Source organism: Hymenobacter rigui (assembly GCF_003944715.1).
GTDB classification, from domain to species: Bacteria; Bacteroidota; Bacteroidia; order Cytophagales; family Hymenobacteraceae; genus Hymenobacter; species Hymenobacter rigui.
This window is the reverse complement of record NZ_RWIT01000013.1, coordinates 56,458-111,973: the sequence shown is the minus strand read 5'-3', so window position 1 is coordinate 111,973 and position 55,516 is coordinate 56,458. Positions and strand designations below refer to the sequence as shown.

At 60.3% G+C, this 55,516-nt stretch carries 55 protein-coding genes (1 of these 55 cut by a window edge); 19 read left to right on the top strand and 36 right to left on the bottom strand.

All coding sequences use genetic code 11. The annotated features are described in order from the left end of the window. Together EI291_RS18240 and EI291_RS18235 are read right to left on the bottom strand one after the other, a co-directional pair. Positions 1-1,596, bottom strand: partial view of a DEAD/DEAH box helicase gene (locus EI291_RS18240; RefSeq protein ID WP_125423396.1) — the 5' portion only. Its footprint begins 1,068 nt before the window's first position; the window shows 1,596 of its 2,664 coding nt (coding positions 1-1,596); it begins with the start codon at positions 1,594-1,596; its stop codon lies beyond the left edge, outside the window. Positions 1,597-1,606: 10 nt separating this feature from the next. After that, positions 1,607-3,193 carry a site-specific DNA-methyltransferase gene (locus tag EI291_RS18235; protein WP_125423393.1) on the bottom strand — a complete coding sequence of 529 codons (1,587 nt, stop codon included), beginning with the start codon at positions 3,191-3,193 and terminating at the stop codon, positions 1,607-1,609. Positions 3,194-3,409: 216 nt separating this feature from the next. Between EI291_RS18235 and EI291_RS18230 the strand changes: the two genes are divergently transcribed. Both EI291_RS18230 and EI291_RS18225 read left to right on the top strand, forming a co-directional pair. After that, entirely contained in the window at positions 3,410-4,810 is a 1,401-nt protein-coding gene (locus EI291_RS18230; RefSeq protein WP_125423390.1) for a DUF4365 domain-containing protein, read from the top strand. Then, positions 4,807-6,387 carry an argonaute/piwi family protein gene (locus tag EI291_RS18225; RefSeq protein ID WP_125423387.1) on the top strand — a complete coding sequence of 527 codons (1,581 nt, stop codon included), beginning with the start codon at positions 4,807-4,809 and terminating at the stop codon, positions 6,385-6,387. Before EI291_RS18230 ends, EI291_RS18225 begins: the two co-directional genes overlap by 4 nt. 26 nt (positions 6,388-6,413) lie before the next feature. On the opposite strand, the gene EI291_RS18220 is transcribed toward EI291_RS18225, so the two are convergent. The 5 genes from EI291_RS18220 to EI291_RS18200 all read right to left on the bottom strand — a co-directional run bounded on the left by EI291_RS18220 (position 6,414) and on the right by EI291_RS18200 (position 9,643). Next, entirely contained in the window at positions 6,414-6,797 is a 384-nt protein-coding gene (locus EI291_RS18220; RefSeq protein ID WP_125423384.1) for a hypothetical protein, read from the bottom strand. A 2-nt stretch (positions 6,798-6,799) separates the two neighbouring features. Then, a complete protein-coding gene (locus tag EI291_RS18215; protein ID WP_125423382.1) occupies positions 6,800-7,174 on the bottom strand; it encodes a hypothetical protein in 375 nt (124 codons plus the stop codon). A gap of 2 nt (positions 7,175-7,176) precedes the next feature. Next, positions 7,177-7,623, bottom strand: coding sequence for a hypothetical protein (locus EI291_RS18210; RefSeq protein WP_148103428.1), 447 nt, complete (start codon positions 7,621-7,623; stop codon positions 7,177-7,179). A 70-nt stretch (positions 7,624-7,693) separates the two neighbouring features. After that, positions 7,694-8,668: a hypothetical protein gene (locus EI291_RS18205; protein WP_125423376.1), complete on the bottom strand. Its 975-nt coding sequence runs from the start codon at positions 8,666-8,668 to the stop codon at positions 7,694-7,696. A gap of 15 nt (positions 8,669-8,683) precedes the next feature. Further along, positions 8,684-9,643: a tyrosine-type recombinase/integrase gene (locus tag EI291_RS18200; RefSeq protein WP_125423373.1), complete on the bottom strand. Its 960-nt coding sequence runs from the start codon at positions 9,641-9,643 to the stop codon at positions 8,684-8,686. 269 nt (positions 9,644-9,912) lie between these two features. On the opposite strand from EI291_RS18200, the gene EI291_RS18195 reads away from it, so the two are divergent. The 7 genes from EI291_RS18195 (at position 9,913) to EI291_RS18165 (ending at position 16,384) form a co-directional block, all read left to right on the top strand. Next, positions 9,913-10,164 (top strand): hypothetical protein, encoded by a 252-nt coding sequence (locus EI291_RS18195; RefSeq protein ID WP_125423370.1) that lies wholly within the window; start codon positions 9,913-9,915, stop codon positions 10,162-10,164. 134 nt (positions 10,165-10,298) lie between these two features. Next, positions 10,299-10,850 (top strand): DUF4158 domain-containing protein, encoded by a 552-nt coding sequence (locus EI291_RS18190; RefSeq protein ID WP_044518448.1) that lies wholly within the window; start codon positions 10,299-10,301, stop codon positions 10,848-10,850. Positions 10,851-10,855: 5 nt separating this feature from the next. Beyond that, complete coding sequence (locus tag EI291_RS18185) at positions 10,856-11,968, top strand: sensor histidine kinase (RefSeq protein WP_082017271.1); 1,113 nt, start codon at positions 10,856-10,858, stop codon at positions 11,966-11,968. Further along, on the top strand, positions 11,965-12,744 hold the full coding sequence (locus EI291_RS18180; RefSeq protein WP_044518450.1) for a LytR/AlgR family response regulator transcription factor: 780 nt from the start codon (positions 11,965-11,967) through the stop codon (positions 12,742-12,744). Before EI291_RS18185 ends, EI291_RS18180 begins: the two co-directional genes overlap by 4 nt. Before the next feature lie 129 nt (positions 12,745-12,873). Then, positions 12,874-13,329 carry a DUF305 domain-containing protein gene (locus EI291_RS18175; protein ID WP_065814192.1) on the top strand — a complete coding sequence of 152 codons (456 nt, stop codon included), beginning with the start codon at positions 12,874-12,876 and terminating at the stop codon, positions 13,327-13,329. Between the two features lie 133 nt (positions 13,330-13,462). Next, on the top strand, positions 13,463-14,869 hold the full coding sequence (locus EI291_RS18170; RefSeq protein WP_044518525.1) for a YncE family protein: 1,407 nt from the start codon (positions 13,463-13,465) through the stop codon (positions 14,867-14,869). A 42-nt stretch (positions 14,870-14,911) separates the two neighbouring features. Continuing rightward, positions 14,912-16,384 (top strand): YVTN family beta-propeller repeat protein, encoded by a 1,473-nt coding sequence (locus tag EI291_RS18165; protein ID WP_084549015.1) that lies wholly within the window; start codon positions 14,912-14,914, stop codon positions 16,382-16,384. A 101-nt stretch (positions 16,385-16,485) separates the two neighbouring features. Here EI291_RS18165 and EI291_RS18160 read toward each other — a convergent pair whose 3' ends face one another. The 5 genes from EI291_RS18160 to EI291_RS18140 form a co-directional block, all read right to left on the bottom strand. Beyond that, positions 16,486-16,770, bottom strand: a complete 285-nt coding sequence (locus tag EI291_RS18160; RefSeq protein ID WP_073285404.1) for a DUF202 domain-containing protein — start codon at positions 16,768-16,770, stop codon at positions 16,486-16,488. 11 nt (positions 16,771-16,781) lie between these two features. Then, positions 16,782-17,444 (bottom strand): MBL fold metallo-hydrolase, encoded by a 663-nt coding sequence (locus EI291_RS18155; RefSeq protein ID WP_073285406.1) that lies wholly within the window; start codon positions 17,442-17,444, stop codon positions 16,782-16,784. A 62-nt stretch (positions 17,445-17,506) separates the two neighbouring features. Continuing rightward, complete coding sequence (locus EI291_RS18150; RefSeq protein WP_230687945.1) at positions 17,507-18,577, bottom strand: YeiH family protein; 1,071 nt, start codon at positions 18,575-18,577, stop codon at positions 17,507-17,509. A 283-nt stretch (positions 18,578-18,860) separates the two neighbouring features. Continuing rightward, positions 18,861-19,772, bottom strand: coding sequence for a LysR substrate-binding domain-containing protein (locus EI291_RS18145; RefSeq protein ID WP_125423367.1), 912 nt, complete (start codon positions 19,770-19,772; stop codon positions 18,861-18,863). An 88-nt stretch (positions 19,773-19,860) separates the two neighbouring features. Next, positions 19,861-20,001, bottom strand: a complete 141-nt coding sequence (locus EI291_RS18140) for a hypothetical protein (protein WP_179225616.1) — start codon at positions 19,999-20,001, stop codon at positions 19,861-19,863. Positions 20,002-20,553: 552 nt separating this feature from the next. On the opposite strand from EI291_RS18140, the gene EI291_RS18135 reads away from it, so the two are divergent. Continuing rightward, a complete protein-coding gene (locus EI291_RS18135; RefSeq protein ID WP_148103427.1) occupies positions 20,554-21,168 on the top strand; it encodes a hypothetical protein in 615 nt (204 codons plus the stop codon). Between the two features lie 2 nt (positions 21,169-21,170). On the opposite strand, the gene EI291_RS18130 is transcribed toward EI291_RS18135, so the two are convergent. From EI291_RS18130 to EI291_RS18055, 17 genes are all read right to left on the bottom strand, one after another. Next, positions 21,171-21,554: a DUF6122 family protein gene (locus EI291_RS18130; RefSeq protein ID WP_262697286.1), complete on the bottom strand. Its 384-nt coding sequence runs from the start codon at positions 21,552-21,554 to the stop codon at positions 21,171-21,173. Positions 21,555-21,971: 417 nt separating this feature from the next. Further along, positions 21,972-22,427 (bottom strand): DUF305 domain-containing protein, encoded by a 456-nt coding sequence (locus EI291_RS18125; RefSeq protein WP_125423361.1) that lies wholly within the window; start codon positions 22,425-22,427, stop codon positions 21,972-21,974. Between the two features lie 25 nt (positions 22,428-22,452). Continuing rightward, positions 22,453-24,891 carry a multicopper oxidase domain-containing protein gene (locus EI291_RS18120; RefSeq protein ID WP_170172714.1) on the bottom strand — a complete coding sequence of 813 codons (2,439 nt, stop codon included), beginning with the start codon at positions 24,889-24,891 and terminating at the stop codon, positions 22,453-22,455. An 18-nt stretch (positions 24,892-24,909) separates the two neighbouring features. Next, positions 24,910-26,007, bottom strand: coding sequence for a DUF2231 domain-containing protein (locus tag EI291_RS18115; protein ID WP_317127672.1), 1,098 nt, complete (start codon positions 26,005-26,007; stop codon positions 24,910-24,912). Positions 26,008-26,131: 124 nt separating this feature from the next. After that, positions 26,132-26,341, bottom strand: a complete 210-nt coding sequence (locus EI291_RS18110; protein WP_125423352.1) for a heavy-metal-associated domain-containing protein — start codon at positions 26,339-26,341, stop codon at positions 26,132-26,134. A gap of 142 nt (positions 26,342-26,483) precedes the next feature. Then, positions 26,484-26,816, bottom strand: coding sequence for a four-helix bundle copper-binding protein (locus tag EI291_RS18105; RefSeq protein ID WP_125423349.1), 333 nt, complete (start codon positions 26,814-26,816; stop codon positions 26,484-26,486). 61 nt (positions 26,817-26,877) lie between these two features. Then, positions 26,878-27,942, bottom strand: a complete 1,065-nt coding sequence (locus EI291_RS18100) for an HNH endonuclease (RefSeq protein WP_125423346.1) — start codon at positions 27,940-27,942, stop codon at positions 26,878-26,880. Between the two features lie 65 nt (positions 27,943-28,007). Beyond that, entirely contained in the window at positions 28,008-28,628 is a 621-nt protein-coding gene (locus EI291_RS18095; RefSeq protein ID WP_125423343.1) for a helix-turn-helix transcriptional regulator, read from the bottom strand. A gap of 7 nt (positions 28,629-28,635) precedes the next feature. Continuing rightward, positions 28,636-31,857: an efflux RND transporter permease subunit gene (locus EI291_RS18090; RefSeq protein WP_125423340.1), complete on the bottom strand. Its 3,222-nt coding sequence runs from the start codon at positions 31,855-31,857 to the stop codon at positions 28,636-28,638. A 3-nt stretch (positions 31,858-31,860) separates the two neighbouring features. After that, positions 31,861-33,009 (bottom strand): efflux RND transporter periplasmic adaptor subunit, encoded by a 1,149-nt coding sequence (locus EI291_RS18085; RefSeq protein WP_125423337.1) that lies wholly within the window; start codon positions 33,007-33,009, stop codon positions 31,861-31,863. Next, complete coding sequence (locus tag EI291_RS18080; protein ID WP_125423334.1) at positions 32,993-33,601, bottom strand: hypothetical protein; 609 nt, start codon at positions 33,599-33,601, stop codon at positions 32,993-32,995. The genes EI291_RS18085 and EI291_RS18080 overlap by 17 nt, the downstream gene beginning before the upstream one ends. Further along, positions 33,601-34,845 (bottom strand): TolC family protein, encoded by a 1,245-nt coding sequence (locus EI291_RS18075; RefSeq protein WP_125423331.1) that lies wholly within the window; start codon positions 34,843-34,845, stop codon positions 33,601-33,603. The genes EI291_RS18080 and EI291_RS18075 overlap by 1 nt, the downstream gene beginning before the upstream one ends. 96 nt (positions 34,846-34,941) lie before the next feature. Then, on the bottom strand, positions 34,942-35,475 hold the full coding sequence (locus tag EI291_RS18070; RefSeq protein WP_125423328.1) for a heavy metal-binding domain-containing protein: 534 nt from the start codon (positions 35,473-35,475) through the stop codon (positions 34,942-34,944). Positions 35,476-35,515: 40 nt separating this feature from the next. Continuing rightward, complete coding sequence (locus EI291_RS18065; protein WP_125423325.1) at positions 35,516-36,349, bottom strand: DUF305 domain-containing protein; 834 nt, start codon at positions 36,347-36,349, stop codon at positions 35,516-35,518. Between the two features lie 47 nt (positions 36,350-36,396). Then, a complete protein-coding gene (locus tag EI291_RS18060; RefSeq protein ID WP_125423322.1) occupies positions 36,397-37,338 on the bottom strand; it encodes a heavy metal-binding domain-containing protein in 942 nt (313 codons plus the stop codon). Positions 37,339-37,383: 45 nt separating this feature from the next. Then, positions 37,384-37,515 carry a hypothetical protein gene (locus EI291_RS23375; protein ID WP_262697285.1) on the bottom strand — a complete coding sequence of 44 codons (132 nt, stop codon included), beginning with the start codon at positions 37,513-37,515 and terminating at the stop codon, positions 37,384-37,386. 127 nt (positions 37,516-37,642) lie between these two features. Next, a complete protein-coding gene (locus tag EI291_RS18055) occupies positions 37,643-38,110 on the bottom strand; it encodes a hypothetical protein (RefSeq protein ID WP_125423319.1) in 468 nt (155 codons plus the stop codon). 390 nt (positions 38,111-38,500) lie between these two features. Here EI291_RS18055 and EI291_RS18050 point away from each other — a divergent pair, with 390 nt between their 5' ends. Beyond that, positions 38,501-39,340 (top strand): trypsin-like peptidase domain-containing protein, encoded by an 840-nt coding sequence (locus EI291_RS18050; protein ID WP_125423316.1) that lies wholly within the window; start codon positions 38,501-38,503, stop codon positions 39,338-39,340. A 91-nt stretch (positions 39,341-39,431) separates the two neighbouring features. On the opposite strand, the gene EI291_RS18045 is transcribed toward EI291_RS18050, so the two are convergent. Then, positions 39,432-41,144: a DUF262 domain-containing protein gene (locus EI291_RS18045; RefSeq protein WP_125423313.1), complete on the bottom strand. Its 1,713-nt coding sequence runs from the start codon at positions 41,142-41,144 to the stop codon at positions 39,432-39,434. Between the two features lie 116 nt (positions 41,145-41,260). On the opposite strand from EI291_RS18045, the gene EI291_RS18040 reads away from it, so the two are divergent. The 4 genes from EI291_RS18040 to EI291_RS18025 all read left to right on the top strand — a co-directional run bounded on the left by EI291_RS18040 (position 41,261) and on the right by EI291_RS18025 (position 46,145). After that, positions 41,261-42,694, top strand: coding sequence for a hypothetical protein (locus tag EI291_RS18040; protein ID WP_125423310.1), 1,434 nt, complete (start codon positions 41,261-41,263; stop codon positions 42,692-42,694). A gap of 162 nt (positions 42,695-42,856) precedes the next feature. Further along, positions 42,857-45,121, top strand: a complete 2,265-nt coding sequence (locus EI291_RS18035) for a heavy metal translocating P-type ATPase (protein ID WP_125423307.1) — start codon at positions 42,857-42,859, stop codon at positions 45,119-45,121. A gap of 11 nt (positions 45,122-45,132) precedes the next feature. Continuing rightward, a complete protein-coding gene (locus tag EI291_RS18030; RefSeq protein ID WP_125423304.1) occupies positions 45,133-45,510 on the top strand; it encodes a cupredoxin domain-containing protein in 378 nt (125 codons plus the stop codon). Continuing rightward, a complete protein-coding gene (locus EI291_RS18025; protein ID WP_240635590.1) occupies positions 45,507-46,145 on the top strand; it encodes a helix-turn-helix domain-containing protein in 639 nt (212 codons plus the stop codon). The genes EI291_RS18030 and EI291_RS18025 overlap by 4 nt, the downstream gene beginning before the upstream one ends. On the opposite strand, the gene EI291_RS18020 is transcribed toward EI291_RS18025, so the two are convergent. After that, the gene (locus EI291_RS18020; protein ID WP_125423301.1) at positions 46,142-47,467 is read right to left on the bottom strand and encodes an FRG domain-containing protein; all 1,326 of its coding nucleotides are present in this window, start codon (positions 47,465-47,467) and stop codon (positions 46,142-46,144) included. The two genes, EI291_RS18025 and EI291_RS18020, sit on opposite strands and share 4 nt — an antisense overlap. A gap of 187 nt (positions 47,468-47,654) precedes the next feature. Between EI291_RS18020 and EI291_RS18015 the strand changes: the two genes are divergently transcribed. The 4 genes from EI291_RS18015 (at position 47,655) to EI291_RS18000 (ending at position 51,551) form a co-directional block, all read left to right on the top strand. Beyond that, entirely contained in the window at positions 47,655-48,284 is a 630-nt protein-coding gene (locus EI291_RS18015; RefSeq protein WP_125423300.1) for a DUF305 domain-containing protein, read from the top strand. Between the two features lie 100 nt (positions 48,285-48,384). Next, positions 48,385-49,353 carry a DUF4396 domain-containing protein gene (locus tag EI291_RS18010; RefSeq protein ID WP_205701628.1) on the top strand — a complete coding sequence of 323 codons (969 nt, stop codon included), beginning with the start codon at positions 48,385-48,387 and terminating at the stop codon, positions 49,351-49,353. 98 nt (positions 49,354-49,451) lie between these two features. Next, positions 49,452-50,702, top strand: a complete 1,251-nt coding sequence (locus tag EI291_RS18005; RefSeq protein ID WP_125423295.1) for a hypothetical protein — start codon at positions 49,452-49,454, stop codon at positions 50,700-50,702. A 153-nt stretch (positions 50,703-50,855) separates the two neighbouring features. Beyond that, positions 50,856-51,551, top strand: coding sequence for a hypothetical protein (locus EI291_RS18000; RefSeq protein ID WP_125423292.1), 696 nt, complete (start codon positions 50,856-50,858; stop codon positions 51,549-51,551). Positions 51,552-52,092: 541 nt separating this feature from the next. On the opposite strand, the gene EI291_RS17995 is transcribed toward EI291_RS18000, so the two are convergent. The 5 genes from EI291_RS17995 to EI291_RS17975 all read right to left on the bottom strand — a co-directional run bounded on the left by EI291_RS17995 (position 52,093) and on the right by EI291_RS17975 (position 55,486). After that, a complete protein-coding gene (locus EI291_RS17995; RefSeq protein ID WP_125423289.1) occupies positions 52,093-52,524 on the bottom strand; it encodes an arsenate reductase ArsC in 432 nt (143 codons plus the stop codon). A gap of 31 nt (positions 52,525-52,555) precedes the next feature. Then, positions 52,556-53,662: an ACR3 family arsenite efflux transporter gene (gene arsB, locus EI291_RS17990; protein WP_125423287.1), complete on the bottom strand. Its 1,107-nt coding sequence runs from the start codon at positions 53,660-53,662 to the stop codon at positions 52,556-52,558. A gap of 13 nt (positions 53,663-53,675) precedes the next feature. After that, positions 53,676-54,170: a GNAT family N-acetyltransferase gene (locus tag EI291_RS17985; RefSeq protein ID WP_125423283.1), complete on the bottom strand. Its 495-nt coding sequence runs from the start codon at positions 54,168-54,170 to the stop codon at positions 53,676-53,678. A gap of 12 nt (positions 54,171-54,182) precedes the next feature. Beyond that, a complete protein-coding gene (locus EI291_RS17980) occupies positions 54,183-54,956 on the bottom strand; it encodes a metallophosphoesterase family protein (protein ID WP_125423280.1) in 774 nt (257 codons plus the stop codon). Between the two features lie 71 nt (positions 54,957-55,027). Continuing rightward, positions 55,028-55,486, bottom strand: coding sequence for a DUF6428 family protein (locus EI291_RS17975; protein WP_125423277.1), 459 nt, complete (start codon positions 55,484-55,486; stop codon positions 55,028-55,030). Between the last annotated feature and the right edge of the window lie 30 nt (positions 55,487-55,516).

The window sequence follows — 55,516 nt, the reverse complement described above, 5'->3', positions numbered from 1 at the left end:
GGCCAGGGCGGCTTCGGCAATGGCCTGCACCGAGCCCGTAGCGGCCGGCAGGCTGGCCACCGGGTCGGCTACTGCTACGGGCGCGGCGGCTTCGTCGGTAGTCGGTGCCAGTGGCGTGATGCGACGCACGTCGATGTCGGCCAGGTCGTCGGCCGCGGAGGGAGCTGGCGGCGCGTCGAAGTTCAGCGGGGCCTGCACGAAGGCGACCAGCGGGTCGGGTTTGGGAGCCAGCGCGGCCGGGTCAGCCACCTTGTAGTCGCGGGCACTAAAACCGGCTTTGTTCAGGCCCACTACAATCTTGTCGAGCGTTTCCAGAAACTTGCTGGAGGCCGTCAGCACGTAGCTCATGTTGAGCATGGGCGCCTGGTGCGGGGCCACGTAGGGCTGGCGCAGCACCCGGCCCAGAATCTGCTCCACGTCCACGGCCGACGACTTATCGGCCAGGGAGGCCAGGATGTAGGCAAACGGCGCGTCCCAGCCTTCTTTCAGGGCATTCACCGTGATGATGTAGCGCACCTCGCATTTGGGCGAAGCCAGGTCCTCGTTCTTGAGCTCGTTGAGGCTGGCCGTCTTGATGCGGATGTGGCTTTCGGGGATTTTCAGGTCGAGGAGCTTCTTTTTCAGCTGCTCGAAAGTGGTGTTGTCGTCGGCCGTTTTGGGCTGGGCCTGAAACAGCACGATGGGCCGGATGTAGCGCCCGCCGGCTTTCTGCTCCTGCTTGGCCTGCAGCTCCAGGTTGCGCTGCAGCTGCAGGGCCGAGTTGATGACTTCCGTGCGGTCGTTGTGGTTGTAGACGATGACGGGCAGCTTCACCATGTGCTCCTTTTTGAGCGCCAGCGCGTCCACGAAGCTGATGATGTTGCTGTTTTTGCGCGGGGTGGCCGTCAGGTCGAGGATGAAGGCGGGGTTGAGGTTCTTGAGCATGTCCACGCTCAGCTCGCTCTCGGCGTTGTGGCTTTCATCAACCACCACCACCGGGTTCAGGGCCTGAATCACCCGCATCAGCGTAATATCTTCCTCATCGCCCAGCAGCGAGCCAAAGGACTGCAGGTTGCCGTTTTCCTGGTACACCTTGCGGTCTTCCTTGTTGCGCGCCCGCAGCGAGTCGAAGCTGAGCACCACCAGGCTCAGCTGCTCCTGCACGGAGCTGGCCGAGAAGCCGCTGCCCTGCAGCAAGGCCGCTTTGTCGTACACCTCCACCCGGCCGGCGAAGTGGGTATTGATTTTCTGCCGGTAGGGGTGGCCCGGGTCTTTCAGGTTGCGCAGCGTCTGTTCCAGAATGGTGACCGAGGGCACCAGCCACACCACAGCCCTGGGACGGTCGGGCGGAAACGCCCCGAAGATGGTGCGCAGGGCGTTGGCGGCCAGGAAGGTTTTGCCGCCGGCCGTGGGCACCTTGATGGTGACGTGCGGCACGCCGGGCACGGTGTTTTTGTAGGGCTCAATGGCCGTGCCCGGAAACGGCTTGACGGGCGTGCGCGGGTGCGTGGCCCAGAAGTCGTGGAAGGCATCAGGGAGGCGCTTGGTGGCCTGCACGCAGTCGAGGAAGCGGGCGAGGTCGGTGATGACCTCCTGTTGGTAGGGTTTGAGCTCCATCGGCAGGGGGCTAGAAGCGCGAAATGTCGCGCGGGATTTTCTTGAAAATAATGCCGTGCTGGGTCATGAACTCCGGCGTCAGCAGGCAGTTATCGGCGTAGATGATGTACTGGCCGGCGCGGGTGCGCATGGTGGCCAAGAAGTCGTGGCCCAGGGTGGTGACTTCGTCGGGCGCGTAGTGGAAATAGTAGGCCGTATCGTCGTGCACGGCCAGAAAGGCGGCGTTGTCGTCGGCCGATGGGGCGGGAAGCGGCTGCTTGGTTTCGGCGTAGTAGATGTACTGGCGCAGGCCTGGCAGGCCGGCTTGCTCGTTCAACTCGCCGGTCTCGGTGAAGACGGCCGCGCCCAGGGTGTAGTAGTCGAAGCTGCCGCCGGTGCCGGGCTGGCCGGCGTAGCCCTTTATCACGCGCTTTACACGCTCAGCTGTGATGGTCTCGGCGTAGTCTTCCATCTCCGTCAGGATAAAGCGGCGGTTACCGCCGTCCTGCTGGTTAAGTTTGAGCACGGCGTGGGCCGTAGTGCCGCTACCGGCGAAGGAATCGAGGACGATGGAGTCTTGGTTAGTGGCGAGCTGTAGAACCCGTTCAATCAGCTTAGTAGGCTTTGGGGTGGGAAAGGTCTCAATATCATGTAAAATCTTATTGGCTTCCTTCTTAGCGTCCTGCGTGTGGCCTACTTCAGTATAAAACCAAAGCGTTTGTGGAACAACCCCAGCCTGTACGTCTGATAAGAAGCGCTTTATTGACGGGCTTGATGTACCGTCTTTACCCCACCAGATACGATTGTCTTTGTGATATGCCCACAGTTTGTCCTCACTAATAACCCAGTAGCGACCTTTGGGAGGTCCATCTATAACTCTGCCGCTAGGGGTAGTGATGGAATATGTACCTAAGCTGTAGTAATTTCTAGCAGACAAGTCGCCCGACTTCCAAGGTCCACGCTCGTCATTATCGGGGTTCTTGTAGCGGCTATTCTGCTCTTCACTGCGTGACATAAGGTTGGGACGCCACGATTCAGCATTTTTGGCGTATACCAAAATGGAATCGTGGTCCACAGAGAAGTGCTTAGCAGAGTTCTTGGGGCTATAGTTCTTCTGCCAGATAACGTTTGTTACAAAATTGCCCGCACCAAAAATCTCATCGCACATGAGCTTCAGGTTGGCGTACTCCACGTCATCAATGGAAATCCAGATACTCCCGTCCTCTGCCAGCAGCTTGTGCAGCAGCTTGAGACGCGGGTACATCATGCACAGCCACTTATCGTGACGGGAGAGGTCTTCGCCTTCCTTGCCAACGACTTGGCTTAGCCACTTTTTGATTTTGGGGTCGTTGACGTTGTCGTTATACACCCAGCCCTCATTGCCGGTGTTGTAAGGCGGGTCAATATAGATGCACTTCACACGCCCCTCGTATTCGGGCAGCAGCGCTTTCAGGGCTTCGAGGTTGTCACCGTGAATAATCTTGTTGCCGCGGCTGGTAGGCTCGGTGGTTTGCGTGCCATCGGCGAGGGCGCCGTACTGGTGGTCAAGAAGTCGGAACGGAACGTCCTGGTGGTGGTTGATGACTTTGTCTTTACCAATCCAGTGAAGCGTGGGCATGCGGGGGTAACTATGGGTGTAAGGACGAAGGTACGGAAGGCCAAAACCCGAAACTAATCCCTTGCTGTAGCTAAAAAAGCTAGTTGAGAAGTCACTCAGCACATTAGCTTCCTTGCCTCTAGCTAAAAATCAGACCTTGAAATCACTATCTTCGTTAGCATTCCGGCTGGTGCTAGTCTTGTTAGGCAACCGCATCGGCGTCTACTGCTCTGCTTTATGTCGAAAACTGTACGACCATCCCATATCATCGGCGAGCGAGGCGTAAACGTCTTCGCGGATTATTGCAACCGGCACCAGCCTTACATCATCTGGCGGGAGGAAACCAAGAACGACTTCGGCATCGACGGCGAGGTTGAATTAACCGAGGTGACAGAGGACGGCAAAATCAAGCCTACTTCCCAAACGCTCAAGGTGCAAATCAAATCCACCCAGAGCAGCGCCAGCTACATTCAGCAAGAAACGGAGGAGTCGTTCAGCTTTTTCCCACGCGACGAAGACTTGGAATACTGGAAGAATTACCGAGTGTATGGGTATGATGTGCTACTGGTAGTGTTCGACGGCCGCGAAGGCGCTGACATCTTGTACTGCAAGAAGATAACTAACATCGACGAGGCCCTGGCCCGCCCCAAGGGCAAGCGCAAGTCACAACCCATCGTGTTTTCCAAAACCGAAAACCGGTTGGTTACCGGCCAGCACGACTTTGATACGAAGTACCGGGCCTCGTTCAAAAGCCGCGTCAACTACCAGGCGGCCGAAGTGCTCGATACCAATATGTTCCCCTTCAAAGCAGTGCCACGCTGGCTCTACACGTACCCGACGCACTACAAAACTAAGAAGGACATCTTCAAGAACATTGCTAGTGGCGAAGCACCGTACTTTGTTATTTACAATTCAGTCATCTACACGTTCGTGCCCATTGAAAAGGACTTTAAGCCCTTTTATGAGCACGTAGTATCAGAGGGACAGAAGCGCACCGAGCACCGTTACAGCGAAGTGGTGGACACAGCGACGCTGCGCAACCACTTTGTGGAGCTGCTAAACGAGTACATCAAAGATTTCATGCGCAAGCGCGGCCTGTACTACCAGCGTGACTTCCGGCGCTACTACTTCTTCCTGCGCAAAGACCAGACGGAATACAAAGTGCCTTACCGCACCCGCCGGGCCGAAAAGGTGACGGAGAAAAAGGTGGTGGAATTTTACGAATACGGTCGGGATACCTTTTTCCGGCACCTGGCCGTGGCCGTCAAGCCGCTGTTCATTGAGGACAAAGTGTATTTGATAGTTAGCCCGAAGTACTACTTCACTTCGGATAGAATGAACCCCCTGGAGCCGGAAAAGACCACCAAGTTCACGAACTACCTTAATCGGAAGACTTTCAACGATGGGGTAGTCGACCAGCTGCATTTCTGGTGGCACCATCTGGCCAGAGGCTCGCACGAGGCCACCATTTTTGATGGGTCCGCCATGAACCAGCCATCCATTCTGCTGAGCCGGCCCATTGATTTCACCGTTCCCTTTGGCATTCCGCTCGACGGGGAAAAGGTAGCACAGAAGAAAAAGACGGCAGCCAAAGCTGCACCTGCCCTTCCATTGCCTAGCTTATTCGACAACCAATGACGCCGGAACTACTACCTGAACCGTTGCTGGAGTTCGGCAACGACCGCCTCAGCGAAGACCCCAAGCAAGGCATTGCCATTGGCAGCTTCTTCTCCACCAGTTCGCGCACTCACCGTTCCGAAATCCACTATGCCATTTTGGGCACCAACTTCAACATCGAGAAGGCGCAGGAATGGATTAAGCAGTTCGAAAACCCCATCGAAGCCTCAGATATTGAGTTAAAGATGAAGGGGAACCGCATCGAAGCCGGACAGGTAGTGGACTACGATGACGAGGAAAGCCAGCTGTTCGGTGCTGAACCCGTAGGCGAGGATGAGTTGGACGATGAGGAAGAGCAGCCAACCAGTTACAAAAACAAGCGTCTTAATCCCGATTTTCCGGGCTTCAACGCAGAATCCATTTTCCACTGCGGCTTTGTGAATGACGAAGCCAACAACCGAAGCGTGAAGGAGGCGAAGATTCGAGCCATCCTGGATGACTCGGAGCTAACGAAGTTTGACCGGGTTGTCCGCATCTGTGACCTCTACAAGGAGGCTTACCGAGACTTGCTTGAAAATTCGATGTCGCCGCCAGACATCTGCTTTATTGTCATCCCTGCGGATGTTTTCAAAAAGCACTCTTCGATTCCGTACAAAGGCAATCTGTATTTCAATCTGCGGCGTTACCTCAAAGCCCAACTGATTGTAATGCCCAAGGCCATTCCCGTCCAGATTATTTTGGAGGACACGATTTTGGGCAAAAAGAAGTCGCTTCAAGACCTCTCGATGCAGGCATGGAATTTTGTGGTGGCCAGCTACTACAAGAATGCCGGCACCCCCTGGACGCTGACTTTGCAGGATAAGCACACCTGTTTCATTGGAATCAGCTTCCACAAGGTGTTGAACTCCGATAACAACCTAGTGCGCTCCAGTATTGCGCAGGCATTCAACTACGAGGGCAAAGGCATCGTTTTTATCGGAAAGAAATTCAAGTGGGACGCAGATAAAAACAACACGTCTTCGCCTCACCTAACGTATGATTACGCCAAGAGTCTCATTGAGGAGATTGTAGATAAGTACAAGAAATTCAATCAGAACATCGCACCTAACCGAATAGTCATTCACAAAACGACGGACTTCTGGACCTCTGCTCAGCACGCAGAGTATGCGGAAGCAGAAGGCTTGAAAGATGGTATTCGGGCAGCTCTCAATGATGATGTGACGATTGACTTGGTTACTATTAAGAGTGCCGACATCAAGTTGCTACGCCGCAAGGGCAGTTACCCCGTTATGCGTGGTACGCACCTGCCGCTAGACCGGCAAACCGGTGTCTTGTACACCACGGGGTATATTCCCTATTATGAAACCTTCCCTGGCCAGTATGTGCCGCACCCGTTGGAGGTTTCGATTTTCGAAGGCGAATCAACGCTTAAGCGTGTTTGCACAGAAATTCTAGCCTTAACTAAACTCAATTTCAATAACTGCAACTTCTTTGACAGCCTACCTATCACTTTGCGTTTCGCGCAAAAAGTGGGCGAAATCATCCAGTATGCAGAAGATGACGACATGTTACCCGATAAATACTACTACTATATGTAGCATCTGGGCATAGTGTAGGGCTGTACCTACAATTCTCTATCATTAGACCGGGCTTGCTGTTGCTCAAACGCCCAGTCTTCAGGGGAGAGTATCGACTGCATGAACGCGGAGTAGCCCATATCCCGACGTTCCAAGGCATGCCGCCGCAAGCCCAGGCTTGTCTTGGCCTTCTCGAAGCCTTCCCTCTCCACAGCCCGCCGCATGCGTTCGGGCAAGCCTTCCAGCCAATGCCGGTAATCTTCTTCGGTGACTTCGCCAACAGCTTGTTGTTGGTACCGATACGTGGCATTGCCCAGCCGAAATAAGCGGGCCATTTCGTGGCGCTGGCTTTCAGGCAACTGCTGCAGCGTCTGCAGCTGGGCCTGATGGTGCTTGTCTAGCGGGTGGCGGGGCTGTAAGAGTTCTTCCACAACTATTCGGCTATGCCCTGGCGGGCAAAAGTTGATAATCCTTCAGTATTCTCGTACAGGATGTTTTCCGCTCGCTCGCCACTGAAGTTCGGGCCGTCGCCGCGGAGCACCTGCCACACCTGGTCGTAGTTGACAGTGACAAGAGAGCGATACTGTGGGTCATCTGGGTGCAGCAGCACTTCGCAACGAAAGCTGTCGGCATCGATAACCAGGTTCCACAAGGTATCCTGCTGCAGGTGCAGGGTTCCCAGCAGCACAGGGCCATCCTCGGTTTCAAAGTAGTTGGTGCAGACCAAGTAGTGGTTTTGCGAATCGCCCAGGCCGGCTTGGATTTGGCGCAGAACGCCTTGTAAGGGGTGCGGAGTGGAAGGCATCATACTCAGGCTTCGGGTGACATGATGGTCCACGGCGAAGGGTAATTGTCACGGTATACCAGCTCATTGTAGTACACCGAGTCGTCCGAGGAAAAATGAAGCTGTTTGCCCGTGGGCTGGCCGGCGGGTACTACTTTGCGCATCAAGTGGTACAGCTGCTCGAAGGGGATTGTCGCCCGAAACCGGTCTGCCCAGGGACCGGGCGCATGTTCTTCGCCATCTTCCGGAAAACGCACCAATGCTGTATCAAAGGCCAGGTCCGTGGAGCCCACGGTAAGATTTGCAACCTCGCCCTGATGCAGTGTGAAGACAGCCGGATAATGCCGACGCCGCGGATGATTGTCGCGGTCGTAGTAATGAGCCGCGAGCATATAGAACACGGTTGGGTCGGCTAGTTCCTTTTCAACCCGGCGTAGCAGCTCAGGTAGGTCATCAAGCATATCTAGCGGCATACAGCAGGTGAATGGGAAGCAAGGATGAAATCAAATCTAATGTACTGCGGCAACAGATAGGGTCTGAGACTTACGTTTCCACAATTTCTCTCAACCGCACCGCGAACTGCTTTAGGTCCTCGCGACTGCCGGAATAGACTTCTGTGTCGAAAAGGGTATGGAGAGCGTATTCTTTGATGTCAAAACATTTAGACTTATCAGTCAGCACGATGTCTGCGAACGGCAACGCTACGGCCATGCGTTGCACATCCATGTAGTCGTTGGGCGTTTCTCGCTGGTGCTTGAGAGCCATGGCCGCTTCTAGTCGTGCTCGAATAAACAGAGGGGCAGCAGCTACGCGCAAGCCGTGTTTTTCAATCGTTTCTTTGATTTTTCTCGCTTCCCGTTGAGTCATGCCCAACCGGTTAATCAGAAGAACCATGACAGCATCTGACCACAACGGAATTGTCTGCGAGGGAAACACAGCGGTTTTCCGTTCCAGAAATCCATACCGGGCAAACTTCTTTAGCTGCGACAATAGCTCTCTCGTGTAGTATTCCTCTTTTAGGTAGAGCGCAGTTCTGCGCAGGGCCTCATTGGGGCGTGGCCCTTGAGCAGTCAGCTGACGGGTGTGGTTCACTGCTACCGCCGCTTCCTCAATCATGGTATTAAAGCCCCTTTTTATCGCGCTAAACTGCTGGAATCCATCTTGAAGGGCAAAGCTCATCACCGGCACCTGTTGGCAAAAATTGCTTCTGCTGGGAGCTTGCTTACGAGCGTGGTTGAGGAGCAGCCGCGCCGTTACGTATCCTTCTGACATCAAGGACAATCCCCCGCTGAGCCTGAAAAGAAAGGCATCTTGCGTTTGCGCACGTTCAGCATCTCTAGCCGACGATTCCAGCAAGTGTTCATTGGAGTACGGAATAACCAATGTTTTATTGGCTACGCCTTGCTCAATGATGGTTCGCAGCTGCTGCCAGTCTTCCGAAGAGTTTGGGTCAGCACAATGGCTGACGGCAAACTGGTCGAGGTAAACACAGACCTGCTTAGTAAAGAATTTTCCCATTGGCGCATTAATGGCCTACAGCCCCAATTTCTGAGCCGCGTTGTGCTGCCGTACATTATCGAGGCGGGTATAGCGCCGTATCATAGAGCTCGTCTTGTGCTTGGTCTGGTTCATCACCTCTGAGTCATCGGCGCCATTGAGCTTGGCCACCGTTACGAACGAAGCCCGCAAAGAATGAGCGGTGAACTTCGGGCCCAGGTGCCGCTGCACAATCTTATTTAGGTGAACATCCGTCAGCCGGCGCTCCGTCAGGCGCCCGCCCTTGCGCAGGGAGACTAGTACGGGCCCGGTAGTTCGGCCGAGCATCCGTAGCCAGGTCTGCAGCGTGCGGATGGGACACAGCGAAGGGTCCGGGGAGTAGAAAATGGCCTTTTCCTCGGCTTCCCCCAATTGGTTGGTCTTGCTGCGCTTCAGGTCGATGGTCAGCCCTTCGTCCGAAAACGTGAGGTCTTCCAGGTCGAGGGCGGACAGTTCGGAACGACGAAATGCTCCCGTGAAGCCCAGCAGCAAAATCACCCGGTCACGCAGGCCCGCCGGCGTCGAGGCGTCGATGTGCTTGACGGTGCGCTTGAAGCTGGCCAACGAAAATGCCGGAGCCTGTTTTTGGCGGGTGCCTTTTAGCCGGCTAATGCCTTCGAGCAGCACCTTGAATTTCTTGTCGTCCGTGGGTGAAGCCAAATCCCGCAGCGCGTGGGCTTTGCTGATGGCCGCGCAGTGGCGCTGGATGGTTGCCACCTTCTTCTCAGCTTCGGCCAGGTGCGTCACAAACCCGGCGAGCGTATCTACCGACGCCGGCAGTGCCACCTGCCCGTGCTCGGTGCACCAGGCCGAGAAGCGGCGCCAGTCGCCGGCGTAGGCCCGGGCCGTATTAGGCGCGCCCTGCAGGCCGGCCTCGACGTAGCGGGCAGTCTGCTCGGCCAGGTGCGCAAGGCCGGTGGATGTGGGCGAAGGCGGGACGACGGGGACGGTGCTCACGGTGGCTTATTATATAAGGAGCAAACGCCCGAAAAATGGGCGCTTCTCAAAGGTAGTGGATAAGGTATGATAAGTAAACCTTATCATACCTTATGTTACAAGAAGTGTTATCAACCGTCAGGTCGATTCTATGCCGATAATCACAGAGGGAATTACAGAGGGCGGGTCACCTCGTGTACATAATTTCGCGGTTATGAGATGATGAGCGTGGGAAAACTTCGCGTTATTTTTACCAGTCGCACTCCCGCGCTTTCAATGTTTGTCGTTCTATGACCAAAAGCTACTCCCTGCTTTTTTTACTCCTTATTATAAGTGTCGCCGCGTTGGCCCAGCGCCCTAAGCCGGCAGCGGTTAGTCTACCACCCGCCGATACTATTTACTTTGACCGCGACTGGGAACGAACCGAAACGCTGGAGGAAGTAGCCTACGCGCGCATTGCGCACCGCGACGCTTCCGGCAAGCCGGTGGGCACGGTGCGTGACTACTTCTGGCCTTGGTTAAAAGTTTGGTACAAAAGTTAATCGGCGGCCTTGGCAGCGGCTGGCTTTCGGTGGGCGTGGATGACCACTTTACGGTGGCGTAAGTACTTATAAAGGGTAACCTTCGTTTTAGTGAACAAGCCAGCTGGCTATTTTTAGGATTTCCTTCCTGCTCCATGGCCCGCTACTTGTTTTTACTCGACGCGACCCAGCGCCGTGCCTTCGACCAGCCCCCTGTTTTCAATCCGCCCCAGCGGCAGCTCTTCTTTGCGTTGCCCGACTGGGCCACCCGGTCTCTGGCTACGCTGCTGGCCCCGCACAGCCGGGGCGGCTTCGTACTGCAGGTCGGCTACTTCAAGACGACGGGGTGCTTCTTTCCCGTGGACCGGTTCCTGGCGACTGACCAGGCGTACGTGCAGCAGCGTTACCACTTGGGAGCGGTGGAGTGGACGCGCTACGGCAAGGTCACCCGCTTTAACCACCAGCAGCAGATTCTGCAGCAATTCGGGGTTCCGCCCTTCGAGCAGGTCGAAGCCGCCGTGCGCCAGCAAGTGACGCATTTCGCCCGCCTATTAGGACCGCCTTTTTCCGTATCTATTCAGGCACTGTCCTGCCTGCTTTGGCTGAAATCATTTTCTCCGATGCTGACCCGAAGGCCCGTTGACCCGCTAAAAAGGCCATCCTGGAGGCCAGGCCAGCGCGGCGGCGGCGGGTTTCGCTACCTTTAAAGCGCATGAGTACGACCGCACGGCCCCTGGAACGGCAACTATCTCCGCCCCTGGTGAGCGGCTCCACCATTGCCCTGGCGTGGCTGCTGTTCAGCGGGTTCATGGTGCTGCTGATTTTTGTGCAGAACCTCTCGGCCGGCACGCCCACTGACTGGCGCGAGGCCCTGGGCGGGCGGCTGTTGCACGGCCTGATTTGGGGCCTGCTCACGCCAGTGGTGTTCGCCCTGGCGGCCCGCTTCAACCTCACCGAACGCCGGCACCGCCTCTGGCACCTGCTGGCCCACGCGGCGGCTAGCTACGTCCTGACCCTGGTGTACCGCCTGGGCTACGCCGCCGTGATGCACGGCAGCGGGGCCACGCCGGGCGGCTTCTCCCTGCATACCGTTGTGGCCAATGCCAACAACTGGGTGCCCATCTACTGGATGCTGCTGTGCATCGCCTACGCCGTGCAGTACCGCGAGCGGTACCGCGAAGGCCGGGTGCGGGCCGCCCAGCTCGAAACCCAGCTGGTGCAGGCCCAGCTGCAGGCCCTGAAAATGCAGCTTCAGCCGCACTTTCTCTTCAACTCGATGAACGCCGTCTCAGCCCTGATGACCCAGGACGTGAAGGCCGCCCGGCGCATGTTGGCCCAGCTCAGCCAGTTTCTGCGGCTGGTGCTGGAAGGCACCGACGAGCAGGAGGTGACCCTGGAACAGGAGCTGCGCCTCACGCGCCTCTACCTCGAAATCGAGCAAACCCGCTTCCCCGACCGGCTAGCCGTGCGCTACGACATCGCCCCCGATACCGAGGGCGCGCTGCTGCCTGCCCTGCTGCTGCAGCCGGTGGTGGAAAACGCCGTGCGCCACGGCCTGGCGCCCCGCGCCGGGGCCGGCGAGCTGGCCGTGCGGGCCGAAAAACAGGGCGACCGACTCGTGCTGCAAGTGCACGACAACGGCCAGGGCGCGGCCGATACCGCCGCCCGGGGCATCGGCCTGCGCAACCTGGAAAGCCGCCTGACTACGCTCTACGGCCCAGACTACGCCCTGGCGGTGGAGTCGGCCCCGGCGTGCGGCTACTGCCTGCGCCTGTCCATCCCGTTCCGGCTGGCAGCGGCCGGGGTTACGCATCTATCCGCATGAGGCCCATCCGCACGCTGCTGGTCGACGACGAGCCGCTGGCGCGCAGCCTGCTGCGGGAGCTGCTGGCCGATTTTCCGGCGCTGACCGTGACGGGCGAAGCCGCGAACGGCACCGAAGCCTTGGCCGCCCTGCAAACCGGCGCGTACGACGTCGTCTTTCTCGATGTGCAAATGCCCGACCTCGATGGCGTGCAGGTGCTGGGCCGGCTGCGGGAAGCCGGCCAGCCGCTCCCGCTGGTGGTGTTCGTGACGGCCTACGACCAGTACGCGGTGCAGGCCTTCGCGCTCCACGCTGTCGATTACCTGCTCAAACCGCTGGACCCCGACCGGTTTGCCGACTGCGTACGCCGGGTGCAGCAGCAGCTACGCCTGCGCCAGTACCAGGCCCGCGTCCCCGAGCTGGAGGCCCTGCTGCACAGCTGGACCGCCCCGGCAGCTGACTACCAGGACCAGTTCCTGGTGAAGCTGCCGGAGCGCAGCTTCTTCGTGCCGGCCGCCGAGGTGTGCTACTTCGAGGCCAGCGGCAACGGCGTGCAGCTACACGCGGCCGGCCGGCACTACCCGCTGCGCACGGCCCTGGGCCAGCTGGCCGAGCGGCTCGACCCGGCCGTGTTCCTGCGCATCCACCGCTCGTGCATCGTCAACCCGGCCCACATCGTGGACTTCAGGCACTGGTCGCACGGCGAGTACCTGTTTCGCATGGCCAACGGCCAGCACGTCACCTCCTCGCGCAGCTACAGCGCCGGCGTACAGCAGTTGCTCAAGCGATTTGCCTGAGCCGGCCCGGAACCTGGAAGGCCAGTTCACCCCGGGATAGGTCCAGTTGGCCCGTGTCGGGCGTTCATTTTTGGAAGTTGCCCGTTAGTGCACCAGCCCCCCACTCATGGGACGGCAACAGCGCACGACATGACCAAACCCTTCCTCTTTTTGCTGGCCTTCACCTTCGGCGGAGTCGCGACGGCCCGCGCCCAACACCATACCCCGGCTGGTACTACATCAATGCCGGGCACGACCCACTCCATGACGGGCATGACCGGCCTGAAGATGGACCACACAGCCGCGCCCGGCACCCCGGTCGCCGCCTTCCAGCACGGCATGGATTCGGTGATGGTGGTGATGGACGAGGGCATGCGCCGCATGGAGGGGGCCCGCCCCGACGACATCGACGCCAGCTTCGCGGCCATGATGCTGCCCCACCACCAGGGGGCCGTGGACATGGCCCGTCTGCAGTTGCTGTACGGCAAGGACCCCGCCCTGCGCCGCCTGGCCCAAAGCATCATCGCCGAGCAGCAGGTCGAGATTCAGCAGATGGCTGCCTGGCTGAAACAGCACCCCGTGGGCACGCAGAATCCTGGCAAATAGTACCTAATTCCGTTTAAACCGTCATGCTGAGCTTGTCGCAGCATCGCTACCGCTTCGTTGAAGAAGTGTTGATTAGTAAAGAGGTAGCGATGCTGCGACTTCGTTCAGCATGACGTTCTTTTTTCCCTATCCCATGAAATTCCCTCTCCTCCCCGGCCTGCTGCTCATTTCCAGCGTGGCGGCGGCTCAGGTCGTCAGCCACCGCGACCGGGTGTACACCGCCGACCAGATTTCCAACACCGTCTCGGTTATCGACCCCATGGATAACAAGCTGCTGGGCCAGATTATTCTGGGTAAGCCGCAGCCCGACTTGCTCTCGGCGCTCTACAAGGGGCAGGCGCTGGTACACGGCCTGGGTGCTTCGTCCGACCATAAGCTGCTGGCCGTGGTGTCGGTGGGCTCCAACAACGTGACCTTCATCGAAACGGCCACTAACGTCATCAAAGGCAGTGTGTACGTGGGGCGGGCCCCGCACGAGGCCACCTTCCGGCCCGATGGCAAGGAGGCCTGGATAACGGTGCGCGGCGAGGACTACCTATCGGTGATTGACGTGGCCACGATGCGCGAAACCCGCCGTGTGCCCGTGCCCAACGGCCCCGGCCAGATTGCCTTCAGCCCCGACGGCAAGCGCGCCTTTGTGTGCTCCAGCTTCTCGCCCGAGCTGGCCGTGGTGGACGTGGCCACTTACAAAGTCATCAAAAAGGTGCCGGTGGTGAGCCCCTTCTCGCCCAACATCTTCCCCACCAAAGACGGCCAGCAAATCTGGTTCACCCACAAGGATGTGGGCAAGGTATCGGTACTGGATACCAAGACGCTCACCATCAGCGGCGTGCTGACAACCGGCCCCGTCACCAACCACGTGGCCACGGTGGATGTGGCGGCCGGCAAGCTGGCCTACGTGACCGTAGGCGGCGAGGACGTAGTGAAGGTGTACAGCCGCGCCCCGGGCTTCAAGCAGCTGGCCACCATTCCGGTGGGGGCTAATCCGCACGGCATCTGGCCCTCGGGCGACGGCAGCCGGATGTACGTGGGCCTGGAAAACGGCGACTCCGCCGTGGCCATCAGCACGGCCAGCAACCGGGTGCTGGCCAAAATCAAGGTAGGCCAGGCCCCAATGGCGCTGATGTACGTGCCCAACGCCGTGCCTGCCGGCGCGGCCACAAACACCGGCCTCGGCCGGCAGCTGGTTGACCAGCCCGCCGTGGTGCGGACGCTCAAGCCGCCCACCGCTGGCCCCGCCACCGGCACCATGACGCTGCGCTCGGAAGGGCTGGTGGATTTGGCCACCTTCGCCCTGCGCGGCCTGACGCCGAACACCGACTACGACATCTTCCTGACCAGCGGCACCAAAGCGCCCTACGCGCGCGACTACGCCCTGACCACCGTGCGCACCGATGCCAAAGGCGGGGCCATGGGCCAGGCCCTGGGGCCGGTGCAGCGCATCGCGGGCGGCGAGTTGAACCCAGCGGGCAAAAAGTTTTCGCGGGTAATCGTCGCACCCAAAACCACTGACGGTGAACCCGCTTTACTGGCCGAATAGTCCGGCTTAGACTGGGCGGCAAAACCAGCATTTCATCCCTCCATGCGCATCACTACCTTATCCACCTGGGCCCTGGCAGCCACGCTGTTGCTCGGGGCCTGCTCGAAAAAGAACAGCGAGGAAACCGAGCCCGACATGGTCATTCCGCCCGACCCCGGCCCCATCGCAGCCAGCGCCGCCGACCGGGTGTACCTGGCCGACCAGTCATCGAACACGGTGTCGGTGCACGACCCGAGCACCAACCGGCTGCTGGGCGTGATTCGCTTGGGCAAGGGCCGGCCCGAGTTTCTGAGCCCGCTCTACGACATGGAGTCCAACGTGCACGGGCTGGGGGTGTCGCCCGATGGCAAGACGCTGGGCGTGATTGCCACCCTCACCAACGCGGTGATTTTTATCGACCTAGCCACCAACACCGTCAAGGGCAAGGTATACGTGGACCGCAACCCCCACGAGGGCTTTTTCACGCCCGACGGCAGACAGTTCTGGGTGGCGGTGCGCGGCAAGGATTACGTGACGGTGATTGACGTGGAGAAAATGCAGGTGGTGAAAAACATTGCCACCGAGCACGAGCCGAGCATGGTCGTGTTCCGGCCCGATGGCAAAGTGGCCTTCGTGGACCACTCCGAAACCGCTACGCTCGACGTAATTGATGTGAAGAAGCGCGAGGTCATTGCCCGGGTGCCGGTGGTGAGCAAGTTCTCGCCCAACCTGGTGGTGACCGAGGACGGCCAGCAGGTCTGGATGACCCACAAAGACGTGGGCAAGGTGACCGTGGTGAACGCCCAGACCTACGCCGTGGAAGGCGTGATTGACACCGGCCCCGGCACCAACCATGTGAACATGGCCGGCCCCGGCGGCGGCACCCGCTTCAGCGGGGCCAGCGCCGGCGACTTCGCTTACGTAACCGTGGGCGGCGAAAACGCGGTGAAGGTGTATTCGCGCCAGCGCCAGCTGCTGGCCACTATCCCGGTGGGGGCCAACCCGCACGGTGTGTGGCCCAACGGCGACGGCAGCAAGCTCTACGTGGGCCTGGAAAACGGCGACGCGCTGGTCAGCATCGACACCAAAACCAACACCAAGCTCACCGAAACCGGCAGCGGCCAGGCCCCGCAGGCCCTGCTCTACGTGGTGAAAGCCGGCGGTGGCAGCCCCGGCGCCAGTGGGCTGGAAGCCTTCACGCCGGTGACGCCGGTGAACATCCGCCTGGTGCCCGTGGGTACGCAGCCGGTGCCCGGCGTGGGCGGCGGGGCCACCATCCGCCCCACCGAAGACCTCGACGAAATGGTACTGGCCCTCAAGCAGCTGGCCGCCAACACCACCTACACCCTGTACCTGTCGGACAGCAAAACCGCATTGGTGGCCCCGGAGCCGGTCATTTCCTTCAAAACCGATGATGGTGGCGCAGTCGAAGTCAACGCCTACTACCAGATTCGGCTGCGGCTGGCAGGCCGGTTCGCCGTGGTGGTGCTCGGCGACAAAAACCCGGCCGGCGCGGTCACGCTCACGCAGCCGTAAGCCGGCTGCTGACCAAGAAGGCCCCTGGTGCATGTCGCATCAGGGGCTTTTTTAGGGGCGCAAACGCTTTTGCTTCGGGTAGCACCGGGGTTTTTTGTTGCTCAACTACCTTCGCCGCTTGCTAGCTGGCAGGCCGCCAATTCCCGGCAATGGGCCCGAAAGCGCAGCAGCCCGACCGTCAGCACCAGCCCCGCCACCGCCAGCGCGGAGTAACCCAACCGGCCGCCCCGCTCGGGGTGAAACTGAAGGAGCGCCAGCCCGAAGCCCACCAGCGCCAGGCTGGTGCGCACGTAGGTGAGCAAAGTGCGCTCATTGGCCAGCCGGGTCCGTTGCAGGGCCAGCCGGTCCGAGAGGGCGAGTGGGTTGGTGGGGGGGGGTAGCGGCATAAGGGAGTAGGCTACGGGAGGGTAATGGCATCGCCCGGTTCGGCCAGCCGGTGAAACACGATGCCGTGCTTCTCAAAATACGGCCCGTAGTTCTCGTAGCGCTGCTGGATGAAGAAGGGCTTGAGGTAGCCGTCGTGTACGGGCAAAATTTGCCTGGGACGCATTTTCAGGGCGAAATCGGCCACCACCAGCTCCGTGAGAAAAGGCGCGGTGACGGGCAGCAGGAGCATTTCCACCCCCGCGAAGGGCAACAAATTGTTAGCAAAAGAGTCGGCGGGATTTAGCACCTTGCCATTCACCAGCCAGGCGGTCATTTGCGGCAAGGGGCTGTCGAGAATGGCCTCGTGCTGCACCGGAAGGGCCAGCAGCTGAAACACGCCCAAGTCTAGGCGACCTTCCTCGTGGATTTGCACCGTGAGGCCGTGCGCTTTCAGTTCGGTTGCCACCTCGCGGTTAGAGATGATAATGACCTGACGCAGGGCCACGATTTTCTGAAGCGCCGCCACGTCGAGGTGGTCGGGGTGGTTGTGGGTGATGATGATGACCGATACGTCTTTGAAAACCTCGGGGTGCACCAAGCCTTCGATGAAGGAAAACTTGCCCGGGTCGAAAAGAATCTGTTGGCCGTCGAGTTCGAACAGCAAACAGGAATGAATGTATTTGGTGATGCGCATGGCATTGAAAATGAGGTTGTTCTAGCTGCTTCGGTAGTCCAACTTCCTCCGTGCGCTTTGCGCTATACCGTGTGCAGAATCACGTAGAGCGAGCCAGTCGAAATCACCAACCAGAGCAGGATGCCCAGCACGTAGGGCTTGATGCCCACCGAGCGCACCACCTTGGCCGACAGGCCCGCGCCGATGAAAAACAGCGTCACCGTGAGGCCGATTTTGGCCAGGTTCACCATCACCGGGCCCAGGGGCTTGGCGGCGGGCACGAAGGTGTTGAGCAGCATGGCGGCGATGAAGCCGAAGATGAAATAGGGAATTTTCACCTTGACGCCCTTCTGCTTGAAAATCATGGCCGTGCCAATGGAAATCGGGATAATCCACAGGGCCCGGGCCAGCTTCACGGTGGTGGCTACTTCCAGGGCTTTATTGCCGTAGGCGGCCGCCGCGCCCACCACCGAACTGGTGTCGTGGATGGCAATGGCGCACCAAAGGCCGAACTGGTTCTGAGTCATGGCCAGCGCGTGGCCGATGGGCGGGAAGGCAAACAGGGCCAGCGCGTTGAGCACGAACACCGTGCCCAGGGCCACCGACATCTCCTCGTCCTTGGCCCGCAGCACCGGCCCGATGGCCGCGATGGCCGAGCCGCCGCAAATGGCGGTGCCGCACGAAATCAGATGCACCACGTGCCGGCCCAGCCCCAACCACCGGCCCACCACCAGGCCCAGCAGCAGCGTGCCGAAGATGGACACCACCGTGAACAGGATGCCCTCCTTGCCGGCCTGCACCGCCGCGTGGGCGTTCATGCCGAAGCCCAGCCCGATAACCGAGAACTGCAGCAGCTTGGCCGTGGCCTTTTTGGTTTGGGTAGTGAAGGGGTTGCCGATGGTCTGGGCCAGCACCAAGCCCAGGGCCAGGGCAATGGGCGGCGAGGCCCAGGGCGTGAGGCAGAACACGAAGAACAGCACGAACACCACCTGCTTCAGGGTGAAATCCTGCCCGAACAGCACGCGGGGCGTGTGCAGGTGGCGGAAGAAGCCGGTGGTTTCGTTGAATTCAGGAGCGGCCGGTTCCTGCGCCGGAGCGGGAGCGAGCGGCGAATCAGGGGCTTGCGGAGTTGCGGAATGAACCGGGAGTGCCATGAGCGGGAGGGGGTTGTTTCTGAGGCAAATATACGGCGACCCCTACGCAAAGGATTATCCAATCGTGTTATCCTGCATAACCAAAAGTTATTTATAGAATAGCTGATTTTTGCATTCCCGCCAGTCTTGAGCCGCCCGGATGGCCGTGGCAGCAGTTGTTACGGCACCGGCAGACCTGTGCCATCGCCAATCTGCCGTTGGACGAACCACCCGGTTCACCTCCTGCTGTATAAGTACAGCCGCTGCCAGCTGACACCGAATGGTTATCCGGCATCGCCAGCCTTTATTTGGCCCCCTTGAATTGCCCCTGCACGAAGCTCAGAAACCGCTGGGCCGGCCGGGCCAGCACCTGTCCCTGCACCCAGAGTGCCTCGAACTGCCGGGCCAGGTGCAGCCCTTTGATGGGCACGATTTCGAGCAGTCCAGCCGCCAGCTCGCGGTCCAGGGCCCGGCGCGACACGAATCCCAGGGCCGCCGGCGCGGCTTCGAGGTAGCGCTTGATGGCTTCCGTATTGTCCAGGTAAAGGGCTACGGAAAGGCTGCTGAGCTTAATGTGCTGCGCCCGCAGAGCAAATTCGAGAATTTCCAGCGTGCCCGAGCCCCGCTCGCGCAACACCAGCGGGTGGGCCAGGGCCTCGGCCAAGGACAGCGGCGTGGCGAGCGGGGAACCGGGCGCGACGCGGCGCACGGCCACCAACTCGTCGGGCAGCAACGGCTCGTAGTGCAGGTCGTGGCTTTTGGTGCGGCCTTCTACAAAGCCCAAATCCAGCTCGCCGCGTAGTAGGGCATCGGCAATGCGCTCGGAATTGGCGTTCAGGAACGAGAGCTGCACCTGCGGGTAGCGGGCCTGAAAGGCGGGCAGCAACCCCGGCAGCACGTACTGGGCCAAGGTGGTGCTGGCCCCCAGGCGCAGGCGGCCGGCGGCCTCTTCGGGGTCACGCAGGGCCAGGAGCTGGTCTTCGAGCTGCTGCTGGGCGGCGGCGGCGGCATCGGCGTGGGCGTGCAGCAGGCGGCCGGCCTCGGTGAGGCTCACGCGGTTGCCGCGCCGCTCCAACAGGCGCTGGCCGTACCGGGCTTCCAGCTCACGAATGTGCTTGGTGACGGCCGGCTGGCTCACAAACAGCTCCTGCCCGGCCTTGGTAAAGCTCAGATGCCGGGCCACGGTGGCAAATACGCGCAGACGAAAATCGGACATGGCGGCAAGGTAGGCAGTTTGCTATAACCTCGGGGCGGACCCTCCCCGCTCATTTCGGGCACTCATCCGCCCACCCTGCCAACGCCGCTTACCGAACCAGCTTCTCCAGCGCGGCCTTGAACTCGGGGGTGTAGTACGCGGCCATGCCGTCGTGGCAGGTGACCACCTGGCCGTCGGGGCCGATGATGACGGTGGCAAGAATGGAGTTGGAATCGAATGGGGCAGGCACTTCGGCTTTTCAGAGGCCGATATAGTACAGCGAGGCGAGGCCCAGCGAAAGCCTGACGAAGCGGATACTACCTTCCCAAGGCGCTGGTTTACGCCGAGGTGCAGCAGGTTGATAGACACGAAGTAGGCGAGAAATTGGTCGGACGCATTTCGGAGTGGCAGACACAGGTGTTTCGGTGCGCCGGGCGGAGCCGTGCCGGCCGCCTCCCTTACCATCCAGACCAAACTCCTTATCTCTCCCTCAATGGTCTACACTCCGTCGGCGAGGTACGGCGTACGCTGGCGCAGTACCAGCAACGGCTCAAGTTACGGCCAACCAAATGAGTGTAGTAAGCAGGTATAGGGTAACCAGAGCGTGACGCTGACGCAGCAGCATTAGCACAGCTTACTGCCCAACGTCCGTTCTAATTTGGCAAAGGGCGTTTAACCTTTGTACTAAACTTTTAACCAAGGCCACTTCTACCCGTCGTGGAAGAAGCAGTGGGAAGGCAAGCTCGCGGGCGAAAAGCCCGACAAACCGCACGGGCTGTGCTGCGGCTGGCACGAGAACGGCTTGGTCAGCTTCCGGGGTACGTACCTGAATGGCGTGCAGCAGGCGGATTTTCGCAGCTGGCGCGAGGACGGGCGGGAAATCAAGTGCCGGGCCGTGGTGCAGGACGCGTTGCCGCTGAGCAACGCCACGCTGCACTGCAGCAACTGCATACACAGCAGCCGCAACGTGTTTACCGTGGATATTCCGGACGGGACGGTGGGCGTGGTCTATAAGCTTGACGTGCGCGACGAGGGGCAGCCCCCCATTTCCTGGTCGACGGCGCTGGCGGTAGCGGCCGTAGCCAGCAGCGGCGGCACGGCCGCCCCGGCCCTACTGGGCACCGCGGCTACGGCCCTCACCAAGCAGGGGAACAATGCCCCGCCAACGGTCAGCACCAAATGCCATTGGTTCATCACCGCCGACCCAGCCGCGGCGCAACAGTTTCTGGCCACCAAAGGCACTATCACCAACGGCAATGCCTGCCTGCGAGCAGCCGTGAACACGCCGCAAGAAACCCGGCCCATCACGCTGCCCCCGGGCACGCGGCAGCTGTTTGTGTGCGTAAACAACGACAACTACACGACCGACGCGACGGCTACCCTCAGCGTAACGGCGCTGGTCCAGACGTGCAAGTAAGGCTACTCCGGTGGCGAGCGGCGCAGTAGTTTCCGCATCCAATGGTGCAGGGCGTACAAGCGAGAGTTGAGGTAGCACGCGTGGCAGTGGGAGAAGTTCCACACGCAATCCACGGTATCCGTGAACAGGTGGAAGAGCAGCCCCACCGCGACGGGTTGCGCTGTCGGCAGCAGCAACAGCAAGGCATACACCGGAATGGCGTAGAATGAATGCAATGGGTGAAACCCTACGCTGCAGCGGAGCGGGTCGAAGATGGGCTTGGCCAGCAGGTGGTCTAGGTCAATGAGCATCGTGGCCACCATCATCAGGTAGGCTGCCTGCCACGCCAGCGGAAAAAGCACCAGCGCCAACACAACCGGGAACACGAAATGCAGGCCATAGTGCACCAGCGTTTGGGCGCTTAGAAACTTGCGCGCGGGGCTACTGGCTGCGGGGCGCGGTGTGCCGTGTCTCCGGCAACGACTTTTGCCTCCTTGCTACCCAACTTGGCCAGCGTTGGCGGTTGCCCGGGGGACACCGCGCCCCGCAGCTGAGCGGCCGGGGACTGCCCTTCCGCAGGTGGGTGGTGGCGAGGGAGCGTGGAGGAATCGCAGCGGACAGCAGCCGTCGCCGAGTCAGACTGCGACGGCGGCCACGATGAGCGATGTCCGGGAGCCGCTGCGAATCGGGGAATGACGACAGTTGACCGGCAACCAGACAAGGTAATTGCCAGGCCAGCAGCGCACAGGATAGCGCGACAACCCAATAAATTAAGGCTATGCCGTAAGGAGCGTATCAAGGCTGCCAGCTTTGATTTCGCGGAGCTACTGTTGCTGCAACCGATGCAGCATGCGTTTCATCTGGCCAATCTCGCGCTGCTGGGCGCTGATGATGCTGTCGGCCAGGGTGCGCACTTCGGGGTCCTTAATGGTGGCCCGCTTGCTGACCAGGATGGCAATGGAGTGGTGCGGAATCATGGATTGCATAAAGCGCGTGTCGTTCACCAGCACCTGGTTGCGCAGCATGGCCAGCACTGCGGCAAACACGGCCACGCAGCCCACGGCAATCAAGCGGTTTTTGCCTTTGTCGGGGTACATGTGCGCCATGAAGGCCAGCATGAGCAGCCCCATAGCGGCTACCATAAGCGTGGTCATGTAAAAGCGGTTGATGCTGAAGTAGATGTGGTCCCACTCGTAGGTGTTCAGGTAGGTGATGAGATGCATCACGACAAATGATGCGGCGAGCATCAGGAAGAATTTGGAGTAGCTGCCCTTGTTCATGACGAGGAAAAAGAGGGGAAATGGGTTAATAGTGGAACGTGAGGCCCGCGCCCCAGCCGTATTGGTTGTCGTAGTTGGTGCTGAGCGAGGCGTACTTGCTGACCATATAGCGGACGCCCAGCGTGAACTCGCGGTCGGTATTGCCGCGGATGTCTAAGAAGAGGTTATTGCTCAAGGGCAAGTCGCGCCGCTCCAGCTGCGCCCGGACCTGGCCGGTGAGGTCGGTGCGCAGCTCGGCGCGTACGAGCAGGGGAAGCATGTAGTACACCCCCACTTCGGCCTGGCGGCGGAAGTTGCGGTTGTTTTCCGGGGTGCGGCGGTTCCCCCCTTCGGCGTCGCTGGCCGAGCGCAGGGTTTTGTTGTCGCGCAGGTCATAGCCCACGAAAGCCGCCAGAAACTGCCGCTTGTCGAGGTAGCGTAGCAGATGGGTTTCCGTTTCGTAGTTGCCCTGGTAGTTGAGCCGGCCCTCGAATTCGAGGGCATTCTTATTGTTGGACAGGTTGGCTTCGAGAAACGCCCCCTGCGAGTGCACGGCCACATCAGCCCACGGGTAGAGCCGGTTGTCCTCGCGCTTGAGGTGGCGGTAGCCGGTACGGGCAAACTCGTTTTGCGGGCTGCCCTCGTAGCTGATGACGCGGGCCATGCCCGACATCATGTGGTAGAGGGTGTGGCAGTGAAAAAACCAGTCCTGGTCCTCGTTGGCGTCAAACTCAATGGTGACCTTGCCCATGGATTGAATGTCGAACGTGTGCTTCATGGGCGAGTAAGCGCCCTGCGCGTTGACCAGCCGGAAAAAGTGGCCGTGCAGGTGCAGCGGGTGGCGCATCATGGTCATATTTTGAAAGACCATGCGCACGTTTTCTCCCTTGCGAATAGGAATGTTGTCGGACTCGGAGAGGGTTCGATTGTCGAACGACCAGACGTAGCGCAGCATATTGCCCGTCAGCGTCAGGTGGATTTCGCGCCATTGCTTTGTCGAGTCCAGGGTGGTGGGGTTCAAAGCCCGGAGCTGGTTGTAGTTGAAGTCCCCGCCCATGCTCATGCTGCCCATCTGCATGCCGGCCATATTCATCCCGCCCATGTCGCCCGAGTCCTGGAGGCTGCCCATGCCCATGTCGCCCTTTTCCTGCATGTTCATCGGGCGGTTGCGGGGCGGTGCCGTCGAGCTGGCCGGCGCCGTGCCGTGCCGCATGTCCATGCCCGGCATACTGCCGCTGCCCGGTTTTGCGGGTGTACCGCTCGGTGCGTGGTTGCCCATGTTCATTTCCTGCCCAGCGTGGCCGTTGGAAGCGTTCTTGGTATCCATTTGGCCGGCGCCGCCCATTTGCATGCCGCTCATGTTGCCCATGCTGTTCATTTCCCGCGTCATCTGGAAGTAGTTGAGCTTGGGCAAATCGGGTGCACGCATGGGCTCACCCTGACCAAAGTACCCGGAGGTGTAGCCCGTGACGTCGGACGAGGTAGCCCGCAGCTCGGCCGCGCCCATCGAGGGCACGGTGATGAGCAGGTCGTACGTTTCGGCGGTGGCAATTTCCAGTTTGCTGGTCGGAAAGGGCTCCACGTTGATGCCGTCGGCCGCAATGACCTGCATCGGCCCGCCGGCGTACTGGAGCTTGAAGTAGGAGGAGGCACTGCCGTTGATGACGCGCAAGCGCACTACTTCGCCGGGCTTGGCGTCCCGGAAATAGTTGAGCTCTTGCCCGTTCATGAGAAACTTGTTGTAGAACACGTCCGTCACGTCCATGGCCGGCATGCGCTGCCACTCCTGTTTAAGCTTGTCTTTGAAGTAGCCGGCGGCCAGCGCCTCGCCGTAGCTCTGGGTGGCACCTTTCTGCACGGCAAACCACTCGCCGGCGCGCTTGAGGTAGCGCAATACTTCCTTGGGCCGGTGGTCGGTCCAGTCGGAAAGCACGAGCACGTACTCTTTCAGCTGATACTGGATTTCTTTGGGCTGCACAACGATGGAGCCGTAGAGTCCCTCCTGCTCCTGCAGCATGGTGTGCGAGTGATACCAGTAGGTACCGCTTTGCCGCAGCGGAAACGTGTAGGTGTGTACGGTGCCGGGCTTGATGGGTGGAGTATTCAGGTAAGGCACGCCATCATACTGGTTGGGTACCAACAGGCCGTGCCAGTGCACGGAGGTTTCCATCGCCATCTGATTGTGCACCCGGATAACAGCCGTGTCACCTTCGTTGAAGCGCAGCGTGGGGGCCGGAATCTGACCGTTGACGCCGATGGCGTGGCGCATGCGGCCGGTGAAATTGACCAGCCGGTCTTCCACGTACAGGTCGTACTCCACCCGCTTGCCCACGTAGCTGGTCCGGGGCACGACGACGGTGCCCTGGGTTTGCTGCGCGGGCGGGGCCGATTGGGTAAGGTAGGGCTGCTTGTCCTGCGGCATCGGCATGCCCGGCATGTGTTGCGCGTGGGCCTGCAGGGCCGCAGCCAACATCGTGAGTAACATAATGTATCGCATCAGCAGCTACTTCTTAGGGCTTGATTGGGTACGCGCCGGGTTATTGTCCTTGAAGCGAAACTTGTCCAGCGGGTTGGGCATGGTCATGCCGGGCATGTCATGCGTGCCCGGCGCGGCCTCCATGGCTGGCGCGGGCTGCGCTGGTTGAGCCGGCTTCATGCCAGGCATGGTTGCCATATCGGCCATCCCGGCGGCTGCCGCGGGCGGCTGCGGCTTGGTTGGTTGACGGCTCATGCCCGGCATCTCAGCCATCCCGGCCATTTTATGCTGCTGCTTGGGACTGTTGGTCGGCTGCATAACCATGCCCTTGGGCATGGGCTGCGCACGGCTGGCCGCTGGCATGTGCATGCCCGGCATGGTGGCCATGTCGGTTGGGTGGCCAGCAGGTTTTGTCCGGTGGGTCGCTTTCGTTTCTGGCATTCGCATGTCCCCCATCTGACCCGTGGCCGGCGCGTGTTGAGGCCGCGCAGAAGCCGGGGCGCCCATGTCCATTCCCGGCATGTCGGCCGGGTGTGCCGGCTTGCTGGTGGGCGGCTGCTGACTTGAAGCGGCGGGGGGGGAGCCAGTAGAGAGGCTACCGGTACCGGAAAATTCCTCGTGGTGGCTGACTTGCTCAGTCATGCCGGGCATCTGCTCCTCGTCGTCGTGGCCGTGGTGCTTCGACACGAGGTGCCCCTGCGGGCCGACGCCCTCCACGTACACCAGCTGCGCGCCCCGGTGGCCCGCCACGGACAACGTGCCGGCGGCCGCCAGCGCGAAAGCCAGAACCAAAACTTCATAAGCGCGGCGTTGCACGTGGAAAAATTGCCCTACCCCGCGCAGCAACAGGGTGATGCCCGATAGCCACAGCGTGTAGCTCGCGTACTTTTCGTGGGCCGCGAATACGGCCGCCGCCCGCGCGCCCAGGCCCGTGGCCTCAGCATGAAACACGGTACTGGCTGCCAGGGCCCCGGCAAAGCCCCCGGCCAGTATCAGCAGGGTTCCCCAGCGAACCTGCTGCCAGTCTTTGAAGACCAGCAGGGCCTGCGTGGCCGCCCCCAGCAAAATGAGCACGATGGGAACGTGCACGACCAGGGGGTGAAGATTGGGAAAATCTGAAAACATAGAAGGGCAGTTAAGCGGGATAGACAGAGGATGATGGACTACCGCCAGCCGGCCCTCTGGCTACCTATGCCCCAATAAAAACGCCCGAACGAAGCCGGGCGTTTTTGACAAGAGCGGTAGCTGCTTAGGCGGCCACTATCTGGAAGCCAGCCTGCTCGACGGCTTGTACGACCTGCTGGGGGGTGAGCTTATCGGTGGTCACGGTCAAAATCTTATCAGGATTGGCCGTATCCACCTGCCAGTTGCCGGCACCGGCTTGCTCGTTGAGGGTCGGCGTAACGGCCTTAATGCAGCCGCCGCAGTTAATGTTGGTTTTGAAATGCAGGGTTTTCATGACGATGTGAGTTGAAGAGCCCCACCGGGGCCCGTGACAATACAACACGCAAAGCTGTGGCCAAAGTGACCCGAAAAGGATACAGAATTGCGTCGGCAACTTGCATGATTTCCCGTTGCCCCTCCGTCAGAAAACGCGGCACTTAGGCGGCCAGGCCGGCGCGGCAGGCCTGCTCGCAGCGGCGGCACGCCTCGGCGCATTCCTGGCAGTGCTGCATGTGGGTGTGCTTGGCGCACTCGTCGCCGCAGGCCTTGCAGATTTCGGCGCACTCGCTCAGCAGGTGCTGGGCATGTTCCGAGCCGCGGGCAACGAAGCGGGCCGTCAGCGCGCAGATGTCGGCGCAGTCACGGTCCAGGCTGATACAGCGGGCCATCATCTTCACATCGTCTTCCTGCAGGCAGGCGGAAGCACAATGTTCGCAGGCGGCAATGCAGGCGTTGAGGGCGTCGAGGAGGGATTGGTTTTGGGCGTGCATGGTTATGGAGGCTAAGTGTGGAAGGAGTTGTTGCTCCAGCTACACTTTATACCTACAGCGCCTAAGCTGGTTTTACATCATTTGCACTCTGGCTTGCATCATTTGGAGGCTCCGGCTTGATAGGTACTTCTATCATTTTATCAAAGGCCAGCGAAAACCGATGCTCTTCCCCTTTCCGCTTCTGGTTAGAAGTGAAATCAACCCGTCTAAAAGTAGCGGGACCGTACTCCGCCAACCAAGTCTCTCCGATAAGTAGAGGAAAAACGGGTAAGTCAATACTCTGCAAAGGCGGTGTGATGCCTAGGAAGCGTACTTTATCAACGCGGCTAAAGGGTAATGCTAGTTGGAAATAGTAGTTGGCATAGTAAAGCACGAACATCTTTTCTGGGATTTCGGCCGGCGCACTAGCATTGCGGGTGTAGAGTTGAGCGAAAGGAGCTGGAAAGACCGGCGGACCAGATACGGAATGTATCATCACGCTTAGGATACCCATTCCTTGGGCTGCTTCATCATGTACCTCTGACGTGATGAACTCACGCGCCCACCTGTAATCGTCTACCTCCGATTCATCGAGCAGACAAAGGGCCATTTTAAGCAGGAGTTTGACCAAATGAATCGGGACATAGCTGGGCCGAGTAGTTATCAATTGAGCAGAATTAGTAGCCTCATCAATAACGAGCGGGTCTTGCCCTTGAATCGTTTTGATGTGCAGACCTTCTGCCTCCATGGATACTTCAAGGCCCGTCTTGTTGTCTTTGAATTTGGGAACCTTTCTGTTTTTGCCTTTAATCTGATTGAAGGTTCGAGCCAACCCCAGGTAGTTGGCAAAAGAGTCTTCATACTTCGCAAAAAGTGCATTGCAGGTATCACACTCGAAATGCGAGAGTATGTTGCGGTTGCCCATAAAATCGGGCATCACGTGAGCATCTTTGCGGAATGACACTTCTGGTTCGCTCTTCCCACAAAACCGACAGATTCGAGGCGTGGGGGTACCCAGGTAAAACGGCGTGTCTGATGGTCCAACCATCATTTCACAATCGTATGCTCCGAAAAACTGCTTAGCGCGCTGCTGGTTTACGGCGTCAGCAGGCATGGGTAGCTTCAGCGTTTTGGTGATTCTGCTCATAAGAAGGAAAAGGGGGCACGAGAACGAAAGAAACGCAGTACTAAACCAGGTAAGTTTCTGCTGCGCTAGTTATTCAAGTGAGCCACAATGTCCTTTGTGAGAAGTATGCCCGCTTCCAGCTGCTGGCGATACACCGAGGGAGAACACTGCGCAAACCGCCGAAACTGCCCCGAAAAATGGGCCAAACTGCCGTAGCCCAACTGCCGGGCAATGCGCCCGATGTCGAGGCGGGACGTGGCCAGCAACTGCTGGGCGTAGTGCAGGCGTCGGCGGGTGATGTAGCCCAGTAGGCTCTCGTGGCCGGGCACCTGGGCAAAGCAGGCGTGCAGCTGGCGGCTGCTTACGCCCAGCTCCTTGGCCAGGGTGGGGATGAAGTCGCGGTGCCGGAGCGTATCGGGCCGGTGCAGCAACTCGTCCACGGCCTGTTTCACCCGCGCCACCAACTGCTGCGCCGGGCTTTCGAGCAGAGCAAAGCCGGCGGTTGCCAGCGCTTCCCGGATGCGCGCCCAGTCCAAGATATCGGCCGGGCCGACCACCGTGGCGGCCCCGAGGCGCACGTCAAGCACCCGCAGGCCGAGACCTTCCAGCTCCCGCCGCACCATCCGAACACCCCGCGCGCAGACCATGTGCTTGATGTACAGCACACAGCCGGCAGCGTTGGGCGTAACGGATGAATTGGGGAGCATGGGCAAGCTAGGCGCTGGGCTGCACCGGATTTAGGTCAGTGGGAGGCGTGAGGGGCTGGGCGTCCAGCTCCTGCGGATGGGCATCAAGCCCCACTTCCCGGTGGCCACGCTGGTACTGGGCCAGGGCCTTTTCGCCCACGAGCCAGAACACCACGGGCGTTACCACGATGTCGAGGAAGGTGGACGAGAGTAGGCCGCCCAGGATGACGGTGGCCACGGGGTAGAGAATTTCCTTGCCGGGCGCATCCTTAGCCAGGGTGAGCGGCACCAGGGCCAGGGCTGCCACCAGGGCCGTCATCAGCACCGGCACCAGGCGTTCCAGCGAGCCGCGGATAATCATCGCCTTACTGAACCGCTCGCCTTCGTGCTCCACCAGGTGGATGTAGTGCGAAATCATCATGATGCCGTTGCGCGAGGCAATGCCGGTGAGCGTGATGAAGCCCACCAGCGAGGCAATGCTGAACGTGCCGCCCGTGAGCAGCACCGCGCCCACCGAGCCGATGAGGGCCAGCGGAATGTTGAGCATAATCTGCCCCACCATCAGCCCCGACTTGAAGTGCGAGTAGAGCACCAGGAAGATGCCGGCCAGCGAAAACAGGCTCAGCCAGAGAATCTTTTGCGCGGCCGACTGCTGGCTCTCAAACTGCCCGCCGTAGGTCAGGTAGTAGCCCGCCGGCAGCTTCACCTGCTGCGCGATGCGGGCCTGCACTTCCTTGACGGTGCTGCCCAGGTCGCGGCCCGCCACGTTGAGCGAGACGGTGATGCGGCGCTGGGTGTTTTCGTGGTTGACGGTGTTGGGGCCTGGCTCATAGCTCACGTCGGCCACCTGGCTTACCGGAATCAGCGCCCCCGAGGGCGTTTCGATGCGGGTGTTGGCAATGGTGGCCACGTCGTTGCGCTGGGCTTCGGGCAGCTTCACAATCAAGTCAAAGCGCTTTTGCCCGTCGAGCATCTGCGACACCACATCGCCCTGAAACAAGGTCTCCAGCGTGGCCACCACCTGCCCGCGCTCCAGGCCGTAGGCGCGCAGGGCCGCGTCGCGGGGGCGCACCAGCAGCTGCGGAATTTGTACCTGCTTCTCCACCTGCAAATCGACCACGCCCGGCACCGTGCCGGCCGCCGTGCGAATCTCATTGGCATACCGGCGCAATTCGAGCAGGTCGTTGCCGAATACCTTGATGGCGACCTGGGCCCGCACCCCCGAGAGCAGGTGGTCGAGGCGGTGCGAGATGGGCTGGCCGATGTTTACGTTCACACCGGTGATGAGCGCCAGGCGCTGGCGCAGGTCGGCCAGAATCTCGTCGCGGCTGCGCATCTTTTTTCCCTCTCGTTCCAGTTCCTCCTCGGTCTTGAAGGCTACTTCGATTTCCGAGTTGTTCACTGATTCGGCGTGCTCGTCCAGCTCGGCGCGGCCGGTGCGGCGGGCGGTGTAAGCCACCTCGGGCAGCTGCAGAATCTGCTCCTCGCCCAGCGTGCCCAGCTTGTTCGACTCGGTAAGCGAAGTGCCGGCCGGGGCCGAGAAGTTGACCGTGAGCGAGCCTTCGTTGAAGGGCGGCAGGAACTCCGTGCCGAAGAAGGGCACCAGCGACAGGGCCACGGCAAACAGCAGCCCCGTCACCGTGAGCACCAATTTCGGGTGGCCAAGGCCCCAGTTGAGCAAGCCGGTGTCTTTGCGCTTGAGCCAGCGCACCAGGCCTCCCTCCTGCTCGGCCATCCGAATCTGCTTCATCTTGGGCAGCAGGTAGTAGCAGAGCACGGGCGTCACCGTCAGCGACACAAACAGCGAGGCCACGATGCTAGTGATGTAGGCAATGCCCAGCGGCGCGAAAATGCGCCCTTCCATGCCTTCCAGTGCAAACAGCGGCAGGAACACCAGCACCACGATGACGGTGGCGTACACGATGGAATTACGCACTTCCGACGAGGCGGCGTAAATCACTTGCAGGGCCGGCCGGGGCTGGGCCAGCTGCTGGTTTTCGCGCAGGCGGCGGAACACGTTTTCCACGTCCACGATGGCGTCGTCGACCAGCTCGCCGATGGCAATGGCCAGTCCCCCCAGCGTCATGGTGTTGATGCTGATGCCGGCCGCGCGGAACACCAGCGCCGTGACCAGCAGCGAGAGCGGAATGGCCACCAGCGAAATAAACGTGGTGCGCACGTTCAGCAGGAAGGCAAACAGCACGATGACAACCAGGATGGCCCCGTCGCGCAGGGCCTCTTCCACGTTGGTAATCGACGACTCGATGAAATCGGCCTGCTTGAACAGGCGCGTATTCACTTTCACATCCTTGGGCAGCGAGGGCTGCAGTTCCACCAGGGCCTTTTCCACCGCCTCGGTGAGGCCCACGGTGGCGGTGCCGGGCTGCTTCTCGATGCTCAGAATCACGGCCGGCTTGCCGTTCACGCTGCCGTCGCCGCGCTTAAAGCGGGCCCCGAAGCTCACGGTGGCAATTTGCTTGACGCTGATGGGCGAGCCCTGCCGGTAGCCGACGATGATGTTTTCGATGTCCTCGACCGAGCGCAGCCGGCCCAGGTTGCGAATCAGTACTTCCGAGCCGTTGCGGTCGAAGAAGTTGCCGGTAGTGTTCAGGTTGGAGCGCCGCAAGGCCTCTTCTACCTGCGTTACGGTCAGGCCCGTGGCGTTGAGGCGGGGCATGTCCAGCAGCACCTGGTACTGCAGGTTGTCGCCGCCGATGGGGATGACCTGGGCCACGCCGGGAATGCTGAGCAGGCGCTGGCGCACGGTGTAGTTGGCCAGCGTGCGCAGGTCGGCCGCGTTGGTTTGCTGGCCGCCCGAGAGGCCCACCAGCATAATCTGGCCCATCACCGAGGAAATCGGGCCCAGCACCGGCGTGATGCCGGTGGGCAGCTGCCCGCTCACGGTTTGCAGCTTCTCGGCCACAATCTGGCGGGCGGTGAAGATGTCGGTGCCGTAGTCGAACTCCACGAACACCATGCCCAGGCCGATGGCCGAGTTGGAGCGCACGGCCGCCACGCCGGTGGCCCCGTTCAGGGCCGTTTCCACGGGCAGCGTCACCAAGGCCTCTACTTCTTCGGGGGCCATGCCGGCCGCTTCCAAAAACACCGTCACGCGGGGGCGGTCCAGGTCGGGCAGCACGTCCACCGGCAGCTGGCGCGCCGTGAAGGTGCCGGCCACCAGCAGGCCCACGGCGAAGGCCAGCATGAGCAGGCGGTTTTGCAGGGCAAAACGGATGATTCTATCCAGCATCCTTTATTGGTTCAAGTAGATGGATTTGAGCTGGTAAGTGCCCACGCTCACCACCCGGTCGTTTTCGTTCACGTCGCCGGCCAGCAGCACCGTCTGCTCGCCGTTGGCCGGACCGGGCTGCACGTAGCGGATGTTAAAGGTTTCCGGGTCGCTGTGCACGAAGACCACCGGCTTGCCGTTCAAATCGGTCAGCGCCGACGTGGGCACCACCAGCTGCTTTTTGCCGCCGTCGCTGCGCCCCAGCACCTGCACGTTCACGGCCTGGCCGGCGCGGAAGAGGTTGCCGCCGGCGTTGTCGAGTTCGAGCACCAGCTGGCGGGCCTGGTTCACGGGGTTCACCACGTTGCTGAACACCACCAGCCGGGCCGGGGCGCTGCCGGTTTGTCCCTGCAGGCCTTCTACCCGGAACTGGGCCCCGGCCGGAATCTTGTCCAGGTCCTGGGCAAATACCTGGGCTTCCACGCGCAGCTTGCCGGGGTTGAGCACCCGAAACAGCTCGTCGCCCTGGGTGACTTGCTGGCCCACGGCTAGGTTGAATACGTCCACCGTGCCGCTGATGGGCGAGGTAATGGTGACGCGGCGGGTGCGGGCCTGCCCGTTGAGAATGGCCGCGTTCTGGCGGGCCTGGCGCAGGCGCAGCTCGGCGGCCACCACGTCCTTGCGGGCGGCAATGTCGGCAATGGTCTGCAAGCGGGCGTAGTCCTGCTGGGCGGCGCGCAGCTCGGCCTGGGCGTTAGCGCGCTCGGTGCTCAGGCCAATTTGCTGGGTGGCATCGAGGGTCTGGTCGATGACGGCCAGCGCCTGCCCGGCGCGTACCGACTGGCCCACGCTCGCGGCCAGGCTCACGATGCGCCCGGTTTGGGGCACCACCACCCGTCCCTCGCCCCCGGCTGCGGGCGCTACGGTACCGTAGAGGGTAAGGCGATTATACGTATTGGAATAGCTGGCCAGGGCCGTGCGCACCCCGAACAGAAACTGGCTTTCCTTGGGTAGGGCCACGGCATCGGTCAGGGCCACGCCGGTCGAGGCGTGCGCGGCGTCGCCGTGGTCCTCGCCCCCGTGGGCCCACAGCGCGGCGGGCGGGGGCAGCAGCACAGAAAAGGCCAGACCCAGGGCGGCCGTAGCGGCGAGAAACTTATGCGTGGTTTTCATAGACGGCAGGAGTTGAAGGGGAAACGGGGGCCGCCGGGCGCCGGCGACGCATCACCAGGGCCGTGGCCGCAATGCCCAGCGCGAAGGCGCCAAACAGCAGCAGCACGGTTTTCCAGGAACCAATGAGGGGCGCGGCCGCCGGGGCCGCCGCCGCCACGGGCAGCAGCTTGCCCACTTCGATGCCGGAGAGCAGCATCAGGTCGGCTTTGTCGCCGGCCACAATGTTGACGGCTAGGCTGTATTTCTGATTGGCTGGAAACCGGCCTTCCACCAAGTAGGACCCCGGGGACTTTTCGCTGACCACGAACTTCAAGTCGGCCGCCTCCGGGCAGGTGATGGTCAGCTTGGCGCCTTTGATGGGGGCGTTGGTGGCGTAGTCCGACACGAACAGGCGCATGTCGGCGTCCTGGCCCTTTTGCAGGGGCTCGTAGCGCAGCAGCAGCTCGAAGCTTTCGGACAGCGCGGCTACCGAGAACGTGGTGGCCACCGGGCCGGCCGAGGGCTTGGCCGCGTCGCCGTGGTCTTCGCCGCCGTGGGCGCGGGCCCCGGTGGCCAGCAGCAGGGCCAGCAGCAGCAGGAGAAGGTTTTTCATTATTGTCCCCGCAGGTAGTTAAGTTCAACGATGGCCTGACGGTAATCCCGGATGGTGGTCAGGTAGGTATTCTGGATGGTGAAAGCCTGGTTGAGGCTCTGAATCAGCACGAGGTAGCTGATTTCGCCGGCCTTGAACAGGCGCTGCGACTGGCTGATGATGGCCCGCGACTGGGGCAGGCCGGTCTGCTCGTAGTACGTGAGCGAGGCGGCAAACTTGCGCGTATCGGCCAGGGCCTGCTGGTACTGGGTGTTCAGGTCGAGGCGCTGCACCTGCAGCTGGGCCTGGGCGGCCTTGCTGCGCGCCGTGGCGGCCTGCAGCTGCGAGCGGTAGGTCCAGAACCAGAGGGGCACCGACACCCCGAACTGAAAGCGGTACTTGACCACGGAGTTCTCATACGCCTGATTCTGATAGCCCAGCGTCAGCGCCGGCGCGCGCCGGGCCCGCACCAGGCTGATGCCCGACTGGCTGAGGGCTACGTTCTGGCCGTAGTAAGCCAGCGTGGGGCTCAGCGCCACGGCCGCACTGTCCTGGCTGGGCAGCGTGGCCAGCAGCTCGGCGCCGGTGCGGGCCAGCTCCGGCCCGGTTTGGCGCAGGTCGGTTTCGGTGGCCAGGTCGGCGTCGGGCTGCCCCAGCAGCAGGCCCAGCCGCCGCTGGGCCGAGCGCTGGTCCACGCGGGCTTGCTCCAGCTGGTTGCGCACCTGCTGGGCTTCCGCGTCGGTGCTCACCCGCTGCAGCGCCGTTACCTCACCGGCTTTGAACAGGCGTTCCGTGGCTTGCCGCAGGTTCTGAAACAGGCTGTCCTGGTAGGTCAGCTGGCGCACCTGCGCTTCGGCAAACTGCAGGCGCAAGTACGCCTGGCGCACGTCGCGGCGCACGGTGGCGCGGTTCACGTCCAGGCCCCGCTCGGCCAGGGTGATGCCCGCCTGGGCAACCTTGGCTTGCCGGCGATACACCGTGGGCAGGTCAATGGTTTGCACCACCCCCGGGGCCCACCGCTCGCCCGTGGGCGCCGAAAACAAGAAGTCGGGGTTGGTGGGTGAAAAGCTGCCGCGCTTGAGGGCGCGCTGCTCCTCGATTTCCTGGGCCGACTGGCGCAGGCGCGGGTGCTGGCGCAGGGCCTGCTGTTCGGCACTGTCCAGCCGCACGACTATCTGCTGCGCCCGCGCGGGGGCCCGCAGCCCGAGCAGCAGCAGGAGCACGGCCAGGCCGGGCAGGCGAAAGCAAACGGGAAGGTGATTCATGAGTAAGGGGTGGGCTCCGAGGCGGCCCACCGGCGCAGGCCGGTGGGCAGACGGGAACTCGTGATAGGAAATGCGACCGGGCTGGCCGCGCCACGGCTAGGATTTTTTAACCAGGGCCATGCCGCATTTGGGGCATTTGCCAGGTTGCGCAGCGGCCACATCTGGGTGCATGGGGCAGGTGTAGGCCGCTCCCACGGCCTGGTGGCCGCGGGCTTCGTCCAGCTTTTCAAAGCGGACCGTCATCGTTTTACTGTCGGCGGTGGTGAGGGTGACGATGGCCGTGCGCACCTTGGCCCCGGCGGGCAGCTTGGCCGTGAGGTGGTCATCCCCGGCCAGGGTGAGCGGAAGCGTAGTGGTGGCGTTGTTGGTTTGCTGCACCATCACCGAGCCTTTCATGCCCTTGTTGGGCACGGGGCTCATCTTGGCCCCTAGCAGGTAAAACGCCAGCTCGGTGGGCTGGGCCACTAGTTCGAGGTGGTAGGGGCTGGCCGAGCGGACCACGCCCCCGTGCGGGGCCACGTGGGCGTGGGTTTCGCCGGCCGCCATTTCGGCGTGCTGCTGCGCGTGCGCGGCCAGGGGAGCAGCGACCAGGAAAACCAGGCTGGCTAGGAGAGAGCGGAAAACATGCATGGTACTGGGGTACTGAGGGTAGTGGGCGTAGGGTCGCGGGTTAGGCTTTCTTAACCAATTCCATTTCGCAGGTCGGGCATTTGCCCGGCTTAGTGCTTTGGCTGCCTTCGCAGCCCATCGGGCACTCGTACACGGCTGCGGTAGGCTTCATCTTGTCGGCATTCTTGGCGTGCCAGGCTTTGAACTGCTCGATTTCCTTCTTCTGGGCGTCAATCATTTTCTGCGCCATCTCCTTAAGCTTGGTGTCCTTGCCGTGGGCCAGCTCGGCTTCGGCCATGTCCATCGCGCTTTGGTGGTGCACCGTCATGAGCATGTTGAAGTTCATGTCCGGGTCAGCCACCAGCGTGGGCATGTTCTTCATCATGTGGTCCATGGACGTCTTCATCTGGGCGGTGAAGGGGTCGGCTGGGTCCTGGGGCTTGTAGTTGGTCGGGGCGGCGTCGAGGCGCTCGGCAATGGGCTCCAGCTCCCCGATTTCCTTCTGCTGGTCGGCTTTGATTTTCTCGGCCATCTGGCGCATGGTGGCGTCTTTGCCGTCGCGCAACTCAATGTCGGCCATGGCAACGGCGCCCTTGTGGTGCTCCATCATCATGTGGGCAAAGTCGTGGTCGGTGTTGCCTTTCGGCTTCATCGCGTCCATCTTGGCCATCATTTCATCCATCGAAGCCATCAGGGGCGAAGCCGCGGCAGCACCCGTGCCGGCGTGGTTCATACCGGCATGGTCCATGCCGGCCATCCCGCCGCTGGCGGCCGCAGAATCGGCCGGGGCCGAGGTGGTTGCCGCCGTGGTATCGGCTTTTTTATCGGAGTTGCAGCTACCCAGCAGCAGGGTGCCCGAACAGAGGGCGGCGAAGAACAATGCAGACTTTTTCATGGGGTTTGGGTTGGATTGAAAGTGAAAAATGAGCGGTGTGGCGCGCGTTAGGCCTTCACGTTGATGGTGAAATCACCGGTGTGAATCTGCCCGCCGTGGTTGAACTGCAGGAACACGCGGTACAGGCCGGGCTTTTCGAAGTTGGTGTTGAAGCCGATGACCGGGCCCTTGTCGGCTTGCTCGTTGGGGTGCACGTGCAGGTAGTTCTCCGTGTCCTCGCTGATGACCACCACGTGGCCCAGCGCCCCGAGGTAGTTGTCGAGGTCCGTTACGGGCTGGCCGTTCTTGCTCAGCGTGATTTTCATGCCCAGCAGCTGGCCCACCTTCAGCTCCTTGTCAAAGGCCAGCGTAGCCTGGTAGCCATCCTGCTGCCACTGCAGCTGGTCCTTGCTGAACTTAACGGGCGTGTATTTCGGCCCCTGCACGCTCACTACCTGGCGGCCCAGCTGATGCCCGGCGCCGGCGGGCGTGTAATCCTGAAACAGCACGTAGTCGCCGCCCTTGGCGAAAGTGAACGGCACCTTGTAGTTGCCGTCGGCCGTGAATTCGGGGTGCTCGTGGTAGAAGGCCGAGAGGTCTTTGCGGACGACGATGAGGTGAATCTTCTTTTCGTGAACCACAGCCAGCGGCACCGGGGCCGCCTCGTGGCCAACTTCCTGCGGGGTATACGTGAGCGTAGCGGGCTGGCCGGCTACCAGCTGCATCGGCTGGGGCTCGAACTTCATCTGGTAGCTCTTGCCGTTGCTGACCTGGTCGTTGTGCACCAGCGCCATGCCGCACTTGGGGCATTTCTCGCCGGGCTTGGTGCTGGTCACCTCCGGGTGCATGGGGCAGGCGTAGGTGTGGCCCCCGGCGTGCCCGGCCGTGGAGTCGGGGCCCGCAGGAGTCGTAACGGTATTGCTGGCGTTGCTGCTCGCGGAATCGGAGGAGCAGCTCACGGCGGTAAACAGGCTGGCGGCGACCAGCGCGGGAATGAGAAGGCGGTTCATGACCAAGATTGTGATGGGAAGAAATGGGGCGTTAGCGCCCGGCGGCTACGCCTGCCACTGCTGCCAGAGCACGAAGCCCAGCGCGGCAGCTACCACGGCGTAGAGTAGGTAAGAGAGCCAGCGACGGCCCGGCCCCGAGGGGGGCGGTGCACCAGCCTCCTGGCAACAACTCTTCATCGTTGGGGAGGGAAATACCAGAAAAGGAAGGGAGGGGGGCGGCCTGGCCGCGCCGACAAGCAAACGAAAAGGCCCGCCCCGGACATAGCATAGCTATGCCGGCGCGAGCCTTAGCGCGTCGGAAGAATCAGACAGTCAGCGACCGAATGAAAATACGGATGTCGGGTATTTTAGGCGGCAGGTGCCCCCGAGGCACCAGGGTTACCGCGCGGGTGCGGTCCCATTTGCCGGCCGCCGGCCGGAAATGAAACTCGATGGCCATGGGCAGCACGGCCGGGGCGGGTACAAGCAGTTGCTTCTGCGCCGGGGAAGTCAGGGACGAAAGCAGCGAGGCCGACTTGTCTTTGCAGCAGTCGTGGCTGGTGGTGCCTTTGGGCGAATGCCCTTTGTGCTTGGCGAGGTTGTCGGCCGGGGCACCGTGGCCGTGGCAGCCCGGATGCGTCGGCTTCTTGGCTGCCGGGTGGTGGGCCAGCTGCGGTGCGGCTGGGCCGGGGTTCATCGTAGCGCACCAGCACTGCCCTACGAACACGTTGACGAAGACGAGCAGGAAGCTCGTCGCCAGCAAACGGCGGAAGGGGAAGAGGCTACGGAACATAACAGGGCACTAGGCAACCGCAAAATTAGGATTATCCTACGGAAGAAGCGTGACGGATACTGTACCCCCAAAGTTGCCGGATGGTTCCGGAAGCCAGCACCAGCGGGTATGGGCAACAGGATAAAATGCCGCTACTGAGCATCTCAGAGCGGTTTGCTCAAGGCGTGGATGAGCGGCAGACCGCACCCGAACGCAAAATTATGCAAGTGCCCTGCGTGATTTTGTAAGTAACGCGCGGCTAACTGCCTGATAAAGTTACGAGGAGCTGGAAATAATATGGGGCCATTTTCCAAGTCGGTCGCTGGATTTCGTATTTATCTGTGAGAGGGGTGATTAGGAAGTCTTTCCTGATGCTCTGACCAATAACTTAATTTTTCACCTTTTCAGTTTATGGCCATTACGCCGGAAAAGCTGGAGCTTTTACAGATTAAAGCTCGGCAACTTGGTATCGCCACCGATGCGATACTTCAATCAACTATTCAGTTCTACTGGTATAATGAAGATAACCAGTTTGAAGCCCTCGGCAGCGGTGTACTGCTGACCGTCGAAGGCCGGTACTTTGTGGCAACGGCTGCCCATGTCATAAAGGGGGCTACCGACAACACCTATGTCGTCCTGGGTGGCCACGAAGTTAAGCTGGCTGGCAAGTGGAGTTCTACAAAACCAACCGTCATCGACTTGGCGGTGCTTGAGTTGAGCGACGCCTCCCAGATAACGGATTTGCAGCAGGCTTATCGGTTTCTGACGCTGGACGACTTGACCTTGCGGCAGAAGACCCTTACCGGCAACTACCTACTGGTAGGTTACCCAGCCACGAAGACCAAGGTATACGGCGGGGGCGTACATCCGAAGCCGTATTTTCTGCAAGCAGCGGAAGCGAATGATTTCGACTTAGCTACGAAGCAATTACAGCCGGCGGCTCACTTGGTGCTCGATGCCACGGGGCTCGTAATTGCCGCCAGCAACCCCGACCCGCACAAAACGCCGGACCTAGAAGGTATCAGTGGCGGTGGTGTGTGGGACACGGGCAACTACCTTCGGCGCGACCCGGCTCAGGAGAAGAAGTTGGCGGGCATCATCACCGAGGAAGTGAAAAGCGGCCGGGGGCGGCAACGGCATTTGTTGGTTACGCGCACGGCCGTGTTGTTGGAGTACATGCGCCAGGCCTTTGCCTTGAACATTCCAGCCTCTACGACCATAAAGGCCCGGGTAACGCAGGGAGATTCATAGGCATAGTGCTTCAAGCATAATGCAACCGGGGCTCAGCAACAAGGAAGTACCTGTTGCCGAGCCCCGGTTGCGTTGTATTGAGGGGAAGTACCTAGTTGGCTGGCACTGCCCAGTAGGCTTTGGCGAAGTCAACAATACGCTGCTTACGGACGAGAATCTGTGACTCCCCCCATTGGCCCTCCGCATGTAATACGCTCGCAATTTCCCGGTCAGCTAAGTAAGGCGACTCTGAAAATATTTCGGGGTATTCGTGCGGTAAGGTATTGTTTTTACGAGCGTTCGGACCCTGCATGAGCAGCGCCAGATTGCCCAAGTTATGTAGCCGCGTTTCCCTGAATTCCTTCGTGTAAGTCACACCGACGGGGTTCTGGGGCGTGATGTGGTCGAGTGTTTGCTCCCAGTTATTCTGCTCCCACACATTCAAAAAGTCAGCCCCGGCTACAGGCCGGCCGTTGGGAGATTGCCGACGCAGGTGATTCTCATATTGCCACAGCAGGTAACGCGTAACGCGGTGGTAGTGATTGTTGCCCTGCAGGTGGTCATCGAACCACTGCGTAAACGCCCACCAGTCGCGAAACCCATTGTGGGCTTGTTCGAGCAACGTTTCGCGCAGTTTGGGTGCCTCGCCGGCGTAGTTCTTGGCAACCGCGTGAAAGTCATGGCTGCGATACGCGCCCGTCGAAAACTCAAACTTGAAATTGATGATTTCCATGAGCCGGTACAAGGCTTCGCACTGCGCACGGTCGCGGCTATGGTAGCGTTCAATTTTAAGAATGAGGGGCCAGTTGTCTTCGGCCCGCAAAAACAGTAAGCCCGTCACGTTACTATTCCCAGCAGCCAGGTGTTCTATCTCACGCACAACGTAAAACGAGCGGCGTAGACTGTCGCAGTACGCTGTAATCCAGTCGGCTTTTTCGTCAGGACCTGCCCGCCGCAATCCTCGCTTGACGTTCTCGAAAGCATCTTCCCAACTGGGACCGAAGGCCACGTTATGGTAGCGCAGTACAGTGTCCTCGCCCAGCCGAATTTCTTCGGTGCGCGCGTAGATGTCGGCAAATACCCGCTCGACGTGCTCGATGGTGCGTGCCGCTCCGTTGGTAGTGTCATCCAAGTAAGCGCGGTGCATGAGGTATGCCTTGAGCTTTTCAAGCGTCGTTAACTTGATGCCGCGGTCGTTTTGAAAAGCGAAAATCTGGGTAGCCCGCACCTTGTCGGTTTCCTCGAATGCGGATACGCTAGCGGTGGCCAGCAGATGCGCCCAGCGAAGCAGCGTGGCCGGGTCAGTTTCTTCGGCCAGTGCTTCCTGCAGCACGCGTTGCGCGTCTTGCAGCCGTTGCTGTGACTGGCGGGCCGGGTTTGGCTCTGCGTCGGGCATCCGCTTCACAAAGGCTCGGTGAAAGTACTCATCGTCTTCTGCGACGGTTCGAAACCGCCGCACGCTGCGGCGCATCAAGTAGCGCTCCTGCCAGCGCCACAGCTCCACCGGTCCGCCATCCACATCTATCAGTTCCGCACCACCGGCTATCCGCTTCTCCAGTTCCGCAATCAGGCAGCTGAAGAACAACGCTACCGTAGTCAGGCGCTGTTGTCCATCGATGACGTAGTAGCTTTTCTTTTTGGGGTCGGGGCGCTCTAACAGGAAATGGCCTAAGTAGTAGTCTTTACCCTGCGGTTGTTCTCGCAAGTCGGTCAGCAACTGGTTTAGCTGCTTTTTTGTCCAGGCGTAGGCCCGCTGATAAGGCGGAATTTCGTACGTCGCATCGTCGCTAGCAAACAAGTCTTCAAATTTGGTGGGATTGAGCATGGGCTACGGGAGGTAATCGATTAAGATAGGCAAGGAGCGAAACGAAGCTCTTCGGTGTTCTTATCTCTTGACTGCCTGAAAGTAGGCAAGCTTGATTTCACTTACCCCAACAGCCTATGGCATCTTTACCTAAAAATCCTGGCGGCACTCCGGCCGAGCAGTATCTCGCCCAGCTGGGCGAACGGTCTTTCCTGACGCTGTGGAGCTACGCCAGCCCCTTCCGTGACCAAAGCGCCAGCGCTACAGCCAGCGAAGGCAAGGAGCTATGCGACATGCTGGTGGTGTTTGATGAGCACGTCATCATCTTTTCCAGTAAACACTGTGAATATCCCACGACTGACGACCCGGTGCTTAACTGGACCCGCTGGTACAAGCGAGCAGTAGCAGCGGGGGCCGACCAACTATACGGGGCCGAGCGATGGCTGAAGCAACATCCTGACCGGGTGTACCTCGACAAAGAATGCCAGCATCCGTTTCCGGTGCCCTTACCGGCGCCCGCCGCTATGAAGGTGCACCGCATCGTGGTGGCGCACGGCGCCTCGGCACCTTGCCAAGCCGAATACGGTGGCACGGGCAGCCTGATGATTGATAACCGAGTGGTCGGGGCAGCGCACTACGACACCCGGCGGTTTAAGCCCGAGCCGTTTACTCTGGGGCTAGTCGACCCTGCTAAAGAGTACGTGCACGTATTTGATGATGCGTCGCTGGCCGCCGTGATGCGCATGCTGGATACCATCTCCGATTTTGTGGCGTATCTGGAGAAGAAGGAGGAATTGCTGGCCAAGCGCGGACTCAAGGTATGGGCTGCCGGGGAGGATGATTTGCTGGCTTACTACCTGCGCAATACCGACCACGACGAAAACAGCCCCACTTTTGGCCGCCACATCTTCCCGGTGTCGCCGGGCTACGAGGGCCTGCACATTGAAGAAGGATTTTGGGACGGCTTCATTCACAGCGAACAGCTCCAGGCCCGGATTGCGGCTGACCAGGTGAGTTACGCCTGGGATGGCCTAATCAAGTATATCTACGAAAACACCGGAGAAGATAAAGCTCACCCTCTCAGCCATAATTCTTCCTTCACTGACCGGGAAGCAGCTCTGCGCATTATGGCGCGTGAGCCCCGGCTCAGCCGCCGAATGCTGGCCCGTGCCTTCCGGGAAATGATGGTCAAATCAGAGCCGGACGAGCATCGAGTGCGGCATACCGGAGCTTTGGAAGACAGCGGTGTGCAGTATATTTTTCTGTTGTGGCCCCGGCACGAAGGTCAATCCAAAGCGGAATATCGTGCCGAACGGTTCGAGATGCTGCAAGCCTACGGACTGGCGGTGAAGTTTCGGAATTTTGGCAAGACGAAGAAGTTTGTCGGTATCGCTACCGAGGCCGGCGGGTTTGAGGCGCTGGAAAGCTACGACCTGATGTATTTGGAAGGCGATGAATGGGACGGGCAGGAACGGGCGCTGGCCGAGCAGGCCAATCTCATGTTCTTTCGTAACCCTACTGCTTCCACGTCGCACGAGGACGAGTACCCGGAAACCGACGAAAACAAGTAAGCAGAGGCGTAGCCATACGCAGCTGTTAACCGTCAAATTATGCAAATCTCAGGCAGTATTTAGTACCAACTTCCTTCGCAGAGGGCCGTTCCTTTGTCGGGTGATTATGGGCCTTGTCTACTGAGTAGCTGGTCCCAGTAATTGCGTAATAACCTACTAGTTATGGAGCCGACCACCAAGACCGAAACCCTCGACATTGAAGGCATGACCTGCGCTTCGTGCGCGGCGTTCGTGGAGAAGTCGCTGAGCCGCACGCCGGGCGTGCAGCGGGCCATGGTCAACTTTGCTACCGAGAAGGCCACGGTGGACTATGAGCCCGCGCAAGCCTCGCCGGCCACCCTGAAGCAAGCCGTCATCAACGCTGGCTACGGCGTGGCCGAGCGTGCCCCCGACACCAGCGCCGCCGAGCGCAGCGCCGAGATTGACCGCCAAAAGGCCCTGGCCTACCAGAAACTCAAGCGCCGCTTCTGGGTGGCCGTGGGCTTGGCCGTTATCATTATGCCCTTGAGCATGCTCATGCTTTGGCCGGCCATGATGGCGCGCGTGAACATGCAGTGGCTCAACTATGCCCTGCTGCTGCTCACGCTGCCGGTACTGCTCTACAGCGGGCGCGAGTTCTACGAGTCGGCCTGGAACGGTTTCAAGCACCGCGCGGCCAACATGGACACGCTGATTGCCGTGGGCACTGGAGCCGCTTTCCTGTATAGCGTGGCGGCCACCGTGGTACCCGACTTTTTCACGAGCCGGGGCCTGATGCCGGAGGTGTACTACGACACCACGGCCACCATCATCGCCCTGATTCTGCTGGGTAAAGTGCTGGAGATGCGCGCCAAAACGCAAACTTCGGCCGCCATTCGGAGCCTGATGGGCCTGCAGGCCAAGACCGCCCGCGTGGTCCGTCCCGACGGGGCCGAAGTGGACGTGCCCATTGAACAGGTGCAACTGGGCGACATCGTGGTGGTGCGGCCGGGCGAGAAGGTGGCCACCGACGGCCTGATTACGGAAGGCAGTTCGGCGCTCGACGAGGCCATGCTCACGGGCGAAAGCCTGCCGGTGCAGAAGCAAACCGGCGACCCGGTTTTCGGGGCCACGCTCAACAAGACCGGCTCGTTCCGCTTCCGGGTGACCAAAGTAGGCGCCGATACCATGCTCTCGCAGATTGTGAAGCTGGTGGAAGACGCCCAGGGCAGCCGCGCCCCCATTCAGCGCCTGGCCGACAAGGTCAGCGCCATCTTCGTGCCCACGGTGGTGGTCATTGCCATTTTCACCTTCGTGCTCTGGTTTGACCTCGCGCCCGTAGAGCACCGCCTGCCGCTAGCCTTGGTCAACTTTGTGGCCGTGCTCATTATTGCCTGCCCCTGCGCGCTGGGGCTGGCCACGCCCACGGCCATCATGGTGAGCACCGGTAAAGGTGCCGAGCACGGCGTGCTGATTCGCAACGCCGAGGCGCTGGAAAAAGCGTATCAGGTGAACACCGTGCTGCTCGATAAAACCGGCACCATCACCCGCGGCGAGCCGGCCGTGACCGACTTCGTCGCCCCGGACCAGGATTCAGCGCGCCTGCTGCAATTGGTGGCCGCCGTCGAGCGGCAGAGTGAGCACCCGCTGGCCGAAGCCGTGGTGCGCTACGCCAACGCGCAGGGCGCGGGCAGCCTGGCGGCCACCAGTTTCCGGGCTGTGGAGGGCAAGGGTGCCGCTGCTACTGTAGACGGCCAGGCGGTGCTTATCGGCAACCGCCGTCTGCTTACCGAAGAAGGGGTGCAACTTTCACCCGAACTGCTCGCCCAGGCCGAGCAACTGCTGGCCCAGGCCAAGACCGTGCTTTATGTGGCCGTGGCCGGGCAGGCCGTTGGCTTGGTCGGCGTGGCCGATACTGTGCGCGACTCCTCGGCTGCCGCCATCAAGCAGCTGCAAGCCCTGGGTATCGAGGTAGTGATGATGACGGGCGACAACCCGCAGACGGCCGCCCAGGTGGCCGGTCAGGTGGGCATTACGCGTTACTTCGCCGAGGTGCTGCCCCAGGGCAAGGCCGGCAAGGTAAAGGAGCTGCAGGGCGAGGGCCGCACCGTGGCCATGGTGGGCGACGGCATCAACGACGCCCCGGCGCTGGCCCAGGCCGACATTGGCCTGGCCATCGGCTCGGGCACGGACGTGGCCATGGAAGCCGCCGGCATCACGCTCATGCGCTCCGACCTGAGCGGGGTCGTGACGGCCATTGAGCTGAGCCGGCAAACCATCCGCACCATCAAGCAGAACCTGTTCTTCGCCTTTATCTACAACACGCTGGGTATTCCCATTGCGGCCGGCCTGCTCTACCCCGTCTTCGGCATTCTGCTCTCGCCCATGCTGGCCGCCGGGGCCATGGCCCTGAGTTCGGTATCGGTGCTGACCAACTCGCTGCGCTTGCGCGCCTTCAATCATCACTAATTCTTCTTGCCATGGATACGACCGCCCTCATCGTGACCATCGCCGGCGTCGGCCTGGCTGCCTTCGTGCTGTGGTACTTTTTCTTTTCGGCCCGCCAAACGGCCAGCGCTGTGTCCACCTCGGGGGGCGTGCAGGAAGTCGCCATTACCGTAAAAGGCGGCTACTCGCCCGATGTCATCGAGGTGGAGCACGGCAAGCCCGTGCAGCTGAGCTTCTACCGCGACGAAGAAAACAGCTGTTCGGAGGAGTTGCTGATGCCCGATTTCAACATCCGCCGCGACCTGCCGGCCTTCAAAACCACGCTGGTGGAACTGCTGCCGCAGCAGACGGGCAAGTTCGAGTTTACCTGCGGCATGGGCATGCTGCGGGGCAGCCTGGTGGTGAAATGAGTACGCATCCCATGAAAGCGGACATCAGCGTTGCGCACGTACTGCCCTTGCCCGATTCGCAGCGACTGCTGATTAAGAACATGGTGTGCCCGCAGTGCATCCGGGTGGTCAAGGAAGAGTTGGCGGCGCTGGGCCTGCACGTGCACCGCGTGGCCCTGGGCGAGGCCGACGTATCGACGCCCGACGGCGCGGCCCCCGACTACGCCGCCATCCGCACCAGCCTGCACGAGGCCGGTTTCGAGCTGCTGGAAGACCCCCGCGCCCAACTTGTGGACCGCATCAAAACCCTGCTGGTGGCCCTAATTCATTACCCGCCGCCGGGCCCGCGCCTGCTGAATTACTCGGATTATTTGGTGGAGCACCTGGGCAAGGACTACCACTATCTTTCCCATTTGTTCTCCGCTTCCGAGGGCCTCACCATCGAGAAGTTTATCATCCGCCAGAAGGTGGAGCGGGCCAAAGAGCTGATTGGCTACGGCGAGCTAAGCATCGCCGAGGTGGCGCAGCAACTAGGATACAGCAGCCCGGCGCACCTCTCGCGGCAGTTCCGGCAGGTGACGGGCCTCACGCCTACCGAGTTCCAGAAGCTGGGGCCGGCCTCGCACGCGCGCCGCAGCCTGGATTCGCTGATTTAGTCGAACTCAGCCGCCGTCATGTCGAAGATGGCCCATACTACTTCCCGCAAGTGCTCCTGGTCCTGTTCGGGAAAGATAAAAGCATCGGTGATGCCAAGTTGGGGCAACCGCTGCCTAAGGTGAGGTAACAGGGCTTTGTTGATATTAAAGCAGTGAGAATAGGAGTGAGCAGCTTCCGGATTATCTTGTATTACCTGCTCATGCACCACATACTCCATTGGTTCAGTGGACGAACTGTTCCAGGTAAAGACCCCTTTTTGATTGATGACGTTAGGATTGTTCTCCAAGCCGATATGAACGGAGTCGTCGCCCTGGTCTGAAAAGTAGGAATTGGGAATCCGCTTTAGGTGCTCAACACGGCAGATGTAACTGGTAAGGCCTCCCCCAGGGAATGAAGCACGCGCCCAGCGGATGGCGGCGGCATCGTCGTTGGCGAACTTATCCAAATTTTCATCCGAGAATGTGTACGAAGCGCTGGCCATGATACCTCTACGCTGTTTGAGCGCTTCCACGCTGGCCTTGAACATCTGCTTTATCAGAGGCAAATTACCCTCGATGCTTACAGTCACCATTTCCCGCAGACCTGCTTGAGCAAAACCTTGCTCCTGAATGAAGTACACGCTAACGTAATTGTCGATTTCGCGCGCAGGTCGGGGTTGTGCTTCCGTTGCCCCTAACGCCGCAAAATAGAGAGCTACCGGAAAGCTGTAGGTCCAGTCGAGTAAGGGCGTTGGGCAACTGTAGTGCTGTAGAATGCTTAACACGCTCACATCGTTTCCCGAATCACCCCCATTGGCTTCGATGTACTTGGCCAAAAGACCGCCACAGTATATCCGGGCGTTAGCCATTAGCCTTTCCAGAAACAACTGGTGGTCGGTAGGCTTCGTTTCCCGCTTGTTAATTATCCAATTCCGCTGCAAAGAGCTATACAGCATGAATTTAGCTTCGTTTATTCCGCGAAACAAGTGGTCGGTTTTAGGGGCAAATTCGGTAATGAGCGCCTCCAACTCCGCTACAGTGTCAATGCGCTGTTGGTCAAAATAGTTGTCCTTTTGCACAAAGGATTGATACATAGACAGGTGCTCAGGATGCAACAGCGGCGGTAGTAATTGACTGCCGTATTCGGCATTAGCCAAGGCACGTACCCGAGAAGTTAGCGTGCTGGGGTCAACGAGTCCGCTGCCATCGGGCATCTCCCGAACCTGCATTAATTCCTCTACCAATGGCTTGTCAAGAAGGGTTTTCCAGCCACCACTCTGCCCCCATTCCCACAGCAGTTTAATTTTTTGGTCAAGAAGAAGATGTTCTGGTGAGGCGCCCATAAGTCGTAGTTAGCTGTAGACAAAGAAGGTGGCAAGGTTGACTACTGCAGTTTTCAGTCAGTAGAAACCCTGCTCAGCACTGGCAGGTCATATGCAGAAATTATGCAAGAGCTGGTTGATGCAGTATAAATCTCGCACCAGAGCCAGCCGTTTCACTAATCAGCAAATTTCCCTCAGACCTGATTAGATGAAAAAGATACTTCGCTTCCCGCTGCTGGCCGCGTTTCTTGCCTTGGCCTCCCTCCCATCCTGCAACAAGGACGACTCTGACAGCCTGAAAGTACAGGCCCACGACGACAACGTGTTCATGAAGCAGATGCATGCCATGATGGACCAGATGATGGCGATGCAAAAAACGCAGGACCCCGACCACGACTTTGCCATGATGATGAAAATGCACCACCAGGGCGCCATCACCATGAGCCAGGAAGAGCTGCGCAGCGGCAAAGACACCGACATGAAGCAGATGGCGCAAACCATCATCACCAAGCAGCAGGCCGAGATTCAGCAGTTGGATGCTTTCCTGAGCAGCCACACCCCGCAGCAGCCGGCCGTGCCGGAGTTCAACGCGAAGCAGATGGAAAGCATGCAGCGCATGATGCAGGCCAATGACCTGCGGCCGCTCACCGGCGACATCGACTTTGATTTCGCGCAGCTCATGGTCGACCACCACCGTAGCGCCATCGAGAATTCCCAGGCCGAACTGGAATACGGGCGCACCGCAACCATGAAAACCCTGGCGCACAACATTATTGACGACCAGGAAATGGAAATAAAGGACTTGCAGGCCTGGCTACTGGCCCACAAGAAGTACTAGCGCTGTCCCGCAGCAGCACGGTAAGCAGGGCGGCCCATAGGGCCGCCCTGCCTGTTTCCAGCATTTTATCATCGCCTTTTGACTTCCGTTTATGTCTCCCATGCACGCTACACCCTGGGCACCCGAATGGCTTTTGTGGGGTTGGTTCGGCCTCACCCTGTTATCCGTTGCCTATGTGGCCTGGGACCTGTTTACCAGTACCCCGGAGATGAAAGTGATGAAGTGGGGTTGGGTGCTGGTCACGCTTTACACCGGGCCGGTTGGGCTGCTGGTCTACTGGTTTTCGTGCCGCGAGCCCGCCCCGGGCACCCACGAGCAGTTTGTGGCCCCACTCTGGAAGCAGGCCGTGGGCTCGACGATTCACTGCGCCGCCGGCGACGCGACCGGCATTATCGTGGCCGCGGCCATCACCGGCTATTTCGGCTTAAGCATGGGCACCGACATCTGGGTTGAATACGCCGCCGGCTTTGTGTTCGGACTGTTCATCTTCCAGGCGCTGTTTATGAAGGACATGATGAACATGAGCTACGGGCAGGCCCTGCGTAGCTCCTTCCTGCCGGAATGGATGTCGATGAACGCCATGATGGCCGGCATGCTGCCTACCATGGTCATCCTGATGACGCGCGACATGCGGGCCATGGAGGCCACGTCTCCCTGGTTCTGGGCGGCCATGTCGGCCGCTACGCTCGTGGGCGTGGTCGTTGCCTACCCCATCAACTGGTGGCTGGTGAAGCACAAGCTCAAGCACGGCATGGGCACCGAGCGGGCGTTGGGTAAGGGCGGCAGCCCCACCGCTGCGGAGCATGGCCACGCCGGGATGATGATGAACGGAATGCCGCCCGCTACGCCCGCGATGGGCATCAGTGCGCACGCCGGGCACGCCATGCTCAGCATGCGCCCCACTGGAGATGACCACGTACCGGCCGGGCGCAAAGCACTGGTTACCCTGCTCAGCCTGCTGTTGTTGGCGGCCAGCTATTACGTGGCGGCCCGGTTCGGCGACCTGTCGATGCGACCCGGGCCGCCCATGCACATGCCAGAAATGGCTATGCCCGGCATGACGCATTAAGCCGGGCGTGGGCGCCAACTGGCCGAAATTTTGGCGGGCCGGTTGGCGGGGCACGGGCTTCTGCGCATCTTAGTAGTTACATCGTATCCCACCCCAGTATGCCCGCACCGCTACCGCCTCTTATCCAGCAATACAAGGCCGATTCCGAGTCCGTTTACAACACCTGGTTCATCAACAACGAGGAGCGCCTGAAGGCGTTTCGCTCCATCCGGCGCGGGGTGCAGCAAGTCGTTAAGGACATCAAGGCGGGCAGCTTCGGCAACGACTTCAAAGGGACGTCGCTGGAATTCGTGCTCAGCGTCATCAGCGAGCAGAAGCAGGTGTTTCAGGGCGCGGCTCACCCTTTTTATTGGAAGCCCAAGCTGCGCATTCCTGACATCTACGAGCATGAGGAAAACAAGCGCGCTTTCGGCCAATTCTTGGAAAGCTGCCTGGCGGCTACCACTGAGCAGCAGTTGCTGCGCGAAATCGATTTGCTGGACCGTCGCAAAATCAAAGGGCTGGGCCCGGCTGTGGCCAGCATCCTGTATTTCCTGCACCCCACGCTGATGCCGCCCTTTAACACGGCCATCGTCAACGGGTTCAACGCGCTGTTTGGGGAGAAAATCAAGCTGGGTTCCTGGTCGGAATACCTGCGCATGCGCGAGCGGCTGCGCGACCTAAACCAGGAGCACCGTCAGCACCTGAGTCTCGATTACGGCGCCCTAAGCGGCCTGCTCTTCGACGTGGGCGTGAAGAAGATGATTGCGGGCGACCAACAGTTTGCCAGCGACGAGGACCGCGACAAATACCAGCAGCAGGCCCGCAAACGCCACCAGGAGGTGCAGACCGAGGCCCAGGAAGAAAACCAGCACACCGAGATGCAGCACCATCTGCTGCGCGTGGGCAAGGCCCTGGGCTGCGACGTGACGACGGCCATCAACGACCGCAACCGAATATGCGCCGGCCAGAAGCTCTCGTTTTTGTGCCTCGACCAGCATCCCGAGCTGCCCGTGTCGGCCGAGGTGGCCACCACCATTCGCCTGATTGACGTGGTGTGGTTTGCGCCCGGCACCAACCGCGTGGTGGCCGCCTTCGAAGTGGAGAAGAGCACCAGCATCTACTCGGGCATTCTACGCCTGACCGACCTGGCTTTCTCCATGCCCGAGCACGAGACGGCGCTCTACCTGGTAGTGCCCGACGCCCGCGAAAAGGAAGTGCAAGCGCAGCTCTCACGCCCCGCCATCCGGGCCGCCGGCGCCACCATTCGCTACATCCTGTTTTCGGAGCTGCGCCAGCACTGCGAGGCCTTGTGCAAGTTTGGCGACTCGCCGGCGGCCATGCTCAAAATTGCGCGGGCAGTTGCTTAGCAAAGAGCGATGATTACAAATAATCTATGGCGAATAATGCCTTATCGGAAGGCTGCAATGAATATTTGCAAGCACACCAGCTATTTTTCCCGACGGGTGTATTGGCACCTTTCGGAAGTATTTGAGTACGAGTTAGGCTTTTCGGAATTAGGGATGACAGACCTCTTCGTGCTGGAGCTGGTACGTTTCTCGCAACGCGTGGCCCCGTTTCAAGTGCAGGTGTACAAAACCTCTTGGCCGGTCGAAAAGCCGTTTGGCAACGACATTGATTTATTTGTGCAGGATGCAACGGGCCAATACGATTGGTATGCGTTGCAGGCGAAGGTCATGTCGCATGAGGGCGTTTTCAACGACCTGAAGGTTAAGAAAGCCGGAACGGTAGAAGAACAGTGGCACAAATTGTTGCTGCATGAGTACTTATTTGGTAGTCAAGCCTTTTATCTGCTCTACGTAGGAGAGTCGAAAACCAATTTCCCCACGGCGGCACCTATTTGGACTGACTGCCGTGGACCAGCCTCCATTGCCGATTTTGACTTGACGTTGGTAAAGGCGCTAGACATCATGAACACGGTCAGCAGCAGTTCGCCCATGCCATTTAGTGCTGTGTTTCCGGACTATGCGGAGCCGCTTCGTTCTCTTTTCTGCTGCCCGCGCACCCCGTCGCCAACGGCTAAAAAGTTCAGCCGCAGGGACATCTTGCCACCCATCTACGAACAGGTGTATGCGCGCGATAAATCGGCCGACCCGTACCGGGGCTATAATCATCCGGATAATTTTCGGTCGGATGGCTTCGCTCCTATCCGTATTCTCATTGACCTCAACGCAAACGCTGCGGATGAGAACACCTAAGCTGCGGGAGAGCCACAACTAAAAAGCCCGCCTACGATAGGCGGGCTTTTCGTTGGTACTCCGGGTTGGCTCACTTCCGGCAATCAACCGGGCAGGCCGGGCTGGGCGCGCAGCTACTGGGCTTGCACGTAGCGGTGGGGGTACACGAGGCCGAGCAGGTGGTTTTGACCTTTGCTTTCGGGGCTTTGGCCTTCGGCGTGCCGGCACCGGCAAAAGCGAGCGAGGACGTAGCGAGCAGGGCCGCAAGCAGAATCTTATTCATGGACGAAACGTAAAAAGTGAGTAAAAAGCAGGTGGAGTGTTCAAGGTATTAGGCCGCAAACAAAGTTAAATCCTGCGCCGCTGCTAGCATTTTTTTGCTAAAGCCAACTGGCCCGGTCCCACTTGACCAGCCGCTGCTGAATTAGAGGATACCGCCTTCCGCAACTCCGCCACCGGTATTGGCCGATGCTTTCGTCTTTGGCATTGGCCACCGCGTGCCGCCACCTGCCAGCGTTTCAGTCGCTGCCATTTCCTCAGCCCACAAGCTGTTGTGTCTCCCTTACCTTGTTTGAAACTGCGTCTGCACGAAGTCCTGGGCATATGCCTTCACCTGGTCGCGCACGCTGTTAAACTGCTGCGTAATTTCTGCCTCGCTGCCCGTGGCTTTCGCCGGGTCTTGAAAGTTGTGGTGCAGCTTTTGGGCTGACGACGGAAACACCGGACACACCTCATTGGCGTGGTCGCACACGGTCAGTACATAGTCAAACGGCACCGCCGCGTACTCGTCCACGTGGTTGCTGGTATGATGAGAGATGTCCACACCATCGGCGGCCATTGTCTGCACCGCTCGCGGGTTCAGCCCGTGCACCTCCACGCCCGCGCTGTACACATTGGCCCGGTCGCCAAGTAGTTGTTCCAAATAGCCGTGCAGCAGTTGGCTGCGGCAGGAATTGCCGGTACACAGCACCAGCACGTTTTTCTTGTCAGACATGGTAAGTACTTACAAGCAGTTGATAAGTTGGTTATGCAGCCGTGGCGATGCGTTTGCCGCTGTACCAGCGCCGGCGGAACCAGAAGGCCAGGTTGACCAGTGCAATCAGGGCCGGCACCTCAATCAGCGGCCCAATCACGCCGGCAAAAGCTTGGCCCGAGTTCAGGCCAAACACCCCAATGGCCACCGCAATGGCCAACTCGAAGTTGTTGCCCGTAGCCGTGAAGGCGATGGATGCATTTTCGGCGTAGTCAGCTCCTAGATACTTGCCCGCGACGAAGCTGAGCACGAACATGATGCCGAAGTACAGCGCCAGCGGCAGGGCAATACGCAGCACGTCGAGGGGCACCTGCACGATGGTTTCGCCCTTGAGGCTGAACATGACGACGATGGTAAGCAGCAGCGCCACGAGGGTGATGGGGCTGATGGACGGGATATAAACTTTCTCGTACCACGCGTCGCCCTTCAGCCGGCGCAGCACCGTGCGCGAGAGAAAGCCCGCCGCGAACGGAATGCCTAAGTATATCAGCACACTCCGGGCGATGTCCCCGATGCCGATGTTCACGGCGTAGCCCTTCAGGCCAAAGTAGGGCGGTAGTACGGTGATAAACAACCAGGCCAGTACCGAGTAAAACAGTACCTGAAAGATGGAATTGAGTGCTACCAGCCCGGCGGCATACTCGCGGCTGCCATCGGCCAGGTCATTCCAGACCAGTACCATGGCAATGCAGCGGGCAATGCCAATGAGAATCAGGCCCATCATGTACTCCGGCTTGTCGGGTAGCAGCCAGATGGCCAAGAAGAACATGAGCAGCGGCCCCAGTACCCAGTTGAGAAACAGGGAGAGGCCGATGATGCGCGTGTTTTTAAAGACCGTGGGCAGCTGCTCGTACTTTACCTTGGCCAGCGGCGGGTACATCATCAGAATCAGCCCCAGGGCCAGCGGCACGTTCACCGTGCCCACCGAGAAATAGTTGATAGTCCCGTTGATGCCGGGCACGAAATAGCCCAGGCCGACGCCCAGGGCCATGGCCAGGAATATCCAGAGCGTGAGGCCCCGGTCGAGGCTTGAGAGCTTCTTTTCGGCCAGCGAGGCGGGGGCTGGGGCGGCGGGCAAGACTTGAGGGGGAGTAATCATAGAAAGTAGTGAATTATGCGATGCCAACCGTGGAGCTGCGCCGCTCCATCTGCACCGTGTTACGCCACACGCCGTGGTGCTGGCCAATCCGTTCTCGGTGGCCGATGACGCGAAAGCCTGCCTGGGTGTGTAGGCCAATACTGGCGCTATTTTCCTCGAAAGTGCCGGCTTGCAGCGTCCAGATGCCGTGGGCTTCCGAATCCGTAATCAGGGCCTGCAGTAACTGCCGGCCCACGCCTTGCCCCCGGGCGTCGGCGGGGATGTAGATGCTGAGTTCGGCCACACCGCCGTACACGCAACGGCTCGATACGGGCGAAAGCGCGGCCCAGCCCCGCACCGTGCCGGCGTCATCCACGGCTACCAGACGGCTATGGGGCAGGTGCGCCCGGTCCCAGGCTTGCCATTCGGGAGCTTGCGTTTCAAATGTGGCGTTGCCGGTAGCAATGCCCTGCTCGTAGATAGTGCGCACGGCGGGCCAGTGAGCTTCCGTGAGTGATTGAATGGTCATCGGGGAGGTAGCTTAGTAGGCCTTGCGCAGCATATCGGCGTACTCATTGGGCAGCGGCGAGGCTTCTACCGCCTGTGCTGCTTTCTCCGCATCGTACGCAACGCGAATCAGCTCTGAGCGCACGCTGTTGGGGTCGGTGAGCGTCGTGTGCTCATCCAGGTGCAGCAGTTGGTAAGCAGCACGCGGGTCACCGTCCTTGGGCTTGCCCACCGAGCCGATGTTGAGGGCGTGCCGGTAACGGGTCTGGCCTTCTTGTTCGTAGGCGAAGGTGCGGTGGTAGGGCTTGTGGGTATGGCCGAAGAGCAGGATGTCGGCGTTGGCCTCGGCCAGTACCCGCAGAAAGCTGGCTTCGGGCCGGTCTTCAAACAGGTACTCGTTGATTTTGCGAGGCGAGCCGTGCACCATCAGCAAGTTCAGGGTGCAGGGCTCCTCCTGAAACTCCAGGCGCATGTGCTTGGGCAGCAGGCGCAGGTAGCGCCGCTCGTCGTCTCCCACCACGTGGTTGGTGTAGGCAATGCTCTGCGCGCCCAGGTCTTTTTCGGTGTCGGTTTTGTAGGCGCAGCCGCAGTTGCTGCTGGCCAGGCCGATGCCCTGGTCGTAGTTGCCGGCCAGCGTGGGAATGCCGCGGCGGCGCACTTCATTCACCACTTCGTTGGGCCAGGGCGCGTAGCCCACCAGGTCGCCGAGGCAGAAAATCATGTCGGGCCGGCGCTTCTCCATATCGGCCAGCACCGCTTCCAGTGCCGGCAGGTTGCCGTGCACGTCGGAGAAAAAGGCAATCGTCATCGAAATCGAGAGGGATAGATAGGTGAAAAGTCAACCGGTGCGACCTGGAAGGGCCGCGCCGGCTGGCCAGTTTAGCAGCACCCGCCGCCCGGCGTGCAGCCGGCTATCTGCAGCTGGGGCAGGGTCAGTGAGTGGTCGGGGATACCGCAGGCATCCTGCGCCAGGCAGGCGGTATGTTTCGGGGTCAGCACGAAGTCGTTGCCCTCGCGGACCAAACCAAACTTGCCGATGGTGGCCTGCTGGTATTCCACCTCAATGTCGAGGTCCTCGCTGCCCAAGACCTTTTTCGATAAGTCTAGGATGTGCAGGAATTTCAGAGGGGCCAGCCGGTGGTCGTAGTCGCCAGCTTCCCAGAGCTGGAAGTTGGCCACCGTTTCGCGGCGCTCCACCCCACCGCAGTCGATGAAGTGCTTGTTTACCAGCCCTACTTCGGTGACGTGGAAGTGCGCGGGCAGGTATTCGCCCGTGGGCAGGCGGAAGTTGACGGCTTCTACTTCGGCCAGGGCCTGTTTGATTTCGGAAATTTTCATGGCGTTGGGCGTTGAAGGTCAGGAGTGAAA

What these genes read in the sequence shown, in the direction of transcription:
- EI291_RS18005 (WP_125423295.1), top strand. Translation starts at nt 49,452, where the DNA reads ATGCCCGCACCGCTACCGCCTCTTATCCAGCAATACAAGGCCGATTCC.
- EI291_RS18045 (WP_125423313.1), bottom strand. Translation starts at nt 41,144, where the DNA reads ATGCTCAATCCCACCAAATTTGAAGACTTGTTTGCTAGCGACGATGCG.
- EI291_RS18120 (WP_170172714.1), bottom strand. Translation starts at nt 24,891, where the DNA reads ATGTTACTCACGATGTTGGCTGCGGCCCTGCAGGCCCACGCGCAACAC.
- EI291_RS17985 (WP_125423283.1), bottom strand. Translation starts at nt 54,170, where the DNA reads ATGACCATTCAATCACTCACGGAAGCTCACTGGCCCGCCGTGCGCACT.
- EI291_RS17980 (WP_125423280.1), bottom strand. Translation starts at nt 54,956, where the DNA reads ATGACGATTGCCTTTTTCTCCGACGTGCACGGCAACCTGCCGGCACTG.
- EI291_RS18090 (WP_125423340.1), bottom strand. Translation starts at nt 31,857, where the DNA reads ATGCTGGATAGAATCATCCGTTTTGCCCTGCAAAACCGCCTGCTCATG.
- EI291_RS18020 (WP_125423301.1), bottom strand. Translation starts at nt 47,467, where the DNA reads ATGGGCGCCTCACCAGAACATCTTCTTCTTGACCAAAAAATTAAACTG.
- EI291_RS18055 (WP_125423319.1), bottom strand. Translation starts at nt 38,110, where the DNA reads ATGTTCCGTAGCCTCTTCCCCTTCCGCCGTTTGCTGGCGACGAGCTTC.
- EI291_RS18175 (WP_065814192.1), top strand. Translation starts at nt 12,874, where the DNA reads ATGACCAAACCCTTCCTCTTTTTGCTGGCCTTCACCTTCGGCGGAGTC.
- EI291_RS18185 (WP_082017271.1), top strand. Translation starts at nt 10,856, where the DNA reads ATGAGTACGACCGCACGGCCCCTGGAACGGCAACTATCTCCGCCCCTG.
- EI291_RS18190 (WP_044518448.1), top strand. Translation starts at nt 10,299, where the DNA reads ATGGCCCGCTACTTGTTTTTACTCGACGCGACCCAGCGCCGTGCCTTC.
- EI291_RS18160 (WP_073285404.1), bottom strand. Translation starts at nt 16,770, where the DNA reads ATGCCGCTACCCCCCCCCACCAACCCACTCGCCCTCTCGGACCGGCTG.
- EI291_RS18010 (WP_205701628.1), top strand. Translation starts at nt 48,385, where the DNA reads ATGCACGCTACACCCTGGGCACCCGAATGGCTTTTGTGGGGTTGGTTC.
- EI291_RS18225 (WP_125423387.1), top strand. Translation starts at nt 4,807, where the DNA reads ATGACGCCGGAACTACTACCTGAACCGTTGCTGGAGTTCGGCAACGAC.
- EI291_RS17975 (WP_125423277.1), bottom strand. Translation starts at nt 55,486, where the DNA reads ATGAAAATTTCCGAAATCAAACAGGCCCTGGCCGAAGTAGAAGCCGTC.
- EI291_RS18100 (WP_125423346.1), bottom strand. Translation starts at nt 27,942, where the DNA reads ATGAGCAGAATCACCAAAACGCTGAAGCTACCCATGCCTGCTGACGCC.
- EI291_RS17995 (WP_125423289.1), bottom strand. Translation starts at nt 52,524, where the DNA reads ATGTCTGACAAGAAAAACGTGCTGGTGCTGTGTACCGGCAATTCCTGC.
- EI291_RS18080 (WP_125423334.1), bottom strand. Translation starts at nt 33,601, where the DNA reads ATGAAAAACCTTCTCCTGCTGCTGCTGGCCCTGCTGCTGGCCACCGGG.
- EI291_RS18155 (WP_073285406.1), bottom strand. Translation starts at nt 17,444, where the DNA reads ATGCGCATCACCAAATACATTCATTCCTGTTTGCTGTTCGAACTCGAC.
- EI291_RS18040 (WP_125423310.1), top strand. Translation starts at nt 41,261, where the DNA reads ATGGCATCTTTACCTAAAAATCCTGGCGGCACTCCGGCCGAGCAGTAT.
- EI291_RS18180 (WP_044518450.1), top strand. Translation starts at nt 11,965, where the DNA reads ATGAGGCCCATCCGCACGCTGCTGGTCGACGACGAGCCGCTGGCGCGC.
- EI291_RS18015 (WP_125423300.1), top strand. Translation starts at nt 47,655, where the DNA reads ATGAAAAAGATACTTCGCTTCCCGCTGCTGGCCGCGTTTCTTGCCTTG.
- EI291_RS18170 (WP_044518525.1), top strand. Translation starts at nt 13,463, where the DNA reads ATGAAATTCCCTCTCCTCCCCGGCCTGCTGCTCATTTCCAGCGTGGCG.
- EI291_RS18050 (WP_125423316.1), top strand. Translation starts at nt 38,501, where the DNA reads ATGGCCATTACGCCGGAAAAGCTGGAGCTTTTACAGATTAAAGCTCGG.
- EI291_RS18205 (WP_125423376.1), bottom strand. Translation starts at nt 8,668, where the DNA reads ATGGGAAAATTCTTTACTAAGCAGGTCTGTGTTTACCTCGACCAGTTT.
- EI291_RS18215 (WP_125423382.1), bottom strand. Translation starts at nt 7,174, where the DNA reads ATGATGCCTTCCACTCCGCACCCCTTACAAGGCGTTCTGCGCCAAATC.
- EI291_RS18145 (WP_125423367.1), bottom strand. Translation starts at nt 19,772, where the DNA reads ATGTCCGATTTTCGTCTGCGCGTATTTGCCACCGTGGCCCGGCATCTG.
- EI291_RS18110 (WP_125423352.1), bottom strand. Translation starts at nt 26,341, where the DNA reads ATGAAAACCCTGCATTTCAAAACCAACATTAACTGCGGCGGCTGCATT.
- EI291_RS18030 (WP_125423304.1), top strand. Translation starts at nt 45,133, where the DNA reads ATGGATACGACCGCCCTCATCGTGACCATCGCCGGCGTCGGCCTGGCT.
- EI291_RS18195 (WP_125423370.1), top strand. Translation starts at nt 9,913, where the DNA reads ATGACCAAAAGCTACTCCCTGCTTTTTTTACTCCTTATTATAAGTGTC.
- EI291_RS18230 (WP_125423390.1), top strand. Translation starts at nt 3,410, where the DNA reads ATGTCGAAAACTGTACGACCATCCCATATCATCGGCGAGCGAGGCGTA.
- EI291_RS18150 (WP_230687945.1), bottom strand. Translation starts at nt 18,577, where the DNA reads ATGGCACTCCCGGTTCATTCCGCAACTCCGCAAGCCCCTGATTCGCCG.
- EI291_RS18210 (WP_148103428.1), bottom strand. Translation starts at nt 7,623, where the DNA reads ATGCCGCTAGATATGCTTGATGACCTACCTGAGCTGCTACGCCGGGTT.
- EI291_RS18070 (WP_125423328.1), bottom strand. Translation starts at nt 35,475, where the DNA reads ATGCATGTTTTCCGCTCTCTCCTAGCCAGCCTGGTTTTCCTGGTCGCT.
- EI291_RS18085 (WP_125423337.1), bottom strand. Translation starts at nt 33,009, where the DNA reads ATGAAAACCACGCATAAGTTTCTCGCCGCTACGGCCGCCCTGGGTCTG.
- EI291_RS18095 (WP_125423343.1), bottom strand. Translation starts at nt 28,628, where the DNA reads ATGCTCCCCAATTCATCCGTTACGCCCAACGCTGCCGGCTGTGTGCTG.
- arsB (WP_125423287.1), bottom strand. Translation starts at nt 53,662, where the DNA reads ATGATTACTCCCCCTCAAGTCTTGCCCGCCGCCCCAGCCCCCGCCTCG.
- EI291_RS18165 (WP_084549015.1), top strand. Translation starts at nt 14,912, where the DNA reads ATGCGCATCACTACCTTATCCACCTGGGCCCTGGCAGCCACGCTGTTG.
- EI291_RS18125 (WP_125423361.1), bottom strand. Translation starts at nt 22,427, where the DNA reads ATGAACAAGGGCAGCTACTCCAAATTCTTCCTGATGCTCGCCGCATCA.
- EI291_RS18105 (WP_125423349.1), bottom strand. Translation starts at nt 26,816, where the DNA reads ATGCACGCCCAAAACCAATCCCTCCTCGACGCCCTCAACGCCTGCATT.
- EI291_RS18035 (WP_125423307.1), top strand. Translation starts at nt 42,857, where the DNA reads ATGGAGCCGACCACCAAGACCGAAACCCTCGACATTGAAGGCATGACC.
- EI291_RS18075 (WP_125423331.1), bottom strand. Translation starts at nt 34,845, where the DNA reads ATGAATCACCTTCCCGTTTGCTTTCGCCTGCCCGGCCTGGCCGTGCTC.
- EI291_RS18000 (WP_125423292.1), top strand. Translation starts at nt 50,856, where the DNA reads ATGACAGACCTCTTCGTGCTGGAGCTGGTACGTTTCTCGCAACGCGTG.
- EI291_RS23375 (WP_262697285.1), bottom strand. Translation starts at nt 37,515, where the DNA reads ATGAAGAGTTGTTGCCAGGAGGCTGGTGCACCGCCCCCCTCGGGGCCG.
- EI291_RS18235 (WP_125423393.1), bottom strand. Translation starts at nt 3,193, where the DNA reads ATGCCCACGCTTCACTGGATTGGTAAAGACAAAGTCATCAACCACCAC.
- EI291_RS18065 (WP_125423325.1), bottom strand. Translation starts at nt 36,349, where the DNA reads ATGAAAAAGTCTGCATTGTTCTTCGCCGCCCTCTGTTCGGGCACCCTG.
- EI291_RS18025 (WP_240635590.1), top strand. Translation starts at nt 45,507, where the DNA reads ATGAGTACGCATCCCATGAAAGCGGACATCAGCGTTGCGCACGTACTG.
- EI291_RS18060 (WP_125423322.1), bottom strand. Translation starts at nt 37,338, where the DNA reads ATGAACCGCCTTCTCATTCCCGCGCTGGTCGCCGCCAGCCTGTTTACC.
- EI291_RS18115 (WP_317127672.1), bottom strand. Translation starts at nt 26,007, where the DNA reads ATGTTTTCAGATTTTCCCAATCTTCACCCCCTGGTCGTGCACGTTCCC.